Source organism: Klebsiella sp. w6 (genome assembly GCF_033100215.1).
GTDB lineage: Bacteria > Pseudomonadota > Gammaproteobacteria > Enterobacterales > Enterobacteriaceae > Klebsiella > Klebsiella variicola.
In genome coordinates this window covers 3,074,996-3,130,037 of the sequence record NZ_CP136907.1, presented here as the reverse complement: position 1 = coordinate 3,130,037, position 55,042 = coordinate 3,074,996, and the positions used below count along the sequence as shown (strand labels likewise).

Sequence of the window (55,042 nt, the reverse complement as noted above, 5' to 3'; positions counted from 1 at the left end):
TACTATAAACGTCGTACACCATTTGCGCGTTTTCATGCCCCATTTGATTGGCTATAAAAGACGGGTTTGCGCCAGCCGTCAGGAGCCAGCAGGCAAAAGTATGCCGCGTATGGTACGGATTCCTGCGGCGAATGCCAGCGCGTTTTACTGCAGCTTCCCATCTACTGCCTATGCTGCTGTGCGAGTAGCAGGGTTTTTGCTCGCCTTTCCGTCTCCGCGGCATGAAAACAAATCGCAAATTCTGTTCCTCGCTTGAGCCGTATTCCCTGTGGTGAAACGTGATAGTGGATACCGGATGTCCAGCTGTCAGTTCATGCTGCGCTTTCAGCGCGTCCAGGGCAGGGCCGAGCAATTGTATCGTCCGGTTTCCTGCTGCTGTTTTTGGTGGGCCGAACATGCCGTTTGCTGTCAGATTCCGGCGAACGTGTATCACGCCCTTATCCAGATCGACATCTTCCCATGCCAGAGCCGCCAGCTCACCATGCCGCACACCAGAATAGACGGCGAATTTCCACATGTTCTGGCTTTGGCCTCGTTCGCTTGCCATGAGGGCTGCAAATTCCTCTCTTGTAAGTGGGTCAGGCTTAACCCTTGTTTTTCGCAGGCTTTTTACGCTCTCAAATGGTTTATGTTGGATAAAACCCGACATGTACGCAAAATTAAGAATAGAGCACAGTAAAGAAACATAATTGTTGACAGTCGAAACTGTTCTGCCTTTTTTATTTTTACGCTTGTTTTTTGAATAGAAGGTTTCTCCTGTTAGCAATTCGTTTCTACAATTAAGAACGTCACTATATCCAATAGCAGTGAGCATAGTGTTTCCGTTCATGATTTTTATTATTGTATCAACCTGGGATTTTGTTTTCTTAAGAGTATTGGCGCTGATTTCAGTTTCTTTAATTTTAAGCCATAGTTCACACAGTTCATGAAATGTGCTCACCTGTAACGTGGTGTTAATCGCTACTGCCTTTTTGGATGAGGGGAATCGACGCCCGTAATCAAATTCCCCCATGTTTATTTCGCTGGTAATTACCGCTCTTAAATTACCAGCTTTTTTTATGTTTGCGGGGCTTACAATCCACCCCTTTAACACTTCGCGGCAGCGCTTACCTTTATACATAAACCAGACGCATATTCTGTTACCACGAATCTCCACGCCTGTAGGTAGTGTTGCCATTTACGAATCCCGGATAAATTTATTAATTTCCGGATAGTTGTACCAGGTAGTCCCGCGCAAAGTTTTTTCGCCAGAAGGGGAAACTCTTTTGAAGTGAACGCCTTCTATCCAGGCTCCTTGTCGGTAACTTTCAATCTGCCGGGCTCCAAGGCCAGTTCGTGCCATAAGAGCCTTTTCAACCATCCACTCTTCATTAAAAATGATCTGCGCCATATAAACCTCTCTGGCGACATGCCGAGTATAAGCATGCGCGCCGTAGTGGATTGATAATTCGTTATCAGGCGACCTGGCCGGGGAGGGCTCTCAACCGGCGCATGCCGGTCATAGCCGTGGCCACGTAACTCGCTTTACGGTTCACCACCTCCACCCAGATCTTTACTCCTTCAATCTGCACCGTATACGTCTCTTTCATCTGGCTGCGTCCGTAATCGCCGTAACGTTCTACGTGCTTAGCCAGTGCCGCATCGCACGCCTGGCGGCCCAGCGGTGATTGTTTGCTTCGGTTAATCAGTCGCATATTCACCTCACACAAAAACATCGACCGGATCGCCAGCTGCGCGCGCGTTGTCGTTCGCTTCACGGCGGAGGCCGAGAACATAGCCAACGGGATCCCAATTGGACAGAATTGCATTGAGCTCTTTATGGCTGTGCCAGGTTGTCAGGCGCTTTTTAAGCTCGGTGGCGCAGGCGCGCACGTTCGCCCGGGTGGGGCCGGCCATATTCATGCACAAGCACAAAGTCAGAAGCAGATCCGAATATTCGTCGGCGGCCGCGCGCAATGCCGCAGGGTCGATGCTGGCTTCCAGCTCAGGTAGTTGATGTTTAAGACTCATGCTGCACTGCCTTCAACGCGCTTGAATTCGATAACCCAAACCCAAGGGTTGGTTTTCCAACTATCTGAGCCGTAGATTGATGCCCACAGGCGCGCGAACACATCAGCTACACAGTCGCCACTCTTCATGTCGGCGGTACTGCACCCTTCGCGTACAGCATCGCCGTCACTGATACTCTTCAGCCGCTCAACCCGAACGTTGGTGATTTCCAGCAGAATGCGGCTGGCCCAGCGCGGCATGTGGATTGACGGGCGCCATGCTCCTTCGAACTTGTGCTCTTTGGTATGTGGTTTCCAGTAGGCGTCATCAGGAATAGACCACAGGCCGTAATCACCTGGTCTCTGCTCGCAGCTAGCGCGGTAAATCCTCGCAGCTGAGCGCTCATCCCCTTTGCAAAGGTTGCCTTCCCAGTCGACACAGCAGCCGTCTTCGTTGCCCAGGGTTGCCCATGTTTCACGCACCCAGATGCGGTCGCCGACGTCCCCGAACGGGCAAGCATCTCCAACAAGCCCACCCCAGCCGCCTTTGCCGTTCTGCATTTCTTCTTCGACATGAAGCATCGTTTTAAACACGTTGCTTGGCCACCAATGTCCACCACGGGGGCATGGTCCTGGTTGAGGTTTCATAATCCGCCGGGTCTGCGTCTTCCGGCCGTCGAGGATGGCGCGCACCATCTCCCCGTTGAAAATCATTCCGCGTTCAGTAATTTTCGTCATATCGTTACCGGGAGGGCGGACCCTCCCGCCTCCCTTAGCCCACGTATTCCGGTTTCATGTCGTCCAGGGTGATGCGGAACTGGTCATACAGTTCATCACCGAGGTGGCGGCGCGATGAGGTCAGGGTGCTTTCTGCCTTTGCGAATAACGCTTCGGCTTCCGGATCCCCAGGGTTAGGGAGTGAATTTATGGCGGCCTCAACTTTGTTCTTCGCATCAACAAGGTAGTAGCGTTTCACCGCCTTACTCTTCAGTTCGGTATACAAAGCAGTACCCAGCAGAGCTTTCTGTGATTCGATGTCTACACGAATGGCTTTGGCCTGGTCCACTGAGTCAGCTGTATCAATCCGGTCTCGGAGTTCGTCAGCAACAGAGTCAACGTTTGATGCAGGTTCTTGCGTGCTGGTGGAATCGCCAACGGAGTGTGTTATCTCATTCAGCGTGACTTTTTCTGTCTGCGCCGGGTTGATAACCCTTTCTTCGCGTTCGTCAATTTCATCGGCGGTATAGACCCCGAGGATCACATCCGGGCAGTACAGTCGCGCCCAACGTTTAACGGCGAGATAGGCCAGTTGCTGACGGGGGTCGCTCGCCCACAGTGTAGAGTTGCGGACTTGTGCCTGCGAAAGCATCAGCACAAGCTCGCGAGGTTCTGATTCTCCTTTGAGCGTTGCCCAGGCGCGGACGCCCACGCCAGCTTCATCTTGCAAATCCCAGCCCGGCGCGATGTAGTCGTTACCTTTGCCGCTGGTTTTTTTAATGAAGCGGCCAACGATATTTTCCCATGCACCAAACCATTCAAAATGGATCCGGTCTTTGGTTGGAGCCATGGTGTTAATTACCGAATTCACCAGTTGTGCCTCATAGCCAAGCACACCTGAGTTACCCACGATGAAGGTTTTCTGTGCCACTGCAAACGGATCCATACCCCAACGCGCTGCCTGCATCACTACAGCCATGCACGCATCTGGTTTCCCGCGATAATGCTCAGGCACGAAGTTTCCACTATTGGCCATTACTTCCGAGAGCGTGCGCAGGCGGTTGAACAATTCACCGTTCGTCAGGATAGAAACGTTGTCGATCTTCTGGGTCTGGTTTTCAGTAGTTGCGACTAAATTGGACATTGTTATTCCCCCTTATGCCTGTACGCGCAGAGCTTCGAGACGGCGCATATCAAAATCGTTAAGTTCTTCGGTGTAGTCTTCGGTAATCGGCGCCGGCCATTCGCCAGTGTCGAAACCGTTCGCGATGGCGCGCATAGCTTTGCGGTATTCCAGCATGCCGAGTTCCAGCAGTTCTTCGGATGCCTCGATGATGGCGATCCAGTGGTAGTTCTCGTCTTTGTTGACGAATATCCAGAAGAACTGGTCAAGGGCTGCGGTTTCGCAGTACATAGCCGCGCTCAGGTGGTAATCGCGCTCGATGATTTCCCTGTGCAATTTGGCGCGCAGGCCTTCCTGTTTGATGTTCCACATGCTGATGGTTTTAAGGTCCGCACCGATGCGCAGGCCGCCCATGTCTATCTCAAGGTCAGGACGCACACGAACTTCCAGCCCGGTTTCCTCATCAATGCCGAAATAACTCACCTCGACGGCACGGCTCGGGTGCGTCAATAACTTGCCGGCGGTCGGGTGATTCAACAGTGCTTTCTGAATGGCCAGTGCCGTAGCCAGCTGCTGACGGGTAACCAGCACTTTTCCTTCCGGGTTCTCGCGCCATGCATCCAGCAGCTCATCGGCAAATACGGCAACCGGTTTAACCGATTTCACGGCCTGAACCAGATCCGCCTTAGTGCCTGAAACTTTCAGCGGCTGCGCCTTCTGTGCTTCCTGAGCAACCATGTCAGGATTAATAAGCGCCAGCTGTTCCAGTAAGGCATCGCGGCTGCCGCTGGTTTTCACCTGGGCGGGCAGAGTAGCGTTGTATTCCTTGATGCATGCCTTCATTGCGGTAGCGGTTTGCTTTTGACCGTCTTCAATGCGCTGGAACTCAGCAGGCAAAGACATATAACCCTGGCCGGTTTCTTCAACTGATGTACCCAAAGGAACCTGGGCGGGCAGGGTCGCGTTGTATTCCTCCAGGAATCTCTTGATGTCATCTGCGCTGAGCAAAACCGGAAGCCCGTTGTTGTATTCGTCGATAAACGCGCGGATCGTCGCAGTCGTGGTGAAAGCGCCTTCCGGGATTTCCGGCTCGATGCTGAATTCTTTTTCCAGCTGATCAGGCTGCAGCGCCAGTGCATGCACCAGATTGCCCATATCCAAAACAGGGGAGCGTACCTTCTGGATAGTTTTGGATACGTGGCGCGCCTCGAAATACATCAGTGAAACCCGCGCATCTTTAACCATCGTGGAGCTGATACCGTTAGCGGCGTGGTAGACCTCATTTGGCACGCCTTCATATCGACCAGGCTCGAAATACTCCGGCCATGCTGGCGCTGCTTGTTCAGCATCTTCCTCTTCATCGCTATGAGCACTCTCGGAAACCTGGCTTTTCAGCACTTCGGCGGTAAGATCCGGGCAGCGTTCAGCCAGTATTTTGCTCATGTTCACGGCAATTGTTTGCGCAGGAGGCTCATCAGCGCCTTCGCCTGTTGATACCGAACTATCAATTTCGTTTTTGACTGACTGATCCGCTTCCATCTGCACATTGCTGGTGGTTCCTTCTTCGGTGGCATTAGTAGCCGGTGAAGTCATAAGGCCTTCAATTGAAAACATTCCGCCGCCGAGACTGGCAATTTCCGGGGATCGGGGTTTGGTCAGGTCTTCGGTTATCCACTTCGGATCCGTGGGGTCACTGATACCTTCGACATATTCGCCGCGTTCGGCGGCCAGAACCTGATTAGCGTCAGGGCGTTTCTTTTGCGCATCTTTCACCAGTTCGGTGCCAATTACCTGAAAGTCAGTTGGGAGAGTTTCCAGGTCCGGCACACCTTCATCTCCATCGATAGCCTTTTTCACAGCGTCCAGAGTGACGGCGGCAGATGAAACATGACCAGCTTTTTCAAGCGTCTCAGCAGAAGGGGCGTCATGCTTATGCTCGGTCAGGTTTGCATTGATATAGGTCTGCAGACTTACCGGGAAATGATGAATATCACTGGTGGCGCCACGAATAAGGGCAAAAATCGCTGCGCGGGAATAATCCAGGATGCCTGCGACCTTGCGCAGCGCTGCAGACCATTCCTTGAACGGACTTTCTTTCTTCTGGACGATCTCTTTGGCCCGGCGGTGAATTGATGCCGGGAAATTGTAGATATCGAAATCCATTGGCATTGTGGCCAGGGCTATTTCTACATCGAGCGTATCAAGGGTATGGGTGTAGTCAGGGTTGCGATCGGTTTTATTACCGCCGCCAGCATTCGTACCTGCATCGGTTTTCAAAACCGAAGAAATGCAGTTACCGGCAGCCCATTCCCTGGTGAGAATGCCGCGGTCGATCGCGTTCGTGGCGAACCACAGCTTTGCAAACTGGATACGTTTGCCGAGCTCATGCCGTTTCCCTTCCGGGAAGACTTTTTTATTGGCGCTGGTGAATTTCCAGAGCGCCGGCATATCGTATTTTTTGATTTCTGGGACATTCTCGGCGGCCAGAATCAGATCCTGGACGGCTGCGTTATCAGTGTCCATTTCAAGAACTGACAGCTCCTGCCGGTGAGGCATGCTGATATGATAAACGTGACGTTCTTCGGCCATGTACTGCGCCAGCAGCTGAGCGCGAAAGGGGAGTTCTGCTACGTTAAAAAGCGCGCTCAAATCGTCCTGGTATTCATCGCTACCGAAAGTTTCCACGGTCTCACCTTGTGCCGCGTCGCCAGTAGTATTGGCATCAACCAGCTCGCCACTAACGGCTCCGGCATCATCGATGTGATGATTCGCAGGCGCCTGACCGGGTTTCAGAGCCCAGGTGCGACCATCGTCGCCGAGCTGGTAGCGTTCGCACCATGAGTAATCGAGAACACCTTCCGCCGGAAGGTCATTGAATACCGGGAAATCGGTACGAATTGGTTTTTGATAGTCTTTGCCGCGGCCTGTTTCGATCCCAGCGTCTTCCAGATCGACGTCCAGCTGTAGAAGGGCGCGAGCTTCTGATTTATTGGTACGCCAGATTACGGCATCAGCTTTACCCGATTTTTGAGTCGCTTTTATCAGATAAAAATATTCCATGTGATAGCCTCTATTTTGGATGTAGAATCCCCCGGGCCATTGGTAGCGCCCATTCAGGGTGGTCATTGGTTTTGGTAATTTCCGGTGTAACTTTGGTCGGTGGCACCGGACGTACAGCCCGCTTCGGCGGGTTTACGTTAGCCCTCGTGAGCCATCTGGTCGTGAGAGGCGCAACGTTCAGAGCAATACTCTTTTTCTTTCCGTGCGAGCTGGTTCCCCTGGAGGTACAACAGGGTGCTTACCACTGGTTTTCCCTCGATTGCTTTACGGCAGTAACCGCATTTCTTCTGCATTCTTCCCCCTACATTTGCACCGTGAACCCGGCCGGATGCTCGTCCAGTACACCTTTCAGCGGATAACATTCAGCTTTCACGTGTTGCTCTTCTGCGGCTGCCTTGCAGTCATTTTCACTGTCGTAAACGCCGAGCAGGACATCCTGATTACCGCCCGTCAGCATGCTAACGGTGAGAACCAGGGCAAACATCGTGCTCATGAAGGGTCTCCTTTTTGCGCGAGCATGTAGCACACCCGGCGGATGAAAGCTGACAGCGGACTTAAACGAACAGCCTGCTGACGAGCGGGCTTGCGTGCGAAATCACTCATAGAAACAATCCCCTCAGTGCGCTGAAGAGCGCGATCCAGATGAAGAGTCCAATTACTGCCGAAATGACCATGACTCTGATGCCTTGTTTACTCATTTCAACCTCTGCCTTGTCGCCGGCCAGCGGAACGTTTGAACCTACTGCGCGTTGATTTCTCCACCTCATCCGGTGTTTCGTATGCCGCCGGCAGCTACTTCGTGGGCTCCATGCCTCGGTGGATTGTTGCTACGAGGCAATTAAACACTTTGTTTATAATTGTGTCAACTAAATGAGTTTAGAAATATAAACAAAAAGTTTAATTTTGAATGTGTATAGGCCTTTGCAGCATCTTTTTAAAGCAGTTGTCGGTTGGAAAATCATCAGTAAGTGGAGGGTGTGGATTACGATGAGGATAAGGCGGAGCTGATACTGATGCATTTAGGATGGTTGTGGTGGAGCTGGTAGTGGATGGTCACTTGGTCGAACAACATGTGGGAAGTCGGGAACGCTAGACATAGAGAAGGGGGCTAACAGGGACGCGGCATAACTGTTGTGGGAAGGGCAATAAAAACCCGGCGCGGTGGCCGGGTTGTGGATTGTAAATAGATATTAATTTCTGGTTACAATATCAAGTTAACTAATCAGATACAGGAGACAACACCATTTACATCAGCTTCTAAAGCATCAATTTGAGCTTTATTTGCTTGTGTTGCCATACCATAAATAGTGTAACTTTTGTGTTGAAGATCACTTAATGGGCAGCCTTCATGATTAATGATTGCGGCAAGAGTGTTACCATCTTTTACGTGCTTAACGCGATCATCAATGCTTTCATCAGTAAATAAATGAGGATGTGTTTTTAATAATTCAGATGTGATTCTTTTTATTTCTTCAGCGTGCGACTTGAACGCTTTTGCAGCGTCGCTTTCGTTGGTTCGCGATCGGTTTTGGACGAATAGATGTAGCTTGGGGAATTCTATTTTACTTTGTTTTGCTTCCTTGTTGAAATCAAGGAACATTTCGTCTTGTTCAGTGCTATCAATAGAAACTCCATAAATCAATTTAACTAAGTTTTTGATACCACGAATTGAGGCAGCATCAGCTGTACATGGAATAATTACTCTATTTGATGCGATCACGCCGAGTTCTGTATAACTAGCAAAGCTAGGGTTACAATCAATAAAAAATGTTTTAGGTCTTTCGGAAATGGTTTTGTCTGACTCAAATGACGCAATAAGATCTATCAAAAGTGAGCGACTTTTTTTCCATGCCTCTTTGACTGGAGAGGAGCCGATATGTGCGATAAGCCTAGAGCATATATCTAAGTCAACATCACCGGGCAAAAGATAAAGATTTTTTGGCATTTTGTGGTTAACCGAGTCAGCCTTTACAAAGTATGAAGACTCGTTACCCATTCGAGAAAGAGGAGAGGAGCTAAAGCGCTCTTTTATATATCCAGCAATCGTTGTATTTCTATCCCGAAGCTGGTTTAGGTTTTCTTCACCAACACCATTTCCGCCCAAGATAATTTCGGAAACATTCGATTGAGGGCAGGCGTCAATAACAACCACATCTTCATCAGGGTGAGCAATTGCATACTCAACAGCAAGATTGTAGGTTAGAAACGTTTTCCCGACGCCGCCTTTATTGTTCCAAATCAAATATTTCTTGTTTGTATCAACCATGTCGTTAGCAACTTCCGCCTGTTCCGATATCATAACTTTACCCTAAGTTTACTGTGTGTAAGAAAAAAAACGACCTCAAAATTACTGGCAATCATTTCTACAAAAAAATACTTTAAAAATCATGGTTGTGAATGCTGTCGCCCAAATATAAAAAAATTCACTTAAGCGTATAATCTTTCCGCCAACTACCCATGCTTCCTGTACGTCAGCGTCGTGTTACTCCGAATCGCCCTTAATCCGCCGCCCCATGTACTTGGCGTACAACTCGTCGAGTTCCTTGAGGCGCAGTGACACGACTCGCAACATGTTCTGTTGTTCTTCTTCGTTTGGCAGTTGGTTGTAAAGCTCAAGCAACCTTCGTTCGTCAGGTCTCAACCCGTCTTTAGAGCCCACATCTTGGCCTAAAACCCACTCAAGGCTGACACCAAGCGCATCAGCAAGTTTGATGGCGGAGCTTTTTCCTATGGCACCGCGCACAAACCAGTTGTTAACAGACTGAGAGCTCACACCGCAAATCCTCGCTATATCCGCTTTAGATATGCGCTTCTTCTCAATGATTTCGTTAAGCCGCTGAACCTGCGGGTTATCTGCTTGGTGCGTATTTTTTCTCATATATCACGATTTTAAACTAAATGTTTACGCCAACAACATTCATAAAGTTGACATTAAAATAAACATAATGTTTAATTTGACTCGTAACTTATAGGGAGTCACTTATGAATGCATTAGAGAAAGCCATAAAAAATGCCGGTAACGCAAAAAAGTTGGCTGAAAAATTGGACGTATCCTCAATGACAATTAGTCATTGGAAAAAACGTTGTGGAGGGCTTGTGCCTCAGGGTCGTATTTCCTCTATTTTTCAGGCTACAGGCGTTACTCCCCACGAATTGCGCCCCGATCTCTATCCAAATCCAACTGACGGCCTTCCGAAACAGGAGGCCGGATCATGCAAATAATGTCCTTTCAACAAAATACCGGATTCAAGACCGGCGCCTTGATAAAGCGAAATCAGCCGATAGTGGCAGAGCACGACCACATTCGCTCCGCCGTTCGCGCTTGGGCAGCGGCTGAAGGTCAGGATGTTGTGTCTGCGTACATCGTCGAGGAATGGCGGCAGCAGGGCGGCGAGGAGATCGACTTTCCTGATGACATCAGCCGTGCCCGGCAGAAGCTTTTTCGCTACCTGGACAATCCTACTGAATCAGAGAGGTATCGCGAGAATGTGCGTCTTCTTACTCCGGCAATCATGGCCGTTCTTCCTCTGGAATACCGCCACCGTCTATTGCCCGAAGAGAGTTTTATGTCCCGACTGGCTCGTCTGGAGAAAGAAACCAGCGAAGCGAAGGTTGCCGTTGCTATGGGGGCACCACGCCATCAGAAGCTGAAAGAACTGAGCGAGGGAATAGTCGAGATGTTCCGGATAGATCCGGAGTTAACAGCGCCACTGATGGCCATTGTCACTTCAATGCTGGGGGTGACGTGATGCTGGAGTTCAGAAAGGTGAAAGCCGCGGTGCTGCAACACCTACGGCTTTCGTTGCGAATTAACTGGATCAATTCACAGGGGAAATTATGAACACGAACCAACTGAATATCAATAACGAGGGCGCCCATGGCTAAAAATTCTATCGACGCTTATGGCGCCAGCGGCAAAAGCAATGTTCTGTTTTTCGAACCGGAAAGTTTGCATCTGGTTACCGATACAACACACCCGCTGTACGACGAACGAGTACACCTACCGCTTAATGAAGCTGTGATCCTCAACATCATGGAGCTTGGGGTACTCGAACCGATTATCGTGTGGAAGGACCCAGAGACAGGGAAAACATGCGTGGTTGCAGGTCGGCAGCGCGTAAAGAACGCAATGGAAGCAAACGCCAGGAGAAAGCGGGCAGGGCTGGAACCCTGGCCGGTACCCGGTATAGCTAAGCGCGGCTCAGCAATTCAAATGGCCAAATACATGGTCAGCGAAAACGAGATAACTCAACCAGATACCCCACTGGGCCGGGCCAAAAAAATGGTTCAGCAAATGGAATACGGTCATGACGAAAATGACATTGCCCTGCTTTTTGGCTGCAGCGTAAAAACGGTTCAGGCAACCGTGGCTCTACTGGATGCTACGCAGGCCGTCCAGACGGCGGTTGAGGCTGGAAAAGTCACTGTCACTCAAGCGCGTCAGCTGGTCGATATGCCACCGGAAAAGCAACGGGAAACGGTCAAACAGTTAGAGGCAGCGGCAGAGGGTGTAACTGGCCACGAGAAAGCTCGCCGCCAGCGCGCTGTCCTCGGCGACACAAAGCCTCGTCTCAAATCCCGTAAGGAAATCACCCAGCAACTTCAAACCGCCAGCGGCGAATACGCAGCGGCTTTGCGGTGGGTGCTTGGTGATGAAAACACACCAGTTTAAGCAACAACGGGGTCTCTATGCGTGATTACGGCAAGGTGCATACATCATTTTGGATAAGCGATGGAATGCGCCGGGTATCGGATGATGCCAGGTTACTGGCGCTGTACCTGCTCACCGGGCAACACACGAACATGATTGGGTGTTTCCGGCTGCCTGATGGATATGTTTCGGAAGACTTAGCTTGGACTCCTGAAAGGGTTTCGAAAGGGTTTGATGAACTATCGGCTAACGGTTTCGCAACGCGTGATTCGTCATCGAAATGGGTGCTAATTCGTAACTTTCTGACCTGGAATTCAGTTGAAAACCCAAACCAGGGAATTGCAGCACTGCGTTTGTTTGATCAGGTCCCGGACACCTCTACGGTTAAGCCAGAGCTGGCGCGGGTTTTAGCCTCGGCAATATCCCACATCGGCATCGCAAAACTAAAGGGTTCCGAAAGGGTTCTCGAACCGTTCCTTAACCAGGAACAGGATCAGGAGCAGGAACAGGATCAGGAAGAAGATAGTTCGGGGCATGGCTCCGCCACACCCCCAGCAGATCAAAACCAGGACGAAAGCGATAAACCTGATTCCCAAAAAATATACCCGAATGATTTCGAGCAGGTCTGGTCGGTTTATCCCAGGCGGGCAGGGGGAAACAGCAAGTCAGATGCTTTCAAAGCCTGGAATGCCCGAATCAGGGATGGAACCACTACGGCGGAAATCTTCGCAGGAGTGGTGCGTTACGCGGCTTTCGTTAAAGCCGAGGGAATCCTCAACACGCAGTACGTGAAACAGGCGAAAACGTTTTTTGGCCCTGGTATGCATTTCAGCGAACCGTGGGCGATTCAGCAGGCGCCAGGCGCACGAGATCCCAATCAGATTTCGGAACCTGACAAAACCATCCCATCGGGATTCAGGGGGTAGCGATGAAAAACATGATTGGTACCGGGAATGCACTGGAACGACTGAAAAAACTCATTCCCCCTGGTGTTCAGCCAAAATTCGGCAGCGTTGATGAATGGCGTGCCTGGCAAGCCGAAGAAGGCCGTAAGCGCTGTGAGGAACTGGAAAAACAAAACCAGCGCGCACGTGCAGAGAAAATCTTTGGACGTGCAGGAATTCAGGATCTGCACCGCGGCTGCACATTCGCGAACTATCAGGTTGAGTCGGATGGCCAGCGTCGGGCGCTCACGATGGCGAAAAGTTACGCGCAGCAATTCGGCTTAGGGTTTGCGAGCTTCGTATTCAGCGGAGCGCCAGGCACCGGGAAAAATCATCTGGCGGCGGCAATCGGAAATCACCTGCTGGCTGGTGGTCGCTCTGTGCTGGTGGTAACCATTCCGGATCTCATGCTGCGTGTTCGGGAATGTTACGACGGCGGGCAGTCAGAGGCGTCATTGCTGGACGATTTGTGCCACGTGGACCTGCTCATTCTGGATGAGGTGGGTATTCAGCGCGGAAGCAGCGGTGAAAAAGTCATCCTGAATCAGGTTATCGATCGCCGACTGTCCTCCATGCGGCCTGTAGGCATCCTAACCAACCTGAATTATGACTCGCTGAAGGAAACACTGGGCATGCGGATCCTTGACCGTCTCCAGATGGACGGCGGTATGTGGGTGAATTTTGAATGGGACAGCTATCGCCAAAACGTGCGCCATTTGCGCGTCGTTAAGTGAGGTATGTATGGCTAGAGCATTGTCAGCAATTGAGCGCAGAGAGTACGTCCGCGCAGTGATTCGGATCACCAGGCATCAGGGGCGACTCACGACCGCCGAGGCAATGAAAAAACTGGGGCTGAGCCGCGCTACTGTCCAGCGGTATTTTTCCGAAGCAGAAGCGACTGGGGAGGTTGTCCGGCATGGTCGTCTGGGGCTGTTCCGCGATCAGCGGGCTCTCATCGACTTTGACATGAAACGGCTTGGGATGGTGCCAAAGGCAGCGTCGGGGATGAATTACAGCCTGCTTGGTTGTCCTGTATTCCAGCGTTTCCTCGATATTCAGGAAATGATTTTTACCTGTACGCCGGCATCGTCATCACGGGAAATCTTATGACAATTGTAAAAACCCATATCGGCATGCGCATGCTGCAGCCGCATGAGCTCTACCGCGCGCAGGGCTTCCCTGAGTGGTATATCATCGACCAGGATTACCGAGGTGTGAAGTATGCGAAGGATAAGCAGGTTGCGCGTTGTGGTAATGCCGTTCCGCCCCCGTTCGCTGAGGCGCTGGTTAGGGCTAATTTACCAGAAATTTGCTCGATTGAAAAAAATGTAGCTTGAAATAAGATGGCTTTATATTCCATAGCATTTGGAGAAGAAGTATGAGTTTTACGAGTAAAGAAACCGAAGAGTATGAACATTATGAGTCTTATTACTTTTGTAATATTATCAGAAACGTACTTAACAACCAGAGTGCTTACATGAGAGGTCTTAACGATTACCATGGGGATGGTCGTTCTATTTTTTTTGAAAAGCCCTTCCCAAAATGGTCTCATTTCCATGATTTTATTGAGTTCATAGTGGATAGTGTGTACGCAGAAAAATTAACTCATGACAACCTTGATGAACAATTAAATGCATTTAAACAATATTCCACTTCTTTTTCTGAACCAGTCGATGCAGCAATAGTTTCCTTTGCGAGTTTGAGACGGTATTTTCTTGCATATTTAAGTGATAATGATAAAAATTTGAAGGAAAGTTGCATCTCTGATCTCGAAGATTTCTTATGTTTATTTTATGAAGGGGAATTATATAAGAAATATCTGGAGCAAACAACCAAGGAAATCTTTTATATATTGTTTGGGGATCGCTCTGTGCTTAGGTTATACAATGAGATGATCGCTGAGTCACGTGGGCTTGATTTCAATCCAGATGATTTCAATGTTAAAAAAACCACTAAGAATGGATACCTCAAAAGATTAACGATTCCTAAATGGGTACAGAAGGCAGTTTACCATCGAGACAAAGGCCGATGTGTTATATGTAAAAAAGACCTTACGGGGTTGGTTAATATATATAATAAAACTAATTACGATCATATTGTACCATTGGCGCGGTTTGGAATTAACGATGTGTCCAATATTCAATTACTTTGTGATACATGTAATCAACAGAAAAAAGCGAATAACAATAACTCTTCTAAGGATTATTTTCCTTGGTACCCGATTTAATGTTTTATTATTAAGGGCAATTGATTTACGGTAATCAATTGCCCATAATACACCTGCCAGCCTGAACAACTGACACCTGCTATCCGGCGCCAAGTGGGGACACATGGCGCACAAAACTTCAAAGCAACACCTGTCACCGATGGCGAAATCCATCGGCGATTTTTTCATTCAGCGTTTGACCTCTGCTAAGGTGAAGCGTGAACTTCCCTCAAGAAGGCATAAGGTTGCATAACGGAAATTTCGCAACTATGTGTAAGAACCTGAAGCTGTTTCTTTCCAATGGCGTTACCTCCCGACTGATTCTCAAATCGTGACAAGAAATATGCCAGAGAAGTATTATCTCCGGGCTATCTTAACGCTGTGCCACCCCATTACCTCCCCAAGTATTCCCAATAATTATTACCACACTCAGGAGGCAAAAGAAGTCCATTTGGCTGAAAAATGTCCTTGAAATGGCATTTACCTATGAGGAAAAATGCTTAAGGGTGTATTATAATCCGAAAACTGACCATTAGGTTGTATTAGATAAGAACGATGATTATATTCGGACTGACATTTGATACAAGACTGGCTATATGATGTTAACAATATTGAAAAGGGAGTTCTGTAATGAGTATGAATTTGATAAAACTTGCAAGGAAACTAGTGTCCTTACAAATTTCTGCAGATGAATTCGAAACCCATTTTTTCAATATGTGGCGAAATGAAGGGAGAACTGGTCAGCTTACAAAAGACAGTAAGGATATTGGAGAGTGTGCGGCTGAACTTTTTATTCTTGCTGAGTGTTATACATCGGATTCCGTGAGAAGAGAGAGCGAGTTGGATTCAGATGGTTTGCGCAAGGAGGTTAAAGCTACTCTTGCGAAGTATCAACTCCTGTAACTTTTCCAATAGGCTCTGAGATAAATGATTGATTTTGAGAGTATGGCACATGCTATCGGAGCCTGAGCAATTCCGGTGACCTGTGCGCTCTGCATGCAGCACTTTAGCTTTCAGGAAGTGACGCGTGAGACAACAAACAACTACCACGACGATTTCTTAAGTTCCACTTCCACCTTACCTGCGATAAGGGGGCACTTTTGTCCTGGTGCACACTATCAGGAGGAGGCCAGACAGAACATCAGAAGTTCCACCTAATTATCCAAACCTGCACCGGTGTTTATTAACACTTGTTCCTTGTCATTAACCATTACTCATCTTTTGTCTGAAGGGCGGTGCAATATGTCATATGGATATTTCCAAATAATTTGGGTTTTAATGCTGCAAAATCTTCGGTTATTTTAACTAAATATCATATTTTGCTATTTCATCACTGCATTGATCAAATAGGGACTTGTACAACACACAAAATATGCCTTTGGCCAACGTGCAAAGCTTTTACCTCCGTCAACCGGTAAAAATAAACAAATGCACCAAAGTTTCGATTTTGATTATCTCCTTTGAAAATAGGGGCTTGTAGGACGATCTTCATCTGCCATCATATCTTCCGTTACCGTGAAATTTTCACATGTAAGTGATTTAACATTAATTTATACTGTATAAAAACACAGTATATAGTTTTGCTTCCGGGAGGTAGGGATGCGCAATGAGAGTAATGAGTACTACGATCTGGTTAAACGTTCTACAGGTGAAGTTGTTGGCAGCATCAGGGCAGCAGGCCGGGTTCTGGTATACACGGCAAATGGTGTTACTTCTATGCGACCACTGCTTGAGGACGAGGGAGTATTTAATCTTAACGCAATGACCAGTTTTCTGCATCGCCTCGGCTACCGGGTTATCCCGCCTTCTGATAATATGAAATCAACGGCCTGAACAACCGTTGACCTACTGCGCCACGGAGAGAAACCATGGCGCAATTGCACTTAATAAAGCAGTCACAAGGTTTACTGATCCCTGCCACGCAGGAGACCAGCGATTTCTTGCAATCAAAATGCAAGCTCGGCGCCGTTCTGGAGGCCGACTTTAAGCTTGTCCGCAATCCGGCGTTTCACCGCCGTTACTTTGCTTTACTCAATCTCGGTTTTGAATATTGGGAACCTACCGGCGGGGCGATTTCGTCTAATGAGCGCAGGCTTATCACAGGTTACGCCAAATTCCTTGCTGCATATGGCGGGAGTGAATCGGCGTTACTTGATGCCGCCGGGCAATATCTCGACCGTATAGCCGAGAAGCGATCCGGCTATATCAGTATTTGCAAATCTTTCGATGCTTACCGGGCGTGGGTCATCGTTGAAGCCGGCCACTATGACGCCATACAGCTGCCGGACGGTACACTGAAAAAACACCCTCGTAGCATATCTTTCGCCAGCATGGACGAATGCGAATTTCAGGAACTGTACAAAGCATCGCTGGATGTTCTCTGGCGGTGGATCCTCTCTCGTTCGTTCAACAGCCTGCAGGAAGCTGAGAACGCCGCAAACCAGCTTTTAAGCTTCGCGGGGTGATGCCGATGAAATACTCATGGTTTCACCATCACGAATGCACAACGCAGCAGGCCGACGACCTGATGGCGAGATATCGCCAGCGGGGCGTAAAGGTCGAACGAAGCTTAAACCCTGACTTTATGACATGGACCGTCAGCGCGCAGCTGGTGGAGGACAAAAATCCGCCGCGGCCAGACTCTCGCTGGCGCAACAGGATGTGGGGGTGAGTATGGCGAACCTTCGCAAAGCGGCCCGAGGCCGCGAATGCACGGTACGGATCCCCGGGTACTGCAATGGCAATCCTGAAACTAGCGTACTGGCGCATTATCGCCTGGCGGGTACCTGCGGAACTGGATGCAAGCCGGACGATACCCAGGCGGCTATTGCCTGTAATGCTTGCCACGATCTCATCGATGGCAGAAAGAAAACCACTGATTACACCCGCGACGAACTGCGCCTGATGCATGCCGAAGGCGTGCTCAGAACTTTGGCTATATGGAAACAAGAGGGGTTACTGAAAGCATGAAACTCGAAGCATCCTTAAAACATTTCAGCCTTCAGGGTATGCACATCAGCGACGACGTGAAAAGCACAACACCAAATCGCCTGACCGGAACAGATGTGATGGCGGCCATCGGTACAACCAGCAGTCGTGCGCGCTTCGGCCTGGCCGCTTTCTTCGGAAAGGCTGGCATTAGTAGGACAGATGAGCAATTGGCCGTCCAGGCGCTAGCGCGGTATGCGATTGAAACTGCACCGAAGAACGTACGCAAAACAGCGGGTAAAGAGCTGGGTCGCTGCTGCGTGATTTTGGCGCAGTTTGCTTTTGCGGAATATTCCCGGTCCGCGGAAACAACGGGAGTCTGCAGGGTATGCAATGGCACCGGAAAGATTAAAACCACTACCACGGAACGCAAAGTTTCCAATCCGTGGGGCAAAGCACCATATTGGGCTAAAAAATCCCGTGCTGTCCGTCCTTCCGACTGGGATAAGTGGACTGAAGTAACAGCCAGCATAAGCGCTAAATGTGAAGCCTGTGACGGTAAGGGGAAAGTAAACGCTCGCTGCCGCTGTGGTGGCTCTGGCCGGGTTCTGGACCGCAAAGCGACAAAAGAGCAGGGAGCACCGGTATATAAAATCTGTGAGCGCTGTTCGGGGAATGGTTTTTCAACGATGCCTTCTACTGCTGCTTACAAAGCGATTCTGACGCTTATCCCAGACCTGCACATCAGAACATGGACACGCAACTGGAAACCTTTCTGCGATGCGCTGGTGGACCAGTGCTGGAAGGAAGAGGAGAGGGCAGATAAAGAGTTTCAACGCGCAACAGCTGATTGAGTAAATGGTCGCATTATTTTGCATTTTAAGCGCATAATGCTTGATTTTGTCCGAAGTTGTCATGTAAGATTTAAATGGTGGGATATTATATTTCATCGATTTAGCGTGAGCGGGCCTGTTTTTACATACATAGCTGTATGAAAGAACAGGTTTAATTTTTTTGGACTTATCCTATTTCAAAGTTGAAAAAAACATTACAAGAAATTACAGTGATGCCATAAAAATCGCATGGAACAAGCAATTATGGCTATTTATAAATTTTACAATGTTCAACTTCTACCTATTGATAAGAGTGTTACTGAAGTTGGGGTAGATGGCTATTGTCGCCTTTTCGAAGGGGTGCAATCACTTATTAATGAATGTAAGCAGAATAATAGAAAACTCAGTTCTATCGCAATGAAAATGCGTGGTGAAATGTATTTCGCTCCTTTTTCTGTGACTATTTACAAATTTGATGAAGTTCAGAATGAATCTGTTATTTATGGTTCTTTTTTAAAATTTGATGATGTCAATGTTTTGGTAGATACAAATAGCGGCCAAACCGAATATAGATCGAAAGGTAACACCAGTAGCAGACGATACGATTTAGAGTTTTTTTTCGACCCAAAAACTCATACACTTGCAATCCATGATACAAAAGGTTTACCAGCTCGAACTCCTCTCATCGATGCTTTAAATGATATACTTGGTATTCAAGCTACAAGGCTTTTTAAAAAACACAGTTTAGAAATAGAAGAACTTACATCGGCAGATTCAATAACAGAGTTTCTTGAATTGCCAAAAAAAGGTTACAAAAGATATGATGGGGTTGTTACATTTTCCAATTCGGATGCTTATGATCAGATAATAGAGGGTGAACTGAAACGTCGAGAGGAAGAGTTGAAGGATAAACGGGTTTCAAAATGGTCCGCTAGTTATAAAAGCTTCAATAAAGCGGTTATGACTGACTTACCGGATGATGCAAAAATTCAAATGGCATTGGCTACTAAGTATGGCAATGCGGAGGTTTCATACTTAGATGAACATGGTGACAGACAAAAATACCAAATGGAGGATTATCCAGTAAGAGAGCAGTTAACAATTAAGGAGTATAAAGGCGTAAAAGGGAAAGCTCTGGCAGTATTAAATTTAATTAAAAAAGCCTTGGCAAAAACCAGAGTTACTCCTGGGACTATCAATAGTAATAAAAAATTCTTAGATGAAATTGGAGATTAATCATGGATAGCAATGCGGACTTCAATAAGCGGCTCTATTGTCGAATAAGACATATCCCAATCATTGGAGCAGTTTTCCGCATTGTTAATGCTTATGCGTATCAGGGCGATAAAAGCTGCAATGAAAAGATCGCCCCATTTCGCAAGTGGTGGGAAAGAATTTTCAAGAAGGCTGTATATATCTTTTTTTTAATAGAGTTAGTTGTGCTTTATTATGGTGGCGATGTTTCTAAGGTTCCATGGGAAGCAGCTGATTCTATTCTTTCTGTTTTCCCAAGCGTATTAGGGTTTGGAATTGGCGTTTTTGCTCTTCTTTTCGTTATGCCCGAAAGCTTTCTTGTTTTTATGTCCACTAACAGAGAAAAACTAACATTTGGACCAGAGATTGTACCAGTTGATATCGCCTATCCGCTTGTGGTTTTCACTCTTGCACTTTGTTGGTCTGTGATTAATAAAGCTTTCATTAATGATTTTTTCTCATTTGTAAGTATGTTCTTTTTCTTTTATGGAATGGCGATGGCATTTGAATTGATTTCATTTCTCTTTAACTCTTCGTTATTAATTCAAAAGATATCTTACGAGGAATATTTGAAGAAAAAAAACACTGATAAGGAAATTAATAGGGTTGATCGATGGAATAGGAAATAGTTTCTTATGGCTAATTGAGTTTTCTATTTGATAACTAATTGATACTATAAATTGAGCGAGCAGGTATAATCCGAATCACATTGATAACTGTAAGGCTCACTGACCAAAAAAATCTAGTGGTCATTGCTAAATAGTCAATTCATTAGCCCGCCTTCAAAAACGGGCTTTTTTTTCGTCTGATTAAGGCCCTTTGAATAACTAAAGAAACATTTTAGGGCTGAGCTGCCGCGCAGCCTTTTTCATTTCAGGCCCACGGGAATCATCATCGATAAGTCTCGTTGTTAAATTAGCCCGATGTGCCTGACCCCTTTTAAACTCACACAGCGCCATCCGTCATTAACGGAGGTGAGGCTTATGCGAATGCCCTACAAACAAGATTTCATCGCCGCTCTGCTGGCAGCTAAGGACCAGGGTATCGGCGCAACACTGGCTTTCATCATGGCGTATTTGCGGGGCCGCTATAACGGTGGCGCCATGGCGAAGACGCTGATCGATGCTGTTATGTGCGCGATGATCGCCTGGTTCGTCCGAGACCTTCTCGACTTTTTTGGCCTGAGCAGCAATCTCGCCTACATCGCCAGTGTTTTCATTGGCTACATCGGTACTGACTCAATCGGCAATCTGATTAAGAAGTTCGCCGCCAGAAAAGCAGGGGTTGATGATGCTGGAACTCAATAAGCAGCGTAGAGCATATCTGGATATGCTCGCCTGGTCAGAGGGCACTGACAAGCCAGGGCAGAATACCAAGAACAGGGGTTATGATGTCATTGTCGGCGGATCGCTTTTCTCGGACTACAGCGACCACCCACGAAAACTGGTCAACCTCCCCAGGCTGGGCATCAAATCTACCGCGGCCGGGCGTTACCAGCTGCTTTCAAAATGGTGGGATGCGTATCGGAAACAGCTTGGATTGAAAGACTTCTCACCGGCCTCACAGGACCAGGTGGCACTGCAGCAAATCAAAGAACGTGGCGCGCTGCCGCTCATCGATAACGGGCAGATTCGGCAGGCTATCGATCGCTGCAGCAATATTTGGGCATCATTACCCGGTGCCGGCTATGGCCAGTTTGAGCATAAGGCCGACAACCTGATCGAAAAATTCAAAGCCGCTGGCGGCGTTGTAGCAGAAGTACAACCATGAGCCGCTTAATCGCAGTTATCAGCGCCGTGGTGATCTGCCTGATAGTCAGCCTCGGCTGGCTGGCCAGTCACTACCACAGCAACGCCACTGAGTTCAAAAGGCAACGTGATAAAGCGACCGAGCAACTCAGCCTGGCAAAAGACACCATCGCGGACATGCAGACCCGCCAGCGCGACGTCGTAGAGCTCGATGCCAAATACACGAAGGAAATAGCCGATGCAAAAGCTGAAAATGATGCTCTGCAGCGTAAGCTTGATAATGGTGGTCGGGTGCTCGTCAAAGGCAAGTGTCCAGTGTCAGCCGCAACGCAAACCGCCGGCGCCGCCAGCATGGGCGATGATGCCACCGTCGAACTCTCTGCAGTTGCTGGACGAAACGTTCTCGGTATCCGTTCCGGAATCACCAGTGACCAAACAGCCCTGAGAGCGCTGCAGGAATACATCACCACGCAGTGTCTGAATTAACTTGCAGCAAATCGAATGTTATGAGTAAGTTTAGCTTCCGCATTTCAAATCAGAGGCCTTTATGACATTCATTCCCAAGTGGTATTTGAAAGAGGTTGTTTTGTTTGTTGATGCAGATGAAACACAATACAAATACGAATTATTCCAGAAAAGTGATGGTTCTGGTTTTTTTGCCAACCTTTTCCGTTTGGATGATTTTATGGATTTACAATTTTGGGTGAAAATTGATGAGCTAAATCATTTGCTTAGCCATTTAAAAGAGCATGCAGTTGAAGAGGTGGAGGAGCATTTCAAAGAGAAATATCTTCACATCTAAGATTTATCAAACAAATAAGAGTCAACATATTATTATTTATTTGTATTAGAAAGGCCACCCTTGGGTGGCTTTTTCATGCCAGCCACTACTGCAGACACGCCGAGCCCCGGAATGGAGGTTCCGTTCACTTGGCAGGCAAGTCTGGAGTTAACCACTCAGCTTCATACGTCATTGTGGGCAGTGCAGCATCGATAAGGCGAGCATTCGTAAGATTGAAGAATCACGCGACTCACAGTAGTCACTCCAAAGATCATCTACTGGAAGCGCTTGATGTTGGTAACTATTGCTGAATGCCAATTTTATGAAGGGCAATAGCCACGCCAACACTCAGGACCTGATTGGTAATGTTTTTTATTACTTCAATGCTCCCGCTTCTAACTGCATCATTCAGTTGCTTGCCAACTGAAGGCGAAACGCTATCAGGGGTTTTCTTTAAGCACTCTAACCCTTTAGCTGTAAGCACGGCGTTATAAAAGGAGTTTGGGGTACGGGAGCTTATTGATATAAATCCAGACTCAATAAGCCAGTTGACAGTATTTGCAACAAAACGTCTCTGATAATCGCGTGCTATAACTTCCGCAACTTCATCCTCTGAGGTAACAACGGGTTCCTCATAGTTTTCTGTCCGAATTTCGAACGGCTCAGGAAAAGAACAGTATAAATGCGCAAAAATTCTGCCTGTGATCTCATCAAATTTATCAATGTTAGTATGTGGCATAAAAACTCTCTGTTAGGAAAACTTGTCGGATGGCAGGCTAGCTATAAATACAGCGCGTCGTTAGGCAGAAAATGCCAGTCATCGGCATTTAGCAATAGCTAATCGCACTGCGTCCGAAAACATGTCAAAACTTGACATCGAATCAAGAATTGCTGAAGTTAAAGCGCAGCGCAATGATCTGGTTGGTATAAATGCGACATACCTCCTGAATCGTCTCGCTGAGATAGACCAAGTGGACGTGCTTGATATCCTTTCATCAACTGGTGAACTTCACTCGATACCAGTGTTGCGAAGGAAATGCAGTCATCATGTTGCAACTCTGAACAGAAATGAGGAATTACCAGGGAAGCCCTCGATGTAGAGGAGAGCGTTAAGCGTATGGGTGATGACGATGTTGTTCGCCAACTGTGCGTAACTTTTACCCGTCCCGGTAGCCGTTGATACGTCCTGCATCTGGGTGAGGGTCATCTACCTAACCGACCACGATATCGACGTGCTGGATATGCAGACCAAACGCGACATTCTGGCCCACAATAGGACGGTACTGTCTAATTGCCCCGCATTATAGGCCGGTAATCATTGAGCATTGTTTGACTGTCCACCATTCGCCCGCAACCAGTTGCCACGAACCTGGAGCCAGAGGAAGACCTCGGGAACGGATCTGCTGAAAAATCTCGTCTTCTGTATCTGATACTGTTTGCTGAAAGAACAGTGCGTAATCAGTTGCAAGATCACTCGGAGATGGATGATAACCGCCAGGACGCGATTTCGAAGTAATTTCAACGTAACTATTTAGGGCAAGCTCCATTACCTGAGCAGTGTTTTCAGAACTCATTGTGTTAGAAATATATGCGCATTGATTAATGGACTGTACTTTCAGAAACTCATCCATGCTCACACCTGTAGCACTTGCACAACCAGAGAACGCGGTGACAAACGCCGCGATAGATAAAACTTTCAATTTCATTCAGACACAAACTCAGAGTCAGAGATTAAAAACAAGGGCGACCGCAATTCTAGCGATCAACAAGTAGGCTCGAGAGTGTGCACCATAAACGCTGATATGATTTTGATCTTCGATAATGCTCCCCACATTGCATAGAGGTAAGAAATGTCAGAGATCACCGCATCCGAGCAAATCCGCCTGGATATCATTAAGAAAGTTAACTATGACACCGCAGCGGCCAAGCTGGCCATTGAATGGGTAGGCGACAGCTTTCTGAAGTCTGAGCTTTTCGCAGACTCCTTCGATCGTGTTTACACGGAAAGCGAGATTGTCTCGAAGACCCGTAAAGCGATTCAGGAAGCGACCGAAGCGCTGGCGCTGTTTGATACCGGCGCTGTGCAGGCCAGCTAAGGCATTACAGCAGGCATTCATCGAGTGCCTGTGATAATGTTTATGCTCCTGTATAAGGGGCAGTTGTATGATGTCATGCAACGAAGCAACCAAGCTATGGAAAGTCCGGGTAATGGTTTGGGGTGAATGTGACGTTTAGCAGCGGTGGTATAGATGGCTACTTTTGCCTGTTGCTTAGTATGTGGCCAGTGCTAATGGTTTTATTCCTGGGATTGTCTCCTGCATTTTACGGTGTGTTAATGCCTAAAACGGCAATTGCTTGTCTGGTGATCGCTGCAGCCTTTGGCATTGGTGGGTGGTTCTATGGATTGTGATCTAAGTAACATTGGTCAGGTTTTAAGCTGGTCTCTGACCCCCATTATCACAGGCATTCACAGAGTGCCTATGCTAATGACCATCAGACAAATCGTCTTAGTTGACAGTTCAATTAATCACCAATTACTAGTTACACGGGGTAACTGACATTATTGTCTGTTTATCCCGGTGAATTTTAAAATACTCACTACTCTCATAACGTCTCTGCCTGCCACACCAGAACGGCAGAGGTCAGTTAGCCGTATAGATGAACCTCTCCCGGGTGGCTCCTGAGAGATTCTTTATACGCTAGCTGGTAGTAACTAAAGGCCGCATATTGTTGCGGCCTTTTTCATCTCTGTAAAATGAAAGTCCTCAGGCGGTTAACGATGCTCTGGACCATGGAAGTGATCTCCACCATGTCCGCCGCCATGAGGCTCAGGGGGAAGGATACATCCTGAAAGAGACAGCGCACCACAGATAACAAAAACAGCAAGCATAATTCTTTTCATAATAACTCCTGTACTAAAGAGCCTTAATTCCAAAACATAAAAGTGAATATTTTATGGAGAATCAGTAATTCCTTTTTCTCCCTCACGTTAAATAAGAATAATCCATAGCAAAACCGGACTGAGGTAAGCTTCAGCAACGGTTCCTGTCCGATCATGGCGCAACCGGCGTATCACGAATGCATTACTAATCACTTACGGATTGAATATCCACCTCACAGTTCTTGATGACGATCCTGGCGAGTACATCGAACCGGGTCGCGAACGTATCACGGTTTATCTCAATGGTGTTGAGGTAAAGCACGTTTTTTCTGCTGACGATGATAAAGGCGAGGTGATTGTCGCTGTGCGCGATAGTCCTGGTCATTTCACTGTTGAGCTCGCTCAGGTTAAGCGGCAGACGCTGTTCGGTCAGGTGAGGATCGTACGCCCATTTAAGCAATAGGACCAGAGCATGAACAAAGAGCCCCGCATCTACGGCAGCAAATGGGACCGTGAGCGCCTCACATTCCTTCGTACGCACCCCTTGTGCGTTATGTGCCAGGAGCAAGGCAGGGTGACAGCGGCAACGGTGGTTGACCACATCATCCCGCATAAACTGAAAGAGGCTCTGCGCTCTGGTGACAGCCAGGAAATAGCGAAGGCGCAAAAGCTTTTCTGGAGCCGGAAGAACTGGCAAGGGCTGTGTAAGCAGCACCACGACTCAACGAAGCAGCGAATGGAGAAGCGTGGCACCGTGATCGGCTGCGATGAAAACGGGATGCCACTGGATCCGGCTTCTCATTGGTTTAAGTGATAACCATTATCAATACAATTCAAAAGTGAGTGTAAAGTGAAATCATTAGCATTCGAATGATATCAATTCTCATCTGAGGGGGAGGGCGGGTCAAAAGTTCAGAACCTCGAACCTAAATGACCGCCGCCAGTCCTTTTTGTGCACAACCGCGAAATGAAAAGTTTTTTTCCGGGAGGTTCCGATGGCAGGACGACGCCCGAAACCGACCCACCTCAAAGTGGTTACCGGCAACCCGGGCAAACGAAAACTCAACGATAAAGAACCCACGCCAGCTAAAGAAATTCCAAGTCCCCCAGCTCATCTTACCGACTGGGGTAAGGTGGCATGGGGTCGGCTGACTGTGCTTCTCGATGGTATGGGTGTTCTCACCGTTGCAGATACTTTGGCGCTTGAAAGGCTTTGCGATATTTATGCCGATATTCTGCAACTGCGCGACACCATCGCTTTAGAGGGCAGAACTTATACCGTCCAGACCGAGGGTGGTTTTCTGATAAAGGCCAACCCGGCAGTTTCAATGCTGGCTGATGCCGACCGTCGTTTTAAAAGTTACCTGGTTGAATTCGGTCTGACACCAGCGGCAAGGACGAAGGTGAAAGTGAATGGCGAAACCCCCGAAGAAGACACGCTCGACAAGTTCTTCGGTTGATCCGGCAACGCAGTATGCAAAGGATGTAACCTCTGGAAAAGAACTGGCCGGTCCTGACATTCGAAATGCCTGCCAGAGACATCTCAGGGATCTTGAATCTTGCCATGCACGAGGGCTCCATTGGGATGTTGAGGCAGCACAGCGCTCCATTGATTATTTTGCGAAAGTCCTCAAGCTCAACGGGGGCGATTTTGAAGGTGCGCCTTTTGTTCTGCTTCCATGGCAGTGTTTCATCGTCGGTTCGATTTTTGGCTGGAAAAATGCCAGAGGTTTTCGCCGGTTCCGAATGGTTTACGTGGAATCAGGAAAAGGATCTGGCAAATCCCCCCTTTCTGCCGGGATAGGTCTTTACTGTCTCACTGCGGATAAAGAACCTCGTGCTGAAGTTTATGCTGCTGCTACGAAAAAAGACCAGGCAATGGTCCTATTTCGTGATGCGGTGGCGATGGTCGATCAGTCTCCGGCTCTTTCCGCACGCATACAGAAATCTGGCGGCGCCGGAAAAGAGTGGAACCTGGCTTTTCTTCAGGCTGGTTCATTCTTTCGCCCAATTAGTTCAGATGACGGACAGTCGGGTCCACGACCACATTGCGCTCTTATTGATGAAGTTCACGAGCATAAAAGCAATCAGGTTGTTGAAATGATGCGCGCCGGCACTAAAGGTCGCCGGCAGGCACTCATTTTTATGATCACCAACAGTGGACACGATAAAACCAGCGTCTGCTATGACTATCACGAATACGGTAGAAAGGTATCTGCCGGTTCGATAGAAGATGACAGTTTTTTCGCCTTTATTTGTTCACTGGATGAAGGTGACGATCCTTTCAAGGATGAGTCCTGCTGGAAAAAGGCTAACCCCTCGTTGGGTCACACGTTTGAAGAAAGCTATCTTCGTGAGCAGGTGACTCAGGCCCGGGGAATGCCTTCAAAAGAGAGTATTGTCAGGCGTCTCAACTTCTGTCAGTGGGTTGACGCGGCGAACCCGTGGATGAGCAGTGATGTCTGGATGGGATGTGAGGAAAACTTTGATCCAGATGAGCTGGAGGGTGAGGAATGCTACGGTGGCCTGGACTTGTCCGGATCCCGTGATTTGACTGCCCTGGCGCTGTTTTTTCCAAAACAACGCAAGTTGCTGGTGGAGTTTTGGACACCCAAAGATACCTTGCTCGAACGGGCTAAAACGGACCGGGTGCCTTATGACGCTTGGGAGCGCGATGGTCACATCCACACTACGCCAGGCAAAGCGGTGAAATACGGCTTTGTTGCCCAGCGTATTGCCGATCTGACGGAGAAGTTTGATATCAAGGCCATCGCCTTCGACCAGTATCGCATTAAATATCTTGAGCCGGAGCTTGAGGAAGCATCTGTTTCTGTTCCCTTAATCCCTCATGGGCAAGGGTATTACAAAGCGAAAGATTCCGGGCTGTGGATGCCTCACTCCATCGAATTGTTTGAAGAGTTGCTTGATGACAGCGTCATTATCATCAGGACGAACCCTTGTCTTCGCTGGAATGCGGCTTCAGCAGTGACGGAGGCTGATCAGAAAGAAAACCGAATTTTTGCCAAGAAAAAAAGTACCGGGCGTATCGACGGCATTGTAGCGGGCGCTATGGCAATCGGTGCCTCCGAAGGCTATGAGGATGATTCTGGCGATATCGACGACTTTTTCAGTAATCCCATCATTGTGTGAGTCACCATGAATAAAGAGAAGAAGCCAGGCCGGATAAAAAGCGCAGTTCGCCGGTGGCTCGGCGTACCCATCTCCCTTACCGACGGTGAATTCTGGGCTGCTTATGCTGGTGGGCAGTCCGCAGCAGGGAAATCCGTTACGGTTGATAAAGCCCTGCAGTTATCGGCAGTGTGGTCATGTGTAAGGCTGTTATCCGAAACCATCGCGACGTTGCCTGTTGGTTTTTACGAAAAAACGGCTGACGGTCGCCAGAATGCAAATGATCACCCGCTTTATGAGCTCCTCCATAATCAACCCAATGCTGATATGACTGCAGTGGAGTTCTGGGAAATGATCATGGCCAGCCTGCTTTTGTGGGGGAATGCTTATGCAGAAATCGATCGAACCGGAAAGCGTATTACCTCGCTGGTGCCTCTCAGGCCAGAAAGGATGAAGGTTGATTTAAGCAAGAGCGGAGATCCAATTTATACCTACCGTGACTGGCCTTCAGGTACATCCCGAAACATTGATGAACGGGACATCATGCACATCCGTGCGTTCAGCACCAATGGTGTCATGGGCCTGTCACCTGTCAGTTATGCCCGACAGACACTTGGTCTGGCAATGGCAACAGATGAAGCCAGCGCCAAAGTTTTTAAAAACGGTATGCGGCCCAGCGGCGTTCTCTCAATGGATCAGATCCTGAAAAAAGAGCAGCGCAATGAAGTACGTGAAAGCATGGTTGAACAATTTTCTGGATCCATGAATACCGGGAAAATGATGGTTCTTGAAGCGGGAATGAAGTTTCAGCCTGTTGACCTCAACCCGGAAGATGCCCAGATGCTGCAGTCCAGAGCCTTCAATATCGAAGAGATTTGTCGGTGGTTCAGAGTATGGCCGGGGTTGATTGGACATACCGCCCAGGGGCAGACGATGTGGGGAAGTGGCGTCGAACAGATGCTGATTGGCTTTTTAACGTTTTCACTTCGTCCATGGCTGACCCGTATTGAGCAGGCGATTCGTAAAAGTCTCCTGGCTCCGGGAGAAAGAAATAAGTACTTCGCAGAGTTTTCCATCGAAGGTCTCTTACGTGCTGACAGCGCCGCCCGTGCAGCTTTTTACTCAACGATGACCCAGAACGGTCTGATGACCCGCAATGAAGCACGGCAAAAAGAAAACCTTCAGCCAAAACCTGGCGCTGACCAACTAACCGTTCAATCCAACCTGCTGCCGATAGATCAGCTTGGCAAGTCCAGCGACAGTGAATCAGCCAAAAACGCACTGCGGGAATGGCTTGGCATTAAATCAGAGGAGACGCCGGAATGTACCGGAAAAACGCAGCCATGAAAGTAAAGGCATTCGACTTCGATATTAAGGCTGTCAACGATGACGGCCTTTTTTCTGGATACGGTTCTGTCTTCGATGTGGTGGATAGCTACAACGAAGTCGTGGCGCCGGGCGCATTTCTCGAAAGCATCGAGGAAACGCGGGCTAAGGGGAGGACGTTCCCTGTTCTCTGGCAGCATCGCACCGGTGAACCCATCGGGAACTGGGATATCTCAACCCTGAAAGAAGATAAGCATGGGCTTTTTGGTGAAGGCGCTTTGTGGCTGGACGACGCCGCCTACGCCAAAACTGCATGGAGAGGCATGAAAACCCGTGCCATTACGGGCCTTTCCATTGGCTATTACGTTCGGGAATCGAATTACGATGAGAAAACCCGGATCCGCACATTAACGAAGGTCGACCTGGTTGAAATCTCCATCGTTACAGTACCAGCGAACGACGATGCCCGCATCGACGTCATTAAGTCGAAATTGTCACACGGTGATCTTCCTTCCTTACCTGAATTTGAGAAGTTCCTGCGAGAGGCAGGTTTCTCGAAAAGTCAGTCTGCTGCGGTCGCCTCCCGCGGACTGTCCTATCTGCTTGACCGGAGTGAGTCCGGGGGCGAAGACGGCGAAACCAAAGCGGCTATTGCGGCGATGCGCCAGCAACTGAGCCAGTTTTCTCTCCCAAAAATTCTCTAAGGGATTTATATGTACCAGAAAAAATCGGCTGATGATCAGCCACAAAGTATTGGCGAAATCTCTACTCAGCTCACCATGGTGATTAATCAGGTCAAAAACTTTGGCGAAGACGTGAAGAAAAAAATGGAGGCAGGAGAAACCGTTTCGCTGGAACTGAAACAACGAACGGACGAAAGCCTTAATCAGATGAACGAGCTGAAAGAACGTCTCACTGAGCTGGAACAAAAAGGCGCACGCCGCCCGAACGATGCACCTGCACAGCGAAAATCACTCGGTGAGCTGGTGGTCGAAAGTGAAGAGTTCAAAGGTATGGACAGTTCGGCCCGTAAGAGCATCCGCGTCAAACTGGAACAGAAAGATATTATGAACGTGCCGGCCACTACGGGCACAGGCGTGAGCCCAACCAACAGCCTGGTGGTCTCCGATCGTGTTCAGGGCATTATCGCCCCGCCGGAACGTACTCTGACCATCCGTAATCTGCTTATCCCCGGCACTACTGCATCTAACGGTATTGAATTCGTTCAGGAAACGGGGTTTACCAATAATGCTGCAGCTGTGGCGGAAGGTGCCCTGAAACCAAAATCTGACATTCGGTTTGATCTGAAAAGTGCGCCGGTTCGTACTATTGCGCATTACTTTAAAGCGTCCCGTCAGATCCTGGACGATGCGCCCGGTCTGGCCAGCTATATCAATGGCCGCGCTCAGTATGGTCTTCGTTTCAAAGAAGAGCAGCAACTGCTGAGCGGCGATGGCACCGGCGCGAATATCCTCGGTATTCTGCCGCAGGCAACAGAATTTGCACCAGCCCTAACCCTGTCCAATGCCACGCCGATCGACCGTCTTCGCCTGGCTGTTCTGCAGGCCGTTCTTGCGGAATATCCGGCGTCTGGTTTTGTCCTGAACCCGATTGACTGGGCAGGCATCGAGCTGACCAAAGATAACGAAGGTCGCTATATCATCGCGCAGCCGGTCAATGGTGGTGTTCCTCGTATCTGGGGTCTCCCTGTTGTTGAAACACAGGCCATGGCGCAGAACAACTTCCTGACTGGTGCCTTCAACATGGCTGCGCAAATCTTCGACCGCATGGATATCGAAGTGCTGCTCTCCACTGAGAACGAAGATGACTTTATTAAAAACATGGTCACCATTCGTGCGGAAGAGCGTCTGGCGTTAGCGGTTTATCGTCCGGAAGCATTTGTCACCGGTACTGTAACCGCTTCTGGCGGCTGACAATTCAGGGCCGCTTAGCGGCCCTCTCTTTCTGAGGAGATAGTGATGGCCAGAAAAAATGTGGCTGAACCGTCTGTATCCGACGGCATAAATGCGGCGCCAGAACCCACAGAGTCCGGGACTATTCAGGTTCAGCCTGTCCGGCGTTTTATGGATGGCGACATTTTCAGGACGCCAGCTGATGATCCGTTTCACGTCTCTCGCTTACGTGCTACCGAGCTCAAAGGTAACGGGCTGGTGACCATAGTTGGTGAAGTCCCTGATAACAAAATGAACCGCGCCCCCGAAACCAAAGGGTAATGGTTATGACGGTAATCAATACTGAAACAGCCATGGAACATCTCAGGCTGGATGATGAAATCGATAAAACGATGGTGGAGGGGTATCTTGCCGCTGCGGAGGATGCTGCAATGCAGTTTCTCAACCGACGCTTTTTCGCTGACCAGGCTGCTCTGGATAGTGCTGTTGAGAATGAAAGCGCTGGCGATCGTCCTCTTATCATCACGCCCTCCATTCAGAGCGCGGTTCTTCTTATCGTGGGCTGGTTGTATGAAAACCGCGGGGATGATCTGAGTCCTGATATTCCAGGACCCGCACGCTGGTTGCTGAATCCCTGGCGAATTCAAATGGGTGTTTAGCCGGAGGGGATGATGAAAATTGGACCAATGCGGCATCGGATCACCATCCGTAATTTTATTACTACACGAACACCGAGTGGTCAGCCAACAGAAGAGTGGTCTGACGGCGCCACTATCTGGGCAGAGGTTAAGGGAATCAGTGGGCGAGAGAGCCTGACAGCAGGAGCAGAAAGGGCGGATGCTACCATTCGTGTATGGGTTCGATATCGCAAAGATATTTCGGCATCATCGCGGCTTCTTGTCCTGAATGGCCCCTACAAAGGAGTGACATTGAATGTCACCGGGCCTCCGGTGCCAGATGGCAAAGGTACCCGGCTGGAAATTCTTTGCAAACAGGGGACCGAAAAATGATTGATGTGAATCTGGATTTTTCCGGGCTGCAGGATATCGCCCGCGATCTGCAAACGCTCAGCAAGGCCGAAAATAATAAAGTTCTCCGGGATTCGACCCGTGCTGGCGCCGAATTGCTCCGCCAGGAGGTTATTGATCGTGCTCCTGAGAAATCCGGAAAATTGAAGAAAAACGTTGTTGTCGTCACCCAGAAAAGCCGCCGTCGCGGTGAAATATCATCGGGGGTGCATATTCGAGGCGTTAACCCGCGAACGGGGAACAGCGACAATACAATGAAGGCCAGCAACAAGCGGAATGCGTTTTACTGGCGCTTCGTGGAGTTGGGAACATCTACGGCGCCTGCACATCCGTTTGTTCGCCCAGCTTTTGATACCCGCATGGAAGAAGCTACGCAGGTGGCGATGCAGCGGATGAATCAGGCTATCGATGAGGTGTTATCAAAATGACAGAGGATGATCTCTATGACCTGCTGTCGTCGCTGGCAGACGGGCGGGTTTATCCGTATGTGGTGCCACTAGGCAGCGACGGACTTCCTGCAGTTTCCACTCCCTATGTCATTTTCTCGATACCGACTGATGTTGCCGGGGATGTTTTCTGCGGCCAGGCAGAGTCGACACTGCGCATTCAGGTTGATGTATGGGCTGAAACGAATGACGAAGCCAGAGCGTTACGCCTGGACGCCCTGGCTCGCCTGCAGGTTCTTTCACCTGTCGAGGTGACAAAAATTCCTGGCTACGACACAACAACCCATCTTCATCGGGCAACTCTCGAAATAACGGTTATTGCCTGACAAAAACCAATCCAATCCGACCGCCGCTGGCGGTTTTTTCATTTATGGAGGCTGCGATGTCAGCACTATTTGAACGTGCCCAAAAAACGGTAGTAATGATTACCTCTGTGCCGGTCACTGCGGCAGAGCTGGATACGGCAACCTGGTTAAACCTGAGTTGCACTATCAAACAGGCCAGCTTTACCGCTGGTCAGAAAAACGATATTGACGTGACAGTGCTCTGTTCGGATGAAACGGAAAATATCAACGGCCTTCCTGCTCCGTCTGAAATGACACTTTCCGGTAACTTCTACCGCAACCCGGCGCAGGATGCACTTCGTGCAGCATACGATAACGACGGGGTTTATGGATTTAAGGTTATTTTCCCGTCTGGTAATGGATTCCTGATGCGAGCTGAGGTACGTCAGCACACTTGGGATTCTCAAACCAACGGTGTTGTTGCTGCAACGTTCTCGCTGCGTCTGAAAGGTAAACCGACCAATATTAACGCCCCAGGAGTTCTGTCGTTTGCTACTGACCTTCCGGCGTCCCAAACGGTCGCGGCAGGAAGCGCCCTGACTATGGGCGTAGTCGTCCAGGGCGGTACGGCACCTTATACCTACGTCTGGAAAAAGGGCACCTCGACGGTCAGCGGCCAGACTAGCGCAACGTTTACGAAAGCCAGCGCTGTATCCGGTGATGCCGGGGTTTATTCCTGCGTGGTTACTGATGCCGATGGCACTGTGATCACCTCTTCTGATTGCACCGTCACCGTCAATTAACGGAGCGCCGGGCGACCGGCGATAAACTTAATGTCAAAACCGAGTCTTAAAGCACTGGCACTTGCACCGATGGCGGGCTTTCGTAAAAAAGAAGTCTCCGTTCCGGAGTGGGATAACGCCAAAGTCATCATTCGTGAGCCATCAGCAGAAGCCTGGATTCGCTGGCAGGGCATTGCCAGCCCAGAACCACCCAAACCACCGGAAGGGCAGGATCCCCAGGAGGCACCAGAACTGACCCCTTCAGAACGAGCCTTCCGCACGATGCGGGCCGACGTCACGCTTTTCATCGATATTTTGCTTGATACCGACCTGCAGCCCGTCTTTACTGTCGATGACACCGAACAGGTTGAAGCGATCTATGGCCCTGTGCATTCCCGGCTTTTGAAGCAGGCACTTGATCTCATTCGTGACGCGGATGATGCTAAAGCAAAGTAAAAATGCCTGGCATGCAGTTCCTGATGGCGCTGGCGCTCCGGATGGGCCGCACGCTGGGCGAACTGCGACAAACCATGACAGTCGGCGAATTCCGGATGTGGGCTGAATACGATCGTATCAGCCCAATCGGCGATATTCGCGGCGATATTCTCAATGCTCAGCTGGTATCAGCGGTTTACGGGGCACAGGGCGTTAAAGTCACCATTGAAGATGCTCAGCTTCAGTGGGGCACAGAAGAGGATGAGGTAAGCGACAGCGGCGATCCCTTTGCAGGGCTGGAAGCAGCGCTGCTGGCTGCGTCAGCATAGCCAGTAATAATTCGTGTGGATGCCACTCATAACAGGTGTTATGTTGTTTTTTTTGACACACCGAGTGCTTTAAATGACTACTACTGGCTGGATATTATTATTTGTTTTTGCTCGCCTTATTGATCTTGTTATCTGGTATTTCCTGAACAGAGGAAGCGTAAGAGCTAATGATCAGATCGCTATGCTTAAAGAAATCTCTGAAAAGCAAAGTGCTCAAATTGATCTTCTGATTGCACTTGCTCATAAAAAAGAGGAACCAGAAAAAGATTATCTGGAAGAAGCAAGGAAAAAAGCTGGTTTAATTTAATAATATTAAAATCATAAAAAGCCCCACAATGTGGGGTTTTTTGTTTCTGAGGAAATGAAATGGCAACCCTGCGTGAACTTATCATTAAAGTTTCTGCTAACTCTCAGTCATTCCAGACCGAGATAGCCCGCGCGTCACGTATGGGGGCTGATTATTATAAGACAATGCAGAATGGCGGCAGGCAGGCTGCGGCTTCAGTTCGGGAAACTCGCCGTTCTGTTGCTGAGCTAACTGACCAGATGGAGTCAGCAAAGGCTACCGCACTGGGGTTAACCGGGGCATTTGCTGGTGCTTTTGCTACGGGGCATTTAATATCCCTGGCTGATGAATGGAATTCAGTAAACGCCCGCCTAAAACAGGCATCTCAATCAACTGATGATTTTACCAGCTCTCAAAAACAGCTGATGGATATCAGTCAGAAAACGGGCACATCTTTTTCTGACAACGCTAATTTATTTTCCCGTTCAGCAGCCTCAATGCGGGAATATGGTTACAGCTCCAGCCAGGTTCTGGATATTACTGAGGCTATTTCTACTGGGTTAAAACTTTCTGGCGCGAATGCTCAGGAGTCCAGTTCGGTCATCACTCAGTTTAGCCAGGCTCTTGCGCAGGGTGTGCTGAGGGGCGAAGAATTCAATGCCGTCAACGAGAGCGGCGACAGGGTTATACGGGCGCTTGCGGCAGGTATGGGAGTTGCGCGTAAAGACCTAAAATCTATGGCGGATCAGGGGCAGTTAACCATTGATAAAGTAGTGCCAGCCCTTATCAGCCAGCTTGGTAAGCTCCGGAATGAATATGGTGAGTTGCCGCAGACCGTTTCATCGTCGGCAACTAAAGTTGAAAACGCTTTTATGCAATGGGTCGGTGGAGCTAATGAAGCGAGTGGCGCCACAAATACCCTGACCGGATTACTTGATGGCGTAGCCAACAATATTGATCAGGTCGCCACTGCTGCCGGAGCACTTGTTGCCGTTGGCGCAGCCCGATATTTGGGAAATATGGCTCTTGGTGCCAGCTCTGCGACGGCTGGGATTATTAACGCTGCAAAAAGTGAAGTAGCTTTAGCTGCAGCCCAGGTAAGAGGGACGCAGGTTTCGACAGCTCGCGCGCGTGCTGCAGTTTATCGTGCCCAGCAGGCGCTGGCAGCGGCGCGGGGTACAGACGCGCAGGTCGCCGCAGAAAAACGGCTTTCACTGGCGCAGGAGTCACTTAACCGTAATATTCAGGCCAGAGTATCCGCTCAGACTGCACTGAACTCGGTTACTGCTGTGGGTTCCCGGCTCATGGGGGGAGCATTAGGCCTCGTTGGCGGTATTCCAGGGCTGGTTTTGCTTGGTGCTGGTGCCTGGTACACGATGTACCAGAATCAGGAGCAGGCCAGATTATCCGCACAGGAATATGCAAACACCATTGATGCAGTCCGTGAAAAGACAAAATCAATGTCCCTGCCCGAAGTTTCTGATAATGAGATCAAAACCCGTCAGGCGCTGGATGAGCAAAACCGTCTTGTTGATGCCCAAACATCAAAAGTAAAAATCCTGAAGAAAGAGATCGCGGGCTATCAGTATGTCCTGTCTAACCCCGGACCAACAACCAGTGGCGGTTTCATGATAAACCACCTGGCTTCGGTCGAAGCGGTCACCCGTGGTCTGGAAGAAGCGACTTCCGCTCTTGCCGTTGAACAGGAGAGGTTAGCTCAGATGCAGGCTAAGTCTGAGTCGATCCAGTCGGTACTGGAGGGGATAGAGAACAGGCGAATAGCATTAATCCGGCAGCAGGCTGCAGAACAAAATTCAGCTTATCAATCGTTATTAATGATGAACGGTGAGCATACGGAATTTAACCGTCTTCTGGGTCTCGGAAATAATCTTCTCATGGCCCGGCAGGGGCTGGTAAACGCACCAGTACGCTTACCACAGGTAGACCTGACAACCCAGCAAACGGCTGCACTGGAAAAAAGCCGCCGTGACCTGGCGCTTTCAAAACTCAAAGGTGAGGACAAAGAACGCGCACGACTGGGTTACGCTGCGGATGACCTTGGGTTAACTAACGATCCTCAGTTTCAGACCGGACGGCAGGAGTTGATTAATAACGGTCTGAATGAATGGAGAAACAACCAGGAAAATAAACCCAAGCCAAAAGGAAGGCATGGGAAAACCGAGGCGGAGAAAACCGAAGATACCTATACCCGGCTGATTAAACAGCAACGGGAGCAAATTGCTCTTTCCAGCCAAAACACTGAACTGGCAAAGATGAAATATCAGGTTACTCAGGGGGAATTATCTTCGCTTGAAAAATCCAAAAAGGAAACATTGCTGCACAATGCTGCGCTTATTGATCAGAAAAATATCGCTGAACAGTTAAAAACATTCCGCGAAGGTCTGGCCGACAGTAATGCTGCCGCCCGGGAAAGGGGGAATATCGATTTCCTCGGCGCGGGACAAGGGGATAAAGCCCGTGATCGAATGAAGGAAATGGCGGATATTCGCGCTGATTTTCTGAGGCAGCAGCGTGATTTACAGCGTGATTTCAGTCGTGGGCAGATTTCCGAAGACCTGTATAAAAAGCAAACGGAAGCGCTTAAAACAGCGCTTGCCGAACGCCTGGATATTCAGGAGGAGTATTACAAAAAAACCGATGAACAGCAGTCAGACTGGCGGGCAGGGGTCAGCGATTCCCTGATGAATTATGCCGATCAGGCTTCTGATCTGAGTTCAATGGCTGCCACTGCAACCAGCGAAATTCTGGATGCCACCACTAACTCTATTTCCAACAACCTGACCAGCGTCCTGACGGGCGCCGCTTCGTTTAAAGATGGTATGTCGAATATTTTCTCTTCCCTGGGAGAAACGGTGATTAAGACACTCATCCAGATGGCAACACAGGCGTTGATCACCAAAGCGATTATGGCGTCATTTGGCGGTGGGGCTGGTGGATTGTTCGGTAGTCTTTTTGGCGGAGCTAGCGGTGGGGCAAGTGTTGGGAGTGCTATTCAAAGCGCGGGAGCTAATTTTTCGTTTAATGCTCTCGGAGGCGTTTACGATTCTCCGTCACTTTCTGCCTACAGCAACGGCGTGTACAGCACCCCGCAATATTTTGCGTTTGCGAAAGGAGCGGGTGTGTTCGGCGAGGCCGGTCCGGAAGCCATCATGCCACTTACCCGTGGCGCTGATGGTTCGCTGGGGGTTAAAGCTGTAGGGCGGGAATCACCGGCAGTACAGAACGCAGCGAGGCAGCAGCAGGAAAGACAACTTCTTTCAACTGGTGACTTCAACGTCAATTACCACCTCACTGGTAAACCGGATGATGTGATGATGCAGACATTGGATGCCCACGGCCGCCGCCTGGCTAAACAGATAAAATCTGAACTGACGAGCGACGTAAACAATCCTCAAAATGCCTTCGGCAGAGCACTTTACTCCAACCTTCAGCCCAAAAAACCACGATAACCTGCCCGGAGGGAATATTCATGGCAGATATTTTCTACCCGGATGAATACCTGCCCATGCCGCTTATGGACGGGTACGGGTTTAAGCCCATATCACCTTTACTGCGAACGGAGATGACGTCCGGTCGCGCTCAACAACGAAGGCGATATACCTCAACACCCACCCAGGCATCAGTTAAATGGATTTTTAAAACTGATGCTCTGGCGCAGGTGTTTGAGGCGTTTTTCAGGGATGCGCTTAAAGATGGCCAGTCCTGGTTCTATCTGAAACTCCAGACTCCAGTCGGGGTAAAGCCCTATAAAGCCAGGTTCGTGGATATTTACGAAGGGCCGACGCTGGTCGCGCCAAAATACTGGCAGTACAGCGCAACGCTGGAATTATGGGAACGCCCTTTACCGCCTTCTGGCTGGGGGAATTACCCGGAATGGCTGGCTGGCCAGTCGTTACTGGATATTGCGCTAAACAGAGAGTGGCCGAAGCATGACAATTCTTGAGCGACTATATGCCAGCAGCGGATCGGAGGTTATTCACGATACGCTGCAGATATCAGCAGGCGATGATAACTACTGGCTAACCAGTGGCTGGGATGACGTTTCAGTGACGCTGGAAAATGGTCAGCCGGTGACGTTTGATGCCAGCGCGATAGATATCGCCTTACCAGCCAGGAACGCCGATGGGACACAGGATTTAAAGTTTGCTATCAGCAATATTGACGGACGGGTTTCAGAGGCGATCGATAAAATTCTGGATGAAATGAAATCAGCCACGCTGACATTCCGGCGGTACATTTCATCCGATCTGTCTGCTCCGGCATCATCACCGTATACGCTCGATATTAAATCCGGCTCCTGGACCCCGACAGCAGTTCAGGTCACGGCAGGCTATATGAATGTCCTCAAAACAGCCTGGCCCCGTAAACGTTACAACCTCGCCGAGCATCCGGGCTTACGTTACTAATCTGAGGCAAATATGTTTAACCCTGATAAATACCGTTCAGTCACCTGGCTGAAGGGCGGGCGCGTATATCCGCAGCTCGACTGTTTCGGCATTGTAAATGAGATACGTCGCGACCTGGGGCTACCTGAATGGCCGGATTTTGCAGGTGTGACCAAAGACGGCGGGGGCCTCGACCGGGAAGCGAGAAAGCTGATGCTTTCGCTGAAACGTTGTGAACCCTGTGAAGGTGCCGGAGTGGCTTGCTATTCGGGCTCAACAGTTTCCCATGTCGGGATCGTTGTAATGCTCGATAACCAGCTGCAGGTCGCGGAATGCAATCCAGGCTCGGGGGTTACGTTTCTGCCACTGTCGCGATTCATCCGTCGCTTTAACCGCGTGGAGTTCTGGCAATGACGATAAAGTTTTACCCGTCCCGGCTTCCGGGTGAACCCCTTGAAACGCACGAGCATGGTGTGCTGACGCTGCATGAGTGGATGAGCAGAAATGTCCCGAGCTATTCACAGGATAAAACTCATCCTGTCGTGATCGAGCTGAACGGCCAGGCAGTCCCCCCGGCGGAATGGCCGTTATGTTTGTTGCGGCCAGACAGTGACGTGCGGATATATCCCATTCCTTATGGCACGGGTCTTGAAATTGCCGCGTGGGTTTCGGTAGCCGTATCCATTGCGTCTACGGCCTATGCATTATTCTTTGCCCCAAAGCCAGAGCTGGGCGGTTTTTCATCCAGTAACGCTTCATCGCTGGATCTGAACCCGGCGCGGGCAAACACCGCAAAACTCGGTGATCCCGTTAGGGAGGCTTTTGGGCGAAACCGGATTTACCCGGATTACCTGGTGCAGCCGGTAACGCGATTCGACCCCGCTGATCCCACCAGAATGACGGTAGAAATGTTTGTCTGCCTTGGATATGGGCGTTTCTCCTATACCGGTGGAGATTTTCGGGTAGGAGAAACTCCGGTGTTGACCTTAGGCGATGGCTTTTCATATACCAGCTATGGGCCCGGCGATAATGTGGCGGGGGATCGTCGCAGCGAGATATGGTTCAACTCAACGGAAGTTGGGGGAACGTCGAGCGGCAGCGGCCTCGATATGGCTCAGACTGCCCCTGAAGCCAGTGATATCGTTGCTGATGCCATGACCGTCAGCGGTGCCTCTGTATCGTTTTCTGGCCTCGATGTCGATGATGATAATGATGAAGACGAGGATGAGAATAAACTTCCTCCAGGCTGGATCGCCGGTGCAATTGTCACCCTGAAAGCGCCAGTGAATTATCAGGTATCCATCGAGGGCGGTTTTAACGTGCTGACAGGAGACGTCGTGTCAGAGATTGCGCCATTCAGCGGAATGCCTGTCACCCTAACGTTTAACGGTACTGACTATGACCTGCAGATCGCCACGTATACCCCTCACCAGGACGCCGTTCCGGGAACAGGGGGAGCGACTGCGGTATTACGCGCCAGTGCCTCGCCGTCAACGTATGACTTTACGACAACCAGCCAGACATTTGCTCTGACCTGGCAGGGTATCACCTATACCATATCTCTGGTCGCCAACTACGGCACAATGTCTGGCTTGCTCGCAGCGATTAACGGCGGGTTGAATGGTTCGGGGCTCATTGCTCAGGATGATGGCAGCGTGATACGTATCGTGGAGGTCTCCAGCCCCTGGCGTGGCGGTTCCATTACGTCATCATTCCTGCCTGCGTCAGTATTTGGCGACAGCCCGGTATTTACAGCTGGTACAGCATCCAGCGGCGGAAGCCCTGCGGTAACAGCCAGCGTGACGCTGGCATACGATTCTGGCACTGCCTTTTCCGGATTGCCGGAAGGCACTCAGCGGATTTCCCTGGCGCACCGTGGCAACGAATACCAGATAGCGTCTACTGATGGCCCCTCTGCGACCGTACAGCGTGTGGTTAACGGTGTCGTTGACAGCACCTGGTCAGGCTTTATGACCCGTACCGTCGTGGATTTTGCCGCGTCTGGTATTAACGATAATGAAACCTGGCTAGGCCCCTTTCTGGCCTGCCCGCAGAATGAAGTTGTGGACGCCTTCGAGGTCAACTTTGCTTTCCCAAACGGAATTTGTGGGTTCCAGAACAACGGGAATAAGCGGGTCCGCCATGTCGAGTATGAAATCCAGTATCGCGTTTATGGTTCCGGATCCGGGTGGACGAGTAAGCCAGGGGTTTACGCGCTTAAAAACATTAATGGCCTCGGTTTTACAGAGCGTTTTGATCTGTCCTCTCCTGGGCTGGTGGAGGTTCGATGCCGCCGCCGTAACGAGCAGGGGAGCAATAACGCGAGAGACAGCATGTTCTGGCAGGCGCTCAGAGGTCGTTTGCTTTCCCGTCCGACCTCCTACGCAGGGATATCAACAATAGGGATCACGGTAGAAACCGGCGGCCAGCTGGCGGCGCAGTCAGACAAGCGTGTGAGTATTGTCGCCACGCGAAACTATGATGGCGGAGGTGACAGGACAATCAGCGGTGCGTTCCTGCATCTTGCCCGCAGTCTGGGATATCGCGACGACCAGATCGACATTGCGGCGCTCAGTACGCTGGAGGATACCTACTGGACGCCAAGGGGAGAATATTTTGATCACCAGGCAAGCAGTGACAGCACGTCAGCAAAGGATATTTTCGACAAAATAGCCGAGGCTGGCATGGGGTATTTTCTGCTATCTGACGGGTTGCTTTCTGTCGGGAGAGAGGGCGTCAAAAGCTGGACAGGGATCATTACACCTCAGGATACCGTCGAGGAAATGCAGACGTCATTCAGGGTCCCGTCGGAGGATGATTTTGATGGCGTGGATGTGAAATATATCAACCCTGTGACCTGGGCTGAGGAAACCGTACAGTGCCGGACGCCGGAAAATCCTTTTCCGCGCAAAACGGAGGCATACACCATTGATGTTGCCATGACTGCAGATCGCGCCTGGCGTATCGGGATGCGTCGGTTAATGAAATATCTCCACCAACGCCGAACGTATACGGCTACGACTTCGATGCTGGGATGGTGTCATGACTTCGGTGATCACATCATTTTGTCCGACGACATTCGAACCGGGAAAACCCAAAGTTGCCTGATTGACGCGATGATTTACGACTTCCAGGAAATCACGCTGCACGTCACGGAGCCACTGGACTGGAGCTACGCGAATCCTCGCTGCTGGATACAGTTTCAGGACGGTCGACCATCATCGCGAATGCTCACGCCGCAACGGGTAGATGATTTCACGCTGACGGTGCCGTACAACGACGACCTGCATCCCGGCGACTGGATTATGGACGACCCAGAAATTGATCTGCCGAAGTTATTGTTCTGCGACAGTGAAAAGGGGGCGCGGCATGGGATAGTCCAGGAGGTTGCCCCATCAGGTGACAGCAACTGTCAGATTACTGCACCTGAATATAAAGAAATTTACTACCTGTACGACGACGCCACATACCCCGGCGACGCTGCTTAATACCAAAAAAATCCCTTTCAACTTTTCTTTCGCTCAAACCCTCGTTTGGGCGAACGCCGTTTTTGGAGCAAAAAACATGGCCGAGTTTATTCCGCCACTGGGCACCACCGATCCTCAGATTTTTATGGAAAATGTCCGGCGTCTCGATCAACTGATGCAGTCCTCGGAATTAACCTTTCCGGACCGTGCGGGTGAACTGCTGTATACCTGGCGCGGTATCCATCAAACTTTAATCCCGCTCAGCAAGCAATATATGACGCTGGCGGCGGCGCAGGCGGATATCGTGAATATTCCGGTGGGAAGCACCACGTATTACCGCAGCCCGGATGACAGTGCGCTTGCAATTGAGGTTATCAATAACGCCGGGACGCTACAGCCAACCGGCCGAAAAATGCCCTCCCAGCAGGCCGTGGACGCCATTATCAGGGCTGTTTTTGGCGGTCTTAATGTGTTGTTTGATCCGCTTTGCGAATTGCTTCTTCTTTATCCTTCCCTTGGCGGGAAAACACATATCCCCCTGGGGTCAATCACAGCAGCGGCGAATACAAATTCAAGGATGGGGTTCCCGGCCATTGTGGCGGGGCCAGCAGCGGGAGGTGTGGCAGCGAGAACGGCATGGCTTGCTGATTGCGGTTTGAAGGCGGGGGATGTAATCAGTACGAGGGTTACTGCATGGTATGCCAACGCAGGCGGGCGCGTGGCCTATGTTTTCAGGGATACGTCTGGTACACAGATTGGCACCCAGGGATTGCAATATGCCACTGCGACGGGCGTAAACAGTTTTACAAACACGCTGACTATTCCTGCCGGGGCAGTCAGGTTAGATATTCGGGTGGAAAATACGGCTAACGCTGGACTGGTAGAGCTGGCTGTTGTGTTCGTGATTACTGCAAACGCTTCCGCTAACCTGGTTGTTCCTGGACGTCCTCTTTCTCCTTATCCTGTCCCTCTCAGCGCGGGAGCGGTCTCGACCGATGCGATACAGAAAAAGGCGGTGACAGTAGAAAAGGCCGCCTTTTTTGTTCCTGGCGTTAACCTCTTCGATAAGAGTGCGGTGACACCTGATTCATATGTTGATGCCTCAACGGGCACAATAAAGACAAATGTAACTTATGATGCCTCAGATTTTATCCCGGTTGTTGCAGGGAACACCTATACGCAACACTATGCTCATCAAACTGCATATTACGATGCAAACAAAAACTATTTGTCAGGTGAGCAGGCATCTACATCTCCGGCAACACCCCGAACTTTAACAATACCGACAGGTGCCGCTTACATCAGAATGACCGTTGCCAAAACGGTTCTGAACACAATGCAGTTTGAAAAGGGAAGCGAGGCGACGGGTTACCAGCCCTATGCTGTTCAGCTTGATCCACTGCTGATACCTCAGACGAACACTGCAGTTATTTCTGACTATGTGGAAAGAGCGCATCAAATCCGTGTTGGTCGTATGAAGTTAAGCCAGCTGGAATCAGGAGCATCGACCATTCTAACCGTCGGTATCTTTGGTGACTCGTGGCCAACACAGCCAAACCGGTTTTCACAGCCATTAGCAAAGTCGTTGAGAGCAAAGTATGGCGCTGGATCGGGGGTTGGATGGACGTCGTTTGGAAGACATGCAACCTCAGAGAGCATAATTAACGCCAATGTGTTTTCTCCGAGCAGTTCAGACGTATTGAAAACGTTGTTCACATGGACGGGTAACTGGTTATTTAGCTACAGCGGAACTAAAAATCCCACAAACAGCTCTCCGGATACTGCCGTGGTTACGTCATCCACACCAGGGGATAAGCTGAAAGCTACTGTTCCCGGCACGTCTGATGGTGGCTGGTCAACGTGCAGGCTTGGGTATGTGGGTACTGGTGACGGTGTTATTCGATATAACTGGGATGGAGGGGCATGGACGACGCTCAACGTACAAGGTAGCGGGCTGCAGTTTGTTAATATTAACCCACCGGCTACAGTAAATGCGTCGAACGTGCTCAACATTGAGAACGTGTCCGGTACCGTTTCGCTCTGCGGACTAAATCCCCTGGCAACTGGGGCAGGTGTACGTGTTCACAAGCTTGGTGCATCCGGTTCAAGCCTCGCCAGCTGGCTATCAATGGATGCGGGTGATTTTGCGAAGGCGCTGACGGAGCTGGCGCTCGACACAGTAATCATTCTGACAGGCACAAACGACCAGCGAATTACGGGAGGAGCGACGGCTTTCGAGAATAACCTCCGCTCGTTCATTGCCCGCATTCGGGCGGCTTTGCCGGGTGCAGATATCCTGTTCGTTATGCCCTGCGAGAATGAGCGCACAGATAACCCGACAACAATGGCAACAATGGCAAAACGGGCCCGTTCCGTCACTGCCGAGCTTGGCTGTGCATTTATAAACCTGCAGTACATTTTTGGAGATAATCCGGCAGATTATGCCTATGGCTCGGTTCATTCCTGGTTTGCCGAGGATGGCATTCACCCGGATCCGGCAACTGGGGGTTATCTAATCAAAGATGCCGTTTTTCGTGTTTTAACAAACAGATAGAAAAATGTCCCCCGGAGGCACGCCGGGGGAAAGATGATAAATGACATTATTGCTGTGTGCGTCTTTGCGCACAGCAATATGCTCTAGGAAAATTCCTAGCATTTCCAGCTATTTCTTTTTTTTAAGAATAAGATCATGCAGATATGCCACGCTTTGAGTAATAAGCCTTTAACGCAGCATATACCTGATTGATCTCAGTTGTTGAGAGCATACGGCTGTAAATCGCGGCCGCGTAAAGATTACCCTTTGAGCTCTCTGCGGCGTTGTAATGCGATCCCAACAGGATATTACCTGCCTTTCCATAAACACCATTTGCTGGCAAAGGCGCCTGGCCATTTTTATTATTCGTCAGATCATAAAGGCTGGACGTTTTTGCTGTTTGACTGAATGCCGATGCTATGGCGCGGAGCCTGATATTATCAACACCCGACGATACCCCATACGACAGGTTCTGTCGGGTGATGAAACCATCAGTGGAATAACTCAGCGACAGCGTTGGGTTTCGCGTGGTGGCGCTCTGACGCATAAAGGATTGTGACGTGAAACTCCCTCCATTTGTAATCGGCGAACCTGTAGTGGACCAGGTCGGGAAATTACCATCCGCGCCGGTTGGTTCTGCCACTGTAATAATGGTCATTTCATCAGTCAGTTTTATCCCGGTATTGATGAAATTAAGCAGGTTGGTCAGCAGAAAGCTTTGTCCGTTGGTGTTAAAGAGCGGACTCCCGTTCTTTGCAGGAGTCGGCTTGTTGGGGATCAGGTTGCGTGTCAGCGAGTCTTCGCTGTTAAAAAAATTGAAGTACTCCACGCCTGCAGTTACCGGAGGTAAATAACCGGTAGCCACCGCAGAAAAATCGACATCTTTCTGAATTGCCAGGCTCATTTATTGATCCTTAGTGAAGGTCATGGAAAAGGCAATAGACCAGTTTTCCATCGGATAGGGGTTGCCGATCAGCTCCGGAATGTTCTCTTCCGGCCACTGGGTGAACTGCGGGTCATATTCGTACACTTCATCCGGTACGTATTTATCAGAATCAGTTACCATGCCCTGCCCATACTGGGGACGTGTGGCATAAGCCACCCGGACTTTCCCCTGTGGCTCTGTATCGCATGTCAGGCGAATAACCGTGTCGGCTGCAACAGCAACGCTGGTGATATTCAGTTCTGTCCCTATGCCTGACGGATCGGCATCAATCATATGCCAGGCGCGAAATCCGGCGTTAGTGATCGGCGTTCTGGTACCTGCCCTGAATGGGCTGGTTAATTTTATTGGTGGCCGATCAACGTAGTAACTCCCCAGGAGATCTCGGCCTACGCAGGTAAATTCGATGGGGGCCAGCGGCTGAAACGGGCGACGTTGATTTAATACGCGGTCTTTCGCTTTTGCAAAATAGCAGCCCAGCCAGCGACTGCCGTTGGTCATCAGGTGGCCACCTTTGTCCGGCAACTGATAGTCCGGGCCAATGAGGAAACAGTTGGGAGTTTCCTGACAAAATTCCCATTGCGCCATTCCCACCCAAAGCTCGACAGCGTTCACCGGCTGCGTGGCCGGATTAGGACTGTATGTGTATCCCGTCTGAGAAATAAACCAGGCTGGATTGTCTTTCTGGCCGGTGATCCCACGAATGGTATTATTGACTTTGTTGTAGAGTTGCCCAAGTTGCGATTTATATGTGGCTTTAGGCGTTCCGTCATCATAGTCGCGTTGTCCCTGAACGAAATCGATCCCGGTAACCGAATAGGTTTTCCCTTCGCTGTCAGCCAGGGCCTTTGCCTTCGTTACGCATTCAACGACACGATTAAAATATTTGGTATCGTCCATCAGGCTGGCAATTGACTGGCCGGACACACCGACCGTGGAGGCGACAAACAGTCGACCAGCGTCAGCACTCAGACAGTGCGCCTCAAGGAAATGTCGTCTGAATCCGTTCACCGCGCCAACGATCGGACTCTCCCCTTCATTAACCGCGCTTCGTGCCAGTGCAAGTTGCTCCGCATCGGACAGAATGGCGCTGCCAGAGACTGACTGTACAACTGCCCGCAGAGGTTGCCACGCATTTACGCCCAGGGGGACAAACGCATTGTTCGTCGTGCTCGCCGGACGAACAGACTGCCCCAGCATTAGCGAATCATATTTAGGCGTTTTGCTGACAACCGGCCAGCTCATATACCCCATACCAAGGCTCTGACACTCCATCAAAAAATGGTTATACGCCTCAGTCGGAAATTTCAGCCGTGTCAGTACGCGCCGGGAAACTTCCGCCGCGTAAGCTTTATTTTTCAAATCCAGAATGCTGACTTTGTCAACAGATGAAGAACCGCCGCCTGAATCTCCCAACAGATAGCGTCCGAAATTATCCAGCACATCGATATAGAATCCCTCGGGGTCCTGAAACCGTAACCCAACATCATTGGTAAACAGGATTTTGATATTTCCCGCCAGAATATTGTCTGTCCCGAGGTAGGCAGCCCGTGATCCAAATCCCCCCTGATCATCCACTCCCCATGAAATCCAGCCCGCAGAGTCTTTCAGTGCCAGCCAAAACCCTGGTACATCTCCGGTAACAATCGAATCCTGCAACTGGCGCGAAAGTGCGTCCACGGCATCCTGAGAAGGCATCCGACGTCCGGTAGCCGTCAGAACCCCATTTATGTTTTTGTACTCATCCGCAAGGGCAGCGCTGTCCGTAGTTCTAACCCATGTCACGGACCCTTCTGGTATTTTTCCAGCAGCTACTGCAGCCTGAGCATCAGAGAGCGTATTAAAGGGGAGCCCAATAGCGGTAATGCTGTTCTGCGCATCAGTGACAGCAGCAAGCATCATCGTCACGATCTGGCGCCAGGTGTCCAGCGGTTGCCCGGCACGGTCGGGAACGGTGGCCGCTGGCCCGTTAACAAGTTCGTCCAGGCGAGTGGCGTTATCGAGCAGCACCGCGGGCGACGTGCTCCCAAGAGGCGGATCAAAGGCCATGTTTTTTTGCTCCAAAAAGAGGCTTCGCCCAAACGAGGGTTTGAGCGAATGGCCGCGGCTTTTTACAATCAGCCATTTCAAGGAGTTAAAACGTGCTGATTGGTTATGCCAGGGTCTCAACCGGGGATCAAAACCTCGATTTACAGAAAAATGCGCTGATCCGCGCAGAATGTGAGCTGGTTTTTGAGGATATGGCTAGCGGGAAAAATGCCCGGCGGCCAGGGTTAAAGCGCGCGTTACGGCGGTTGCGACCGGGCGATGTGCTGGTGGTGTGGAAGCTAGACAGGCTGGGCCGCAGCGTGCGCGATCTGATTACGCTCGTGTCGGAGCTACAGGCGCGCGGGGTAAATTTCCGCAGTCTGACCGACAGCATCGATACCAGTACGCCAGCAGGCCGTTTTTTCTTCCATGTCATGAGCGCCCTGGCGGAAATGGAAAGAGAGCTGATTGTCGAGCGAACCCGAGCGGGTTTAGCCGCAGCGAGGGAGCAGGGGAGAGTAGGCGGACGCCGCCGGGTAATGACCTCTGAGGTTGTGGAGCGGTGCCGCAGAATGCTGGAGAACGGCGCTACCCGGCAGCAGGTAGCCGATGTCATCGGGGTTGGGGTGAAAACTATTTATAAATATTTTCCTGCCCAATAAAGCGGTTCACCGGCGAACTGGTTGTGGTGTTTGAAGGTGGTTAACGGGTTTTGTTATGCGGAGTATGCTTAACACATTCATCTTTTAATGTGACATTAAGCGGTGGTGGTATAGAATTATCTAAACTGGACATAACATGTTAATAAATAGGGGGTTTGATGTCAGTCTCTAAAGATTTCCTGCTTTCGGTATATGAGCGGTGCAACGAACATTTGAAAGAACAATCGACCAAGCGTGATCAGGCAATAGCTTTTTATTTGGTTGTTATATCGTTTTATTTCGGCTCATACTCAGCAATTAGCAAGTTACTGGTAAGTCCGTACTCTCCTATTTTTTTTAATGTGGTTATATGTCTGATTAGTGGTATGACAATCAGAACGTTGTCTGGTTTACGTTCATGGCATATGCAATATGCTAACTCGGCGTTAGCGCTTAATAAAGTGATATCGAAAAACATCTTTGAATTAGATGCTCTTAATTTAGAGATTAAGTCTTTCTTCGATAAGAAAGAAAAGGAATATCATGAGATGTCGCTTGCTAAAATGTTCTCCGGTATTGAAAATCGAGTCATTCTTGGGATGACTCTTATTTCCGGGTTTCCGGTTGTGATGTTAGTTAAAGAGGTTATGTCTTTACTCAAAGTAAGTAATAAAGAAATCATAGTGTTAGTTGAGTGCGCGTTTTACCTAGCATATGTTGTATATTATTTCTACAATACTATAATGATAATTCGCGAGTCAGCAAATCATAAAACTTGGATTGTAAATTTTGAATAAGATTATTGTTGAAAATCAATACGTGACGGTGTTTTTTAATGAATCCGGGCACTTGCGTATAAGCCAAAAGCATGGCGGTGTTGTTGTTATTCCTGAATGTAATGGGAAGTACGCATTAATCCAACACTCAAGAAATGGTGTTGTGCTTATTGAGTTTCCAAGAGGGTTTATTGAAAATGGCGAATCTCATATAGATGGCGCCGAACGCGAACTTAGAGAAGAATTGAATCTCGTTTCGGTCAATAGCTATTTGTTAGGTGAATTGGTTACTGATTCAGGATTGATTGCTGACAATGTTCGGGCTGTTGTTTGTGAAGTGAAAGATACATCTCAATTATCATTGCAATCAAGCGAGGGTGTTATAGGTTGTGATTATTATACTTATGATGAAGTTATTGAGCTTGTAAAAAATGGGAAGGTTAAAGATAATTTCACCCTGGCCTCATTAATGCTATTACAGGCTAACAGGTAATGTTTCATAGGAAACCCTATGCCCGTTTAATTTGTTGAACGTTTCAGCAGACCGTATACAAAAACTCGTCAAGAGCTGTTTACTATGGAGTCAGTGTTATAGGTATAGGTGCATAATGCCGGATTTGCACTGCTCGCAAAACCGGCAAACAGTTCAGTATAGAAAGCGCTCGTTACTCATTACATCAATGTGTTACGTCAATGGCGTAAATTGATAGCCAGAACCTATATTGATATGTCGCCCTGTTAAAACTACTGTTTATAAAAACAGTATTAATGTGAGCGAGACTATTATGCAGTTCTACACTCCCGTTGAGTTACGTCAGATCATGCTGCTCCCGTTGTACAGCGACCTTGTGCAATGTGGTTTTCCAAGCCCTGCGCAGGATTACGTTGAGCAACGTATCGATCTGAACGAGTTGCTCGTTAACCACCCCAGTGCGACGTATTTTGTCAAAGCCGCGGGCGACAGCATGAAAGACGCCGGCATAGGGGAGGGTGATCTTCTGGTAGTGGATAGCTCAAGGACCGCAGTTCATGGTGATATCGTTATTGCTGCTGTGGATGGGGAATTCACCGTTAAGAAGCTGCAACTGCATCCAAGGGTTCAGCTTAACCCAATGAACCCTGCATATTCGCCAATAGTCGTCGGTAGTGAGGACACTCTCGACGTGTTCGGGGTGGTTACGTACATCATTAAATCAGCTGGCTAAGATGTTTGCGCTTTGTGATGTGAATTCATTTTATGCATCGTGCGAGACCGTATTTCGTCCTGACCTGAAAGGGCGTCCGGTGGTCGTTCTGTCAAACAACGACGGCTGTGTGATCGCCCGCTCGCCAGAGGCGAAGCCCTTCGTCAAAATGGGTGAACCTTATTTCAAGCAAAAGGACATGTTTCGCCGACACGGTATTATCGCGTTTAGCAGCAACTATGAGCTTTATGCCGATATGTCCAACCGAGTGATGACAACGCTGGAGGAACTCTCTCCACGCTGCGAAATTTACAGTATTGATGAGGCATTTTGCGATCTGACTGGTGTTCGTAACTGTCGCGATCTTACCGATTTTGGCAGGGAAATTCGTGAGACGGTTCTGCGCAGGACGCACCTCACGGTCGGCGTCGGCATAGCCCAGACTAAAACCCTGGCAAAGCTGGCCAATCATGCTGCGAAACAGTGGCAGCGACAGACTGGAGGAGTGGTGGATCTGTCTAATCTTGAAAGACAGAGGAAGTTGATGGCTTTGCTTCCGGTGGATGAGGTCTGGGGAGTCGGGCGCCGCATCAGTAAAAAACTGGAGGCAATGGGCATTAAAACGGTGCTTCAACTGGCTGATACCGATATCCGTTTTATCCGGAAGCATTTTAATGTCGTGCTGGAAAGAACAGTGCGGGAGCTGCGTGGCGAGCCATGCCTTGGACTTGAGGAGTTCGCGCCGGTAAAGCAGGAGATTGTATGTAGTCGCAGCTTCGGGCAGCGGATTTCCACCTACGAAGAGATGCGCCAGTCGATATGCTTATACGCATCCCGTGCCGCGGAGAAACTCCGTGGCGAGCATCAGTATTGTCGGTTCATCTCAGCGTTCGTTAAAACCAGCCCCTTTGCGTTGAATGAACCGTACTACGGGAACAGCGCATCAGTAAAGCTGCTAACTCCAACCCAGGACAGCAGGGACATCATCACCGCGGCGGCGAAATGCCTCGATGCAATATGGCGAGATGGACATCGCTATCAGAAAGCAGGCGTGATGCTTGGTGATTTCTACAGTCAGGGCGTGGCCCAGCTCAACCTGTTTGACGATAACGCACCGCGGAAAAATAGCGGAAAACTGATGGAGGTCCTGGATCATCTGAATGCCAAAAATGGGAGAGGGGCGCTGTACTTTGCCGGCCAAGGAATCCAGACTACCTGGCAGATGAAGCGAGAAATGCTTTCGCCTCGGTACACCACAAGATATAGTGACTTGCTCGAAGTCAGGTGATTCAGCCAATTAATATTACATTGTCCGATCGTTGGTTCTACTCTTTCCGGAGTCCGCTTAAAGCGAAAAGCGTACCTGGAGAGCCAGGGTGTAATATTTACATATCTGCGCTCCAGGGTGAGGGTTGATCTTATCAATTTAAATCCATGTTACATCATGGTTTTATTGAGGTCGTAAATCACCGTATTTATAAGAGGCTGTTGTACCACCATCCATAAGCAGATCACTGCCGGTTACATATGTCCCGTTCGGCCCAAAAAGGAATTCCGCTAAGGCAGCTATTTCATCCGGTGTTCCCCCCCTGCCTGCCGGTGATTTATCCAGCATATTTCGGTAAAACTCACCTCTTTCAGCACTATTAAGTTCGTCATAGGCCAGCGGTGTAAAAATAATACCGGCGCTAATGCAGTTAATTCGTGCCCCCCGTTTACCCCACTTCACGGCCTCTGACATCACACGAAGCGCATTACAGCGTTTGGAAATCTGATAAGCATATAGGCTGTCTTTAATTTCTTTCACCAAGGGCATCTCCAGCAGCGCTTCGGGAGATAATGTTGCCAGGTCATCGGCCTGAGCTTGAGTCAGCTCATCAATGGCTAAACGATGACTGGACTGCGAACCAATCACCACACATGAGCCACCCGGTGCAATGACTTTACCAAATTCTTCAAATAGCACAGCACTTCCATAGAGATCCACGCGGATGAGATCCTGTGCTTTCGCCTGAGAAGGTGACAATCCTGCGGTATGAATAATTCCTTTGACGTTTCCTGTATTGCACGCCGTTTTCACAAGTTGCTGTATCGACTGACGTGAGCTGACATCAACTATTGTTGTACTTACCTCGAAACCGGCCCTGGAAAGCGTTTTTTCTGCCTGCTGTGCGTTTGTAGCTTTGATATCTGCCAGCAAAACATGTTTTCCCACACTAACACGTCGTGCAATAGCCTGGGCAATCGAGCCGCTACCGACAACAACAATAACATCTTTCATAATAACCCTCGTTTACAAGCTGTGGCAGTAACCTTGACGATTGGCACTGGCGATGCATAAAGCATAGCGGTTATGAACAAAGGAATTAACCAGGCTAAAGAGCATAACGCTATGAGTTTTGCTCATGAATCACAGGGTGCTTAGTGGTTGGCGCGGGAAAAGGGACCGAGAAAAGAGATAGCAACGGTATGATTTGGGGGAAACAGAATGGTATCTATTGGCACAAATCGGCAAGCCCAGTGAGTTGTCTGAGCCTGTATGAGCGAAAAGCGGACGCTGGGTTTACCGTTTCGGTAAAACTTATCTGGCAGATTTCGATACTACACCAGACCCACTAAACAACATGCGGATACCGAGGCCTACCATGACAACTCCTGTAAATCTTTCCTGCCATTTTATAAAGCCTGGGTGTTTACCTAACCAGTTTCCAAATGCTCCTGATGCCATTGCAACTGACCCCAGTGAAACAATTCCAGCCAGCTTTTGGATACTCCCCAGAACAAGCAATTGCAGCCAGACAGGACCCTCGGCGGGATCGACAAACTGAGGAAGAAAAGCAAACATGAACAACAGAGATTTTGGGTTCGTCAGGCTGTTCAGGGCACCTTCCTTAATGGCATTCCAGTCAGAAATTTTTGCCGTTTTTCGCAGCCGCGTATCAGTGCCTGAAGTTGCAATCATTTTTATGCCCAGCCACATCAGATAGGCCGCACCAGCCCACCTTAGCAGATCTAGCGCCACCGGCCAGGCATGAACAACGGTTACCAACCCCATGACAAGAAAAGAAACTTGCACAAAGCCTGCTACAAAAACATTACCCAGTACCGTAAGCAGTGCAATACGTCTTCCCTGACCGACTCCTCGGGCGATAGTTAGCATCATGTCTGGCCCCGGAGAAATCTCCAGAAGCGTCAGCGCGAGAAGAAAAGTTATAAACGTTTCGATGGAAGGCATCTTGGTTGAGTCCGGAAAAATATTTCCGCTACGTTACCTCAGTCCTATTCGAGCCGAAAGCGGAATATACTGCAGCGTCCGCTCCTGGCACAGAACGGACGAAGCGCTTAAGACCCGCTAGAAGGAGTAGAGGACATCGGTCATGACAAAGAATTACGCATGAAGGTTTAAGAATCGCTTGCCAGAGATGCTTCAGCCATCGTGTAGTAGCTCACAGCAGGTCTCATAGTTTATGCTTTGAGCATGTAGATGCATGATTTTACAGTCTGTCCGGAATATGTAGTTACCTCTACTGGTACCCGTTCATACTCAGAACCTTCGAACTCATCGAGCATGTGCCAGTGAAGATGCAAATTCTCTGACATGAAAATAAAACCCTGTACACGATTACCGGAATCATCTAATACGATCCCCGGATATCCCATCTCTGCACCCCAACCTTTATCTAATAAAGAACCACCAACGTGGCCTTCCTGCCATGTCCCCCCAATCTTTTCAAGAACATGAGCATTAGGTCGGCCAGGCCCCAGGGTCCCGTAGACAAACAAGCTTTCCATCATTCCTCCGCTTATCGTAAAGCCAATGTGAATGTTCTATGTGCTAATTTTGTTTTTCGGACTCTGGCCTGACAAATCATTTGTTCTCACAATATGCGTGAATTATTATCACGCGTATGATATTTGATTGCCTTCCCCCATTGCAGACTCTGCGTGCTTTTGAAGCTACAGCACGGCTTTCCAGCATGACGTTGGCAGCA

The 55,042-nt window shown here is 49.4% G+C and carries 68 protein-coding genes and 2 pseudogenes (2 of these 70 cut by a window edge); 50 read left to right on the top strand and 20 right to left on the bottom strand.

Annotated features, from left to right (window positions below; genetic code table 11):
• From R0140_RS15515 to R0140_RS15465, 11 genes are all read right to left on the bottom strand, one after another.
• Positions 1-1,177 carry the 5' portion of a tyrosine-type recombinase/integrase gene (locus R0140_RS15515; protein WP_064142432.1) on the bottom strand. The gene continues 62 nt to the left of window position 1, outside the view, so the window shows 1,177 of its 1,239 coding nt (coding positions 1-1,177); its start codon is at positions 1,175-1,177; its stop codon lies beyond the left edge, outside the window.
• Positions 1,178-1,390 carry an excisionase family protein gene (xisR, locus tag R0140_RS15510; protein ID WP_004179593.1) on the bottom strand — a complete coding sequence of 71 codons (213 nt, stop codon included), beginning with the start codon at positions 1,388-1,390 and terminating at the stop codon, positions 1,178-1,180.
• A gap of 64 nt (positions 1,391-1,454) precedes the next feature.
• Entirely contained in the window at positions 1,455-1,694 is a 240-nt protein-coding gene (locus tag R0140_RS15505; RefSeq protein WP_317703848.1) for a DUF4060 family protein, read from the bottom strand.
• A 7-nt stretch (positions 1,695-1,701) separates the two neighbouring features.
• Positions 1,702-2,010: a DUF7740 domain-containing protein gene (locus R0140_RS15500; protein WP_317703847.1), complete on the bottom strand. Its 309-nt coding sequence runs from the start codon at positions 2,008-2,010 to the stop codon at positions 1,702-1,704.
• On the bottom strand, positions 2,007-2,726 hold the full coding sequence (locus R0140_RS15495) for a hypothetical protein (RefSeq protein ID WP_317703846.1): 720 nt from the start codon (positions 2,724-2,726) through the stop codon (positions 2,007-2,009). Before R0140_RS15495 ends, R0140_RS15500 begins: the two co-directional genes overlap by 4 nt.
• A 34-nt stretch (positions 2,727-2,760) precedes the next feature.
• A complete protein-coding gene (locus R0140_RS15490; protein ID WP_317703845.1) occupies positions 2,761-3,849 on the bottom strand; it encodes a RecT family recombinase in 1,089 nt (362 codons plus the stop codon).
• 12 nt (positions 3,850-3,861) lie between these two features.
• Positions 3,862-6,888, bottom strand: coding sequence for a RecE family exodeoxyribonuclease (locus tag R0140_RS15485; RefSeq protein ID WP_317703844.1), 3,027 nt, complete (start codon positions 6,886-6,888; stop codon positions 3,862-3,864).
• A gap of 137 nt (positions 6,889-7,025) precedes the next feature.
• Entirely contained in the window at positions 7,026-7,181 is a 156-nt protein-coding gene (locus R0140_RS15480; protein WP_023282477.1) for a YdaE family protein, read from the bottom strand.
• Between the two features lie 8 nt (positions 7,182-7,189).
• Positions 7,190-7,381, bottom strand: a complete 192-nt coding sequence (locus R0140_RS15475) for a YdfD/YebW family protein (protein WP_040217592.1) — start codon at positions 7,379-7,381, stop codon at positions 7,190-7,192.
• 729 nt (positions 7,382-8,110) lie between these two features.
• Positions 8,111-9,187 carry a ParA family protein gene (locus R0140_RS15470; RefSeq protein ID WP_064160996.1) on the bottom strand — a complete coding sequence of 359 codons (1,077 nt, stop codon included), beginning with the start codon at positions 9,185-9,187 and terminating at the stop codon, positions 8,111-8,113.
• Between the two features lie 183 nt (positions 9,188-9,370).
• A complete protein-coding gene (locus tag R0140_RS15465; RefSeq protein WP_032421495.1) occupies positions 9,371-9,766 on the bottom strand; it encodes a helix-turn-helix domain-containing protein in 396 nt (131 codons plus the stop codon).
• A gap of 104 nt (positions 9,767-9,870) precedes the next feature.
• Here R0140_RS15465 and R0140_RS15460 point away from each other — a divergent pair, with 104 nt between their 5' ends.
• From R0140_RS15460 to R0140_RS15365, 20 genes and pseudogenes are all read left to right on the top strand, one after another.
• Positions 9,871-10,110 (top strand): transcriptional regulator, encoded by a 240-nt coding sequence (locus R0140_RS15460; RefSeq protein WP_074182544.1) that lies wholly within the window; start codon positions 9,871-9,873, stop codon positions 10,108-10,110.
• Positions 10,101-10,637, top strand: coding sequence for a toxin YdaT domain-containing protein (locus R0140_RS15455; RefSeq protein ID WP_064160997.1), 537 nt, complete (start codon positions 10,101-10,103; stop codon positions 10,635-10,637). Before R0140_RS15460 ends, R0140_RS15455 begins: the two co-directional genes overlap by 10 nt.
• 128 nt (positions 10,638-10,765) lie before the next feature.
• The gene (locus tag R0140_RS15450; protein WP_040206296.1) at positions 10,766-11,560 is read left to right on the top strand and encodes a ParB/RepB/Spo0J family partition protein; all 795 of its coding nucleotides are present in this window, start codon (positions 10,766-10,768) and stop codon (positions 11,558-11,560) included.
• 17 nt (positions 11,561-11,577) lie between these two features.
• Complete coding sequence (locus R0140_RS15445) at positions 11,578-12,465, top strand: hypothetical protein (RefSeq protein ID WP_004190702.1); 888 nt, start codon at positions 11,578-11,580, stop codon at positions 12,463-12,465.
• Positions 12,466-12,467: 2 nt separating this feature from the next.
• Positions 12,468-13,217 (top strand): ATP-binding protein, encoded by a 750-nt coding sequence (locus R0140_RS15440; RefSeq protein ID WP_317703843.1) that lies wholly within the window; start codon positions 12,468-12,470, stop codon positions 13,215-13,217.
• Between the two features lie 7 nt (positions 13,218-13,224).
• Positions 13,225-13,593, top strand: coding sequence for a DUF977 family protein (locus R0140_RS15435; protein ID WP_040199673.1), 369 nt, complete (start codon positions 13,225-13,227; stop codon positions 13,591-13,593).
• 14 nt (positions 13,594-13,607) lie between these two features.
• Positions 13,608-13,820: pseudogene (locus tag R0140_RS15430) on the top strand (DNA cytosine methyltransferase); the annotation flags it as partial.
• A 41-nt stretch (positions 13,821-13,861) separates the two neighbouring features.
• On the top strand, positions 13,862-14,710 hold the full coding sequence (locus R0140_RS15425; protein WP_317703842.1) for an HNH endonuclease: 849 nt from the start codon (positions 13,862-13,864) through the stop codon (positions 14,708-14,710).
• A 609-nt stretch (positions 14,711-15,319) separates the two neighbouring features.
• Complete coding sequence (locus R0140_RS15420; RefSeq protein ID WP_023304766.1) at positions 15,320-15,592, top strand: colicin immunity domain-containing protein; 273 nt, start codon at positions 15,320-15,322, stop codon at positions 15,590-15,592.
• A 696-nt stretch (positions 15,593-16,288) separates the two neighbouring features.
• Positions 16,289-16,522 (top strand): hypothetical protein, encoded by a 234-nt coding sequence (locus R0140_RS15415; RefSeq protein WP_023304767.1) that lies wholly within the window; start codon positions 16,289-16,291, stop codon positions 16,520-16,522.
• Between the two features lie 35 nt (positions 16,523-16,557).
• Positions 16,558-17,154 carry a DUF1367 family protein gene (locus tag R0140_RS15410; RefSeq protein ID WP_049110739.1) on the top strand — a complete coding sequence of 199 codons (597 nt, stop codon included), beginning with the start codon at positions 16,558-16,560 and terminating at the stop codon, positions 17,152-17,154.
• Positions 17,154-17,360 (top strand): hypothetical protein, encoded by a 207-nt coding sequence (locus tag R0140_RS15405; protein ID WP_032436033.1) that lies wholly within the window; start codon positions 17,154-17,156, stop codon positions 17,358-17,360. Before R0140_RS15410 ends, R0140_RS15405 begins: the two co-directional genes overlap by 1 nt.
• Before the next feature lie 2 nt (positions 17,361-17,362).
• Entirely contained in the window at positions 17,363-17,659 is a 297-nt protein-coding gene (locus R0140_RS15400; protein ID WP_049110741.1) for a DUF1364 domain-containing protein, read from the top strand.
• Entirely contained in the window at positions 17,656-18,471 is an 816-nt protein-coding gene (locus tag R0140_RS15395) for an antitermination protein (protein WP_317703841.1), read from the top strand. Before R0140_RS15400 ends, R0140_RS15395 begins: the two co-directional genes overlap by 4 nt.
• A 228-nt stretch (positions 18,472-18,699) precedes the next feature.
• Positions 18,700-19,686, top strand: a complete 987-nt coding sequence (locus R0140_RS15390) for a DUF4747 family protein (RefSeq protein ID WP_223398025.1) — start codon at positions 18,700-18,702, stop codon at positions 19,684-19,686.
• 2 nt (positions 19,687-19,688) lie between these two features.
• Positions 19,689-20,333 (top strand): hypothetical protein, encoded by a 645-nt coding sequence (locus R0140_RS15385; RefSeq protein ID WP_064754178.1) that lies wholly within the window; start codon positions 19,689-19,691, stop codon positions 20,331-20,333.
• 354 nt (positions 20,334-20,687) lie between these two features.
• Entirely contained in the window at positions 20,688-21,011 is a 324-nt protein-coding gene (locus R0140_RS15380; protein ID WP_040198763.1) for a phage holin, lambda family, read from the top strand.
• Positions 20,995-21,474 (top strand): glycoside hydrolase family 24 protein, encoded by a 480-nt coding sequence (locus R0140_RS15375; protein ID WP_317704060.1) that lies wholly within the window; start codon positions 20,995-20,997, stop codon positions 21,472-21,474. Before R0140_RS15380 ends, R0140_RS15375 begins: the two co-directional genes overlap by 17 nt.
• The gene (locus R0140_RS15370) at positions 21,471-21,938 is read left to right on the top strand and encodes a lysis protein (protein ID WP_317703840.1); all 468 of its coding nucleotides are present in this window, start codon (positions 21,471-21,473) and stop codon (positions 21,936-21,938) included. The genes R0140_RS15375 and R0140_RS15370 overlap by 4 nt, the downstream gene beginning before the upstream one ends.
• 61 nt (positions 21,939-21,999) lie before the next feature.
• Positions 22,000-22,254: a hypothetical protein gene (locus tag R0140_RS15365; RefSeq protein WP_101994505.1), complete on the top strand. Its 255-nt coding sequence runs from the start codon at positions 22,000-22,002 to the stop codon at positions 22,252-22,254.
• Positions 22,255-22,534: 280 nt separating this feature from the next.
• Here R0140_RS15365 and R0140_RS15360 read toward each other — a convergent pair whose 3' ends face one another.
• Entirely contained in the window at positions 22,535-22,972 is a 438-nt protein-coding gene (locus R0140_RS15360; RefSeq protein WP_142375398.1) for a hypothetical protein, read from the bottom strand.
• 97 nt (positions 22,973-23,069) lie between these two features.
• Between R0140_RS15360 and R0140_RS15355 the strand changes: the two are divergent.
• A pseudogene (locus R0140_RS15355) lies at positions 23,070-23,252 on the top strand (terminase small subunit); the annotation flags it as partial.
• Positions 23,253-23,534: 282 nt separating this feature from the next.
• On the opposite strand, the gene R0140_RS15350 reads toward R0140_RS15355, so the two are convergent.
• Positions 23,535-23,864: a hypothetical protein gene (locus R0140_RS15350; protein WP_317703839.1), complete on the bottom strand. Its 330-nt coding sequence runs from the start codon at positions 23,862-23,864 to the stop codon at positions 23,535-23,537.
• 219 nt (positions 23,865-24,083) lie between these two features.
• Here R0140_RS15350 and R0140_RS15345 point away from each other — a divergent pair, with 219 nt between their 5' ends.
• On the top strand, positions 24,084-24,329 hold the full coding sequence (locus tag R0140_RS15345; RefSeq protein ID WP_069376069.1) for a DUF2560 family protein: 246 nt from the start codon (positions 24,084-24,086) through the stop codon (positions 24,327-24,329).
• A gap of 128 nt (positions 24,330-24,457) precedes the next feature.
• Positions 24,458-24,643, top strand: a complete 186-nt coding sequence (locus tag R0140_RS15340; RefSeq protein ID WP_074460593.1) for a hypothetical protein — start codon at positions 24,458-24,460, stop codon at positions 24,641-24,643.
• A 363-nt stretch (positions 24,644-25,006) separates the two neighbouring features.
• Here R0140_RS15340 and R0140_RS15335 read toward each other — a convergent pair whose 3' ends face one another.
• Complete coding sequence (locus R0140_RS15335; protein WP_317703838.1) at positions 25,007-25,135, bottom strand: hypothetical protein; 129 nt, start codon at positions 25,133-25,135, stop codon at positions 25,007-25,009.
• Between the two features lie 184 nt (positions 25,136-25,319).
• Entirely contained in the window at positions 25,320-25,655 is a 336-nt protein-coding gene (locus tag R0140_RS15330; protein ID WP_317704066.1) for a hypothetical protein, read from the bottom strand.
• On the opposite strand from R0140_RS15330, the gene R0140_RS15325 reads away from it, so the two are divergent.
• From R0140_RS15325 to R0140_RS15225, 21 genes are all read left to right on the top strand, one after another.
• Positions 25,587-25,928, top strand: coding sequence for an HNH endonuclease (locus R0140_RS15325; protein WP_268657125.1), 342 nt, complete (start codon positions 25,587-25,589; stop codon positions 25,926-25,928). The genes R0140_RS15330 and R0140_RS15325 overlap by 69 nt on opposite strands.
• Positions 25,929-26,109: 181 nt before the next feature.
• Positions 26,110-26,574 (top strand): phage terminase small subunit P27 family, encoded by a 465-nt coding sequence (locus R0140_RS15320; protein ID WP_049181484.1) that lies wholly within the window; start codon positions 26,110-26,112, stop codon positions 26,572-26,574.
• Positions 26,528-28,264 (top strand): terminase large subunit, encoded by a 1,737-nt coding sequence (locus tag R0140_RS15315; RefSeq protein WP_025713389.1) that lies wholly within the window; start codon positions 26,528-26,530, stop codon positions 28,262-28,264. The genes R0140_RS15320 and R0140_RS15315 overlap by 47 nt, the downstream gene beginning before the upstream one ends.
• A 6-nt stretch (positions 28,265-28,270) precedes the next feature.
• A complete protein-coding gene (locus tag R0140_RS15310; protein WP_065905099.1) occupies positions 28,271-29,590 on the top strand; it encodes a phage portal protein in 1,320 nt (439 codons plus the stop codon).
• Positions 29,566-30,273, top strand: a complete 708-nt coding sequence (locus R0140_RS15305; protein ID WP_317703837.1) for an HK97 family phage prohead protease — start codon at positions 29,566-29,568, stop codon at positions 30,271-30,273. Before R0140_RS15310 ends, R0140_RS15305 begins: the two co-directional genes overlap by 25 nt.
• A 9-nt stretch (positions 30,274-30,282) precedes the next feature.
• The gene (locus R0140_RS15300) at positions 30,283-31,503 is read left to right on the top strand and encodes a phage major capsid protein (RefSeq protein ID WP_239619683.1); all 1,221 of its coding nucleotides are present in this window, start codon (positions 30,283-30,285) and stop codon (positions 31,501-31,503) included.
• A gap of 45 nt (positions 31,504-31,548) precedes the next feature.
• Positions 31,549-31,803: a hypothetical protein gene (locus tag R0140_RS15295; protein WP_317703836.1), complete on the top strand. Its 255-nt coding sequence runs from the start codon at positions 31,549-31,551 to the stop codon at positions 31,801-31,803.
• A gap of 5 nt (positions 31,804-31,808) precedes the next feature.
• Positions 31,809-32,141: a head-tail connector protein gene (locus R0140_RS15290; RefSeq protein WP_032734570.1), complete on the top strand. Its 333-nt coding sequence runs from the start codon at positions 31,809-31,811 to the stop codon at positions 32,139-32,141.
• Positions 32,142-32,153: 12 nt separating this feature from the next.
• Entirely contained in the window at positions 32,154-32,492 is a 339-nt protein-coding gene (locus R0140_RS15285) for a phage head closure protein (protein ID WP_025713383.1), read from the top strand.
• Complete coding sequence (locus R0140_RS15280; protein WP_317703835.1) at positions 32,489-32,938, top strand: HK97-gp10 family putative phage morphogenesis protein; 450 nt, start codon at positions 32,489-32,491, stop codon at positions 32,936-32,938. Before R0140_RS15285 ends, R0140_RS15280 begins: the two co-directional genes overlap by 4 nt.
• Positions 32,935-33,282 (top strand): DUF3168 domain-containing protein, encoded by a 348-nt coding sequence (locus R0140_RS15275; RefSeq protein WP_023302599.1) that lies wholly within the window; start codon positions 32,935-32,937, stop codon positions 33,280-33,282. The genes R0140_RS15280 and R0140_RS15275 overlap by 4 nt, the downstream gene beginning before the upstream one ends.
• Before the next feature lie 56 nt (positions 33,283-33,338).
• Positions 33,339-34,043 carry an immunoglobulin domain-containing protein gene (locus R0140_RS15270; RefSeq protein ID WP_317703834.1) on the top strand — a complete coding sequence of 235 codons (705 nt, stop codon included), beginning with the start codon at positions 33,339-33,341 and terminating at the stop codon, positions 34,041-34,043.
• 30 nt (positions 34,044-34,073) lie between these two features.
• Complete coding sequence (locus R0140_RS15265) at positions 34,074-34,478, top strand: phage tail assembly chaperone (RefSeq protein ID WP_040204832.1); 405 nt, start codon at positions 34,074-34,076, stop codon at positions 34,476-34,478.
• Between the two features lie 2 nt (positions 34,479-34,480).
• A complete protein-coding gene (locus tag R0140_RS15260) occupies positions 34,481-34,786 on the top strand; it encodes a phage tail assembly protein T (protein WP_040204831.1) in 306 nt (101 codons plus the stop codon).
• 73 nt (positions 34,787-34,859) lie between these two features.
• Positions 34,860-35,093 carry a YebO family protein gene (locus R0140_RS15255; RefSeq protein ID WP_016530182.1) on the top strand — a complete coding sequence of 78 codons (234 nt, stop codon included), beginning with the start codon at positions 34,860-34,862 and terminating at the stop codon, positions 35,091-35,093.
• A 59-nt stretch (positions 35,094-35,152) separates the two neighbouring features.
• Complete coding sequence (locus R0140_RS15250) at positions 35,153-38,542, top strand: phage tail tape measure protein (protein ID WP_317703833.1); 3,390 nt, start codon at positions 35,153-35,155, stop codon at positions 38,540-38,542.
• Between the two features lie 20 nt (positions 38,543-38,562).
• Entirely contained in the window at positions 38,563-39,036 is a 474-nt protein-coding gene (locus tag R0140_RS15245) for a hypothetical protein (RefSeq protein ID WP_004884312.1), read from the top strand.
• Entirely contained in the window at positions 39,023-39,499 is a 477-nt protein-coding gene (locus R0140_RS15240) for a DUF1833 family protein (protein ID WP_004864228.1), read from the top strand. Before R0140_RS15245 ends, R0140_RS15240 begins: the two co-directional genes overlap by 14 nt.
• Before the next feature lie 12 nt (positions 39,500-39,511).
• Positions 39,512-39,892 (top strand): nitrite transporter, encoded by a 381-nt coding sequence (locus R0140_RS15235; RefSeq protein ID WP_031592495.1) that lies wholly within the window; start codon positions 39,512-39,514, stop codon positions 39,890-39,892.
• Positions 39,889-42,966, top strand: a complete 3,078-nt coding sequence (locus R0140_RS15230) for a host specificity factor TipJ family phage tail protein (protein WP_317703832.1) — start codon at positions 39,889-39,891, stop codon at positions 42,964-42,966. The genes R0140_RS15235 and R0140_RS15230 overlap by 4 nt, the downstream gene beginning before the upstream one ends.
• Positions 42,967-43,042: 76 nt before the next feature.
• Entirely contained in the window at positions 43,043-45,499 is a 2,457-nt protein-coding gene (locus R0140_RS15225; RefSeq protein ID WP_317704059.1) for an SGNH/GDSL hydrolase family protein, read from the top strand.
• Positions 45,500-45,632: 133 nt separating this feature from the next.
• Here the strand turns inward: R0140_RS15225 and R0140_RS15220 are convergent, their stop codons facing one another.
• Together R0140_RS15220 and R0140_RS15215 are read right to left on the bottom strand one after the other, a co-directional pair.
• Positions 45,633-46,382 (bottom strand): hypothetical protein, encoded by a 750-nt coding sequence (locus R0140_RS15220; RefSeq protein WP_210711432.1) that lies wholly within the window; start codon positions 46,380-46,382, stop codon positions 45,633-45,635.
• Positions 46,383-48,551 (bottom strand): hypothetical protein, encoded by a 2,169-nt coding sequence (locus R0140_RS15215; RefSeq protein ID WP_317703831.1) that lies wholly within the window; start codon positions 48,549-48,551, stop codon positions 46,383-46,385.
• Between the two features lie 11 nt (positions 48,552-48,562).
• Between R0140_RS15215 and R0140_RS15210 the strand changes: the two genes are divergently transcribed.
• From R0140_RS15210 to R0140_RS15190, 5 genes are all read left to right on the top strand, one after another.
• On the top strand, positions 48,563-49,111 hold the full coding sequence (locus R0140_RS15210) for a recombinase family protein (protein ID WP_064168987.1): 549 nt from the start codon (positions 48,563-48,565) through the stop codon (positions 49,109-49,111).
• Between the two features lie 158 nt (positions 49,112-49,269).
• Positions 49,270-49,887 carry a hypothetical protein gene (locus R0140_RS15205; RefSeq protein WP_023304798.1) on the top strand — a complete coding sequence of 206 codons (618 nt, stop codon included), beginning with the start codon at positions 49,270-49,272 and terminating at the stop codon, positions 49,885-49,887.
• Positions 49,880-50,359, top strand: coding sequence for an NUDIX hydrolase (locus tag R0140_RS15200; protein WP_142483068.1), 480 nt, complete (start codon positions 49,880-49,882; stop codon positions 50,357-50,359). The genes R0140_RS15205 and R0140_RS15200 overlap by 8 nt, the downstream gene beginning before the upstream one ends.
• A gap of 292 nt (positions 50,360-50,651) precedes the next feature.
• On the top strand, positions 50,652-51,071 hold the full coding sequence (locus R0140_RS15195; RefSeq protein ID WP_004179627.1) for a translesion error-prone DNA polymerase V autoproteolytic subunit: 420 nt from the start codon (positions 50,652-50,654) through the stop codon (positions 51,069-51,071).
• Between the two features lies 1 nt (position 51,072).
• Positions 51,073-52,338, top strand: coding sequence for a Y-family DNA polymerase (locus R0140_RS15190; protein WP_117241609.1), 1,266 nt, complete (start codon positions 51,073-51,075; stop codon positions 52,336-52,338).
• A 162-nt stretch (positions 52,339-52,500) separates the two neighbouring features.
• Here the strand turns inward: R0140_RS15190 and R0140_RS15185 are convergent, their stop codons facing one another.
• The 3 genes from R0140_RS15185 to R0140_RS15175 form a co-directional block, all read right to left on the bottom strand.
• Positions 52,501-53,331: an SDR family oxidoreductase gene (locus R0140_RS15185; RefSeq protein ID WP_101993515.1), complete on the bottom strand. Its 831-nt coding sequence runs from the start codon at positions 53,329-53,331 to the stop codon at positions 52,501-52,503.
• Between the two features lie 300 nt (positions 53,332-53,631).
• Positions 53,632-54,285: a LysE family translocator gene (locus R0140_RS15180; protein ID WP_232673667.1), complete on the bottom strand. Its 654-nt coding sequence runs from the start codon at positions 54,283-54,285 to the stop codon at positions 53,632-53,634.
• A 230-nt stretch (positions 54,286-54,515) separates the two neighbouring features.
• Positions 54,516-54,842 carry a gamma-glutamylcyclotransferase family protein gene (locus tag R0140_RS15175; RefSeq protein ID WP_116696124.1) on the bottom strand — a complete coding sequence of 109 codons (327 nt, stop codon included), beginning with the start codon at positions 54,840-54,842 and terminating at the stop codon, positions 54,516-54,518.
• Between the two features lie 185 nt (positions 54,843-55,027).
• On the opposite strand from R0140_RS15175, the gene R0140_RS15170 reads away from it, so the two are divergent.
• On the top strand, positions 55,028-55,042 hold the start of the coding sequence (locus tag R0140_RS15170) for a LysR substrate-binding domain-containing protein (protein WP_317703830.1). 819 nt of this gene lie beyond the right edge of the window; only the first 15 of its 834 coding nucleotides appear in the window; the start codon lies at positions 55,028-55,030; the stop codon falls past the right edge of the window.

Excerpts from the sequence above, each read along its gene's own strand:
- R0140_RS15225 (WP_317704059.1), top strand. The coding sequence starts at position 43,043 with ATGGCCGAGTTTATTCCGCCACTGGGCACCACCGATCCTCAGATTTTT.
- R0140_RS15230 (WP_317703832.1), top strand. The coding sequence starts at position 39,889 with ATGACGATAAAGTTTTACCCGTCCCGGCTTCCGGGTGAACCCCTTGAA.
- R0140_RS15255 (WP_016530182.1), top strand. The coding sequence starts at position 34,860 with ATGACTACTACTGGCTGGATATTATTATTTGTTTTTGCTCGCCTTATT.
- R0140_RS15465 (WP_032421495.1), bottom strand. The coding sequence starts at position 9,766 with ATGAGAAAAAATACGCACCAAGCAGATAACCCGCAGGTTCAGCGGCTT.
- R0140_RS15495 (WP_317703846.1), bottom strand. The coding sequence starts at position 2,726 with ATGACGAAAATTACTGAACGCGGAATGATTTTCAACGGGGAGATGGTG.
- R0140_RS15400 (WP_049110741.1), top strand. The coding sequence starts at position 17,363 with ATGGCGAACCTTCGCAAAGCGGCCCGAGGCCGCGAATGCACGGTACGG.
- R0140_RS15480 (WP_023282477.1), bottom strand. The coding sequence starts at position 7,181 with ATGCAGAAGAAATGCGGTTACTGCCGTAAAGCAATCGAGGGAAAACCA.
- R0140_RS15335 (WP_317703838.1), bottom strand. The coding sequence starts at position 25,135 with ATGAAAAGAATTATGCTTGCTGTTTTTGTTATCTGTGGTGCGCTGTCT.
- R0140_RS15295 (WP_317703836.1), top strand. The coding sequence starts at position 31,549 with ATGGCCAGAAAAAATGTGGCTGAACCGTCTGTATCCGACGGCATAAAT.
- R0140_RS15235 (WP_031592495.1), top strand. The coding sequence starts at position 39,512 with ATGTTTAACCCTGATAAATACCGTTCAGTCACCTGGCTGAAGGGCGGG.
- R0140_RS15505 (WP_317703848.1), bottom strand. The coding sequence starts at position 1,694 with ATGCGACTGATTAACCGAAGCAAACAATCACCGCTGGGCCGCCAGGCG.
- R0140_RS15390 (WP_223398025.1), top strand. The coding sequence starts at position 18,700 with ATGGAACAAGCAATTATGGCTATTTATAAATTTTACAATGTTCAACTT.
- R0140_RS15460 (WP_074182544.1), top strand. The coding sequence starts at position 9,871 with ATGAATGCATTAGAGAAAGCCATAAAAAATGCCGGTAACGCAAAAAAG.
- R0140_RS15185 (WP_101993515.1), bottom strand. The coding sequence starts at position 53,331 with ATGAAAGATGTTATTGTTGTTGTCGGTAGCGGCTCGATTGCCCAGGCT.
- R0140_RS15220 (WP_210711432.1), bottom strand. The coding sequence starts at position 46,382 with ATGAGCCTGGCAATTCAGAAAGATGTCGATTTTTCTGCGGTGGCTACC.
- R0140_RS15290 (WP_032734570.1), top strand. The coding sequence starts at position 31,809 with ATGACGGTAATCAATACTGAAACAGCCATGGAACATCTCAGGCTGGAT.
- R0140_RS15260 (WP_040204831.1), top strand. The coding sequence starts at position 34,481 with ATGCCTGGCATGCAGTTCCTGATGGCGCTGGCGCTCCGGATGGGCCGC.
- R0140_RS15250 (WP_317703833.1), top strand. The coding sequence starts at position 35,153 with ATGGCAACCCTGCGTGAACTTATCATTAAAGTTTCTGCTAACTCTCAG.
- R0140_RS15485 (WP_317703844.1), bottom strand. The coding sequence starts at position 6,888 with ATGGAATATTTTTATCTGATAAAAGCGACTCAAAAATCGGGTAAAGCT.
- R0140_RS15175 (WP_116696124.1), bottom strand. The coding sequence starts at position 54,842 with ATGGAAAGCTTGTTTGTCTACGGGACCCTGGGGCCTGGCCGACCTAAT.
- R0140_RS15345 (WP_069376069.1), top strand. The coding sequence starts at position 24,084 with ATGTCAGAGATCACCGCATCCGAGCAAATCCGCCTGGATATCATTAAG.
- R0140_RS15280 (WP_317703835.1), top strand. The coding sequence starts at position 32,489 with ATGATTGATGTGAATCTGGATTTTTCCGGGCTGCAGGATATCGCCCGC.
- R0140_RS15305 (WP_317703837.1), top strand. The coding sequence starts at position 29,566 with ATGTACCGGAAAAACGCAGCCATGAAAGTAAAGGCATTCGACTTCGAT.
- R0140_RS15180 (WP_232673667.1), bottom strand. The coding sequence starts at position 54,285 with ATGCCTTCCATCGAAACGTTTATAACTTTTCTTCTCGCGCTGACGCTT.
- R0140_RS15195 (WP_004179627.1), top strand. The coding sequence starts at position 50,652 with ATGCAGTTCTACACTCCCGTTGAGTTACGTCAGATCATGCTGCTCCCG.
- R0140_RS15410 (WP_049110739.1), top strand. The coding sequence starts at position 16,558 with ATGGCGCAATTGCACTTAATAAAGCAGTCACAAGGTTTACTGATCCCT.
- R0140_RS15415 (WP_023304767.1), top strand. The coding sequence starts at position 16,289 with ATGCGCAATGAGAGTAATGAGTACTACGATCTGGTTAAACGTTCTACA.
- R0140_RS15455 (WP_064160997.1), top strand. The coding sequence starts at position 10,101 with ATGCAAATAATGTCCTTTCAACAAAATACCGGATTCAAGACCGGCGCC.
- R0140_RS15365 (WP_101994505.1), top strand. The coding sequence starts at position 22,000 with ATGACATTCATTCCCAAGTGGTATTTGAAAGAGGTTGTTTTGTTTGTT.
- R0140_RS15425 (WP_317703842.1), top strand. The coding sequence starts at position 13,862 with ATGAGTTTTACGAGTAAAGAAACCGAAGAGTATGAACATTATGAGTCT.
- R0140_RS15470 (WP_064160996.1), bottom strand. The coding sequence starts at position 9,187 with ATGATATCGGAACAGGCGGAAGTTGCTAACGACATGGTTGATACAAAC.
- R0140_RS15375 (WP_317704060.1), top strand. The coding sequence starts at position 20,995 with ATGCTGGAACTCAATAAGCAGCGTAGAGCATATCTGGATATGCTCGCC.
- R0140_RS15490 (WP_317703845.1), bottom strand. The coding sequence starts at position 3,849 with ATGTCCAATTTAGTCGCAACTACTGAAAACCAGACCCAGAAGATCGAC.
- R0140_RS15420 (WP_023304766.1), top strand. The coding sequence starts at position 15,320 with ATGAGTATGAATTTGATAAAACTTGCAAGGAAACTAGTGTCCTTACAA.
- R0140_RS15360 (WP_142375398.1), bottom strand. The coding sequence starts at position 22,972 with ATGCCACATACTAACATTGATAAATTTGATGAGATCACAGGCAGAATT.
- R0140_RS15270 (WP_317703834.1), top strand. The coding sequence starts at position 33,339 with ATGTCAGCACTATTTGAACGTGCCCAAAAAACGGTAGTAATGATTACC.
- R0140_RS15300 (WP_239619683.1), top strand. The coding sequence starts at position 30,283 with ATGTACCAGAAAAAATCGGCTGATGATCAGCCACAAAGTATTGGCGAA.
- R0140_RS15350 (WP_317703839.1), bottom strand. The coding sequence starts at position 23,864 with ATGGATGAGTTTCTGAAAGTACAGTCCATTAATCAATGCGCATATATT.
- R0140_RS15440 (WP_317703843.1), top strand. The coding sequence starts at position 12,468 with ATGAAAAACATGATTGGTACCGGGAATGCACTGGAACGACTGAAAAAA.
- R0140_RS15445 (WP_004190702.1), top strand. The coding sequence starts at position 11,578 with ATGCGTGATTACGGCAAGGTGCATACATCATTTTGGATAAGCGATGGA.
- R0140_RS15320 (WP_049181484.1), top strand. The coding sequence starts at position 26,110 with ATGGCAGGACGACGCCCGAAACCGACCCACCTCAAAGTGGTTACCGGC.
- R0140_RS15245 (WP_004884312.1), top strand. The coding sequence starts at position 38,563 with ATGGCAGATATTTTCTACCCGGATGAATACCTGCCCATGCCGCTTATG.
- R0140_RS15275 (WP_023302599.1), top strand. The coding sequence starts at position 32,935 with ATGACAGAGGATGATCTCTATGACCTGCTGTCGTCGCTGGCAGACGGG.
- R0140_RS15475 (WP_040217592.1), bottom strand. The coding sequence starts at position 7,381 with ATGAGCACGATGTTTGCCCTGGTTCTCACCGTTAGCATGCTGACGGGC.
- R0140_RS15380 (WP_040198763.1), top strand. The coding sequence starts at position 20,688 with ATGCGAATGCCCTACAAACAAGATTTCATCGCCGCTCTGCTGGCAGCT.
- R0140_RS15265 (WP_040204832.1), top strand. The coding sequence starts at position 34,074 with ATGTCAAAACCGAGTCTTAAAGCACTGGCACTTGCACCGATGGCGGGC.
- R0140_RS15405 (WP_032436033.1), top strand. The coding sequence starts at position 17,154 with ATGCCGATGAAATACTCATGGTTTCACCATCACGAATGCACAACGCAG.
- R0140_RS15240 (WP_004864228.1), top strand. The coding sequence starts at position 39,023 with ATGACAATTCTTGAGCGACTATATGCCAGCAGCGGATCGGAGGTTATT.
- R0140_RS15500 (WP_317703847.1), bottom strand. The coding sequence starts at position 2,010 with ATGAGTCTTAAACATCAACTACCTGAGCTGGAAGCCAGCATCGACCCT.
- R0140_RS15325 (WP_268657125.1), top strand. The coding sequence starts at position 25,587 with ATGAACAAAGAGCCCCGCATCTACGGCAGCAAATGGGACCGTGAGCGC.
- R0140_RS15190 (WP_117241609.1), top strand. The coding sequence starts at position 51,073 with ATGTTTGCGCTTTGTGATGTGAATTCATTTTATGCATCGTGCGAGACC.
- R0140_RS15370 (WP_317703840.1), top strand. The coding sequence starts at position 21,471 with ATGAGCCGCTTAATCGCAGTTATCAGCGCCGTGGTGATCTGCCTGATA.
- R0140_RS15435 (WP_040199673.1), top strand. The coding sequence starts at position 13,225 with ATGGCTAGAGCATTGTCAGCAATTGAGCGCAGAGAGTACGTCCGCGCA.
- R0140_RS15385 (WP_064754178.1), top strand. The coding sequence starts at position 19,689 with ATGGATAGCAATGCGGACTTCAATAAGCGGCTCTATTGTCGAATAAGA.
- R0140_RS15315 (WP_025713389.1), top strand. The coding sequence starts at position 26,528 with ATGGCGAAACCCCCGAAGAAGACACGCTCGACAAGTTCTTCGGTTGAT.
- R0140_RS15285 (WP_025713383.1), top strand. The coding sequence starts at position 32,154 with ATGAAAATTGGACCAATGCGGCATCGGATCACCATCCGTAATTTTATT.
- R0140_RS15450 (WP_040206296.1), top strand. The coding sequence starts at position 10,766 with ATGGCTAAAAATTCTATCGACGCTTATGGCGCCAGCGGCAAAAGCAAT.
- R0140_RS15205 (WP_023304798.1), top strand. The coding sequence starts at position 49,270 with ATGTCAGTCTCTAAAGATTTCCTGCTTTCGGTATATGAGCGGTGCAAC.
- xisR (WP_004179593.1), bottom strand. The coding sequence starts at position 1,390 with ATGGCGCAGATCATTTTTAATGAAGAGTGGATGGTTGAAAAGGCTCTT.
- R0140_RS15310 (WP_065905099.1), top strand. The coding sequence starts at position 28,271 with ATGAATAAAGAGAAGAAGCCAGGCCGGATAAAAAGCGCAGTTCGCCGG.
- R0140_RS15395 (WP_317703841.1), top strand. The coding sequence starts at position 17,656 with ATGAAACTCGAAGCATCCTTAAAACATTTCAGCCTTCAGGGTATGCAC.